General features: G+C 70.7%; 49 protein-coding genes and 1 riboswitch (1 of these 50 cut by a window edge). Of the genes, 20 read left to right on the forward strand and 29 right to left on the reverse strand.

What is annotated here, in order from left to right:
- Positions 1–77: 77 nt before the first annotated feature.
- Both ACQGNW_RS02820 and ACQGNW_RS02825 read left to right on the forward strand, forming a co-directional pair.
- Complete coding sequence (locus tag ACQGNW_RS02820; RefSeq protein ID WP_426661542.1) at positions 78–1,298, forward strand: murein hydrolase activator EnvC family protein; 1,221 nt, start codon at positions 78–80, stop codon at positions 1,296–1,298.
- Between the two features lie 118 nt (positions 1,299–1,416).
- Positions 1,417–2,781, forward strand: a complete 1,365-nt coding sequence (locus ACQGNW_RS02825) for a S41 family peptidase (protein WP_426661543.1) — start codon at positions 1,417–1,419, stop codon at positions 2,779–2,781.
- An 18-nt stretch (positions 2,782–2,799) separates the two neighbouring features.
- Here ACQGNW_RS02825 and ACQGNW_RS02830 read toward each other — a convergent pair whose 3' ends face one another.
- A complete protein-coding gene (locus tag ACQGNW_RS02830) occupies positions 2,800–4,062 on the reverse strand; it encodes a class I SAM-dependent methyltransferase (protein WP_426661613.1) in 1,263 nt (420 codons plus the stop codon).
- Entirely contained in the window at positions 4,055–6,241 is a 2,187-nt protein-coding gene (locus ACQGNW_RS02835; protein ID WP_426661544.1) for a TonB-dependent receptor, read from the reverse strand. Before ACQGNW_RS02835 ends, ACQGNW_RS02830 begins: the two co-directional genes overlap by 8 nt.
- A 198-nt stretch (positions 6,242–6,439) precedes the next feature.
- Between ACQGNW_RS02835 and ACQGNW_RS02840 the strand changes: the two genes are divergently transcribed.
- Entirely contained in the window at positions 6,440–7,180 is a 741-nt protein-coding gene (locus tag ACQGNW_RS02840) for a hypothetical protein (protein ID WP_426661545.1), read from the forward strand.
- A 74-nt stretch (positions 7,181–7,254) separates the two neighbouring features.
- Positions 7,255–8,001: a pteridine reductase gene (locus tag ACQGNW_RS02845; RefSeq protein WP_426661546.1), complete on the forward strand. Its 747-nt coding sequence runs from the start codon at positions 7,255–7,257 to the stop codon at positions 7,999–8,001.
- A 1-nt stretch (position 8,002) separates the two neighbouring features.
- On the opposite strand, the gene ACQGNW_RS02850 is transcribed toward ACQGNW_RS02845, so the two are convergent.
- The 3 genes from ACQGNW_RS02850 to folB form a co-directional block, all read right to left on the reverse strand.
- Positions 8,003–8,857 (reverse strand): DUF6159 family protein, encoded by an 855-nt coding sequence (locus ACQGNW_RS02850; protein ID WP_426661548.1) that lies wholly within the window; start codon positions 8,855–8,857, stop codon positions 8,003–8,005.
- Between the two features lie 93 nt (positions 8,858–8,950).
- Positions 8,951–9,433, reverse strand: a complete 483-nt coding sequence (gene folK, locus ACQGNW_RS02855; protein ID WP_426661549.1) for a 2-amino-4-hydroxy-6-hydroxymethyldihydropteridine diphosphokinase — start codon at positions 9,431–9,433, stop codon at positions 8,951–8,953.
- Positions 9,433–9,792: a dihydroneopterin aldolase gene (folB, locus tag ACQGNW_RS02860; protein ID WP_426661550.1), complete on the reverse strand. Its 360-nt coding sequence runs from the start codon at positions 9,790–9,792 to the stop codon at positions 9,433–9,435. Before folB ends, folK begins: the two co-directional genes overlap by 1 nt.
- Before the next feature lie 119 nt (positions 9,793–9,911).
- Here folB and ACQGNW_RS02865 point away from each other — a divergent pair, with 119 nt between their 5' ends.
- Positions 9,912–10,322 carry an OsmC family protein gene (locus tag ACQGNW_RS02865; protein ID WP_426661551.1) on the forward strand — a complete coding sequence of 137 codons (411 nt, stop codon included), beginning with the start codon at positions 9,912–9,914 and terminating at the stop codon, positions 10,320–10,322.
- Positions 10,323–10,357: 35 nt separating this feature from the next.
- Entirely contained in the window at positions 10,358–11,749 is a 1,392-nt protein-coding gene (gene dbpA, locus ACQGNW_RS02870) for an ATP-dependent RNA helicase DbpA (RefSeq protein ID WP_426661552.1), read from the forward strand.
- Between the two features lie 455 nt (positions 11,750–12,204).
- Here the strand turns inward: dbpA and ACQGNW_RS02875 are convergent, their stop codons facing one another.
- From ACQGNW_RS02875 to ACQGNW_RS02885, 3 genes are all read right to left on the reverse strand, one after another.
- Positions 12,205–13,452: a TIGR03862 family flavoprotein gene (locus tag ACQGNW_RS02875; protein ID WP_426661554.1), complete on the reverse strand. Its 1,248-nt coding sequence runs from the start codon at positions 13,450–13,452 to the stop codon at positions 12,205–12,207.
- Positions 13,453–13,572: 120 nt separating this feature from the next.
- Positions 13,573–15,267: a proprotein convertase P-domain-containing protein gene (locus tag ACQGNW_RS02880; RefSeq protein ID WP_426661555.1), complete on the reverse strand. Its 1,695-nt coding sequence runs from the start codon at positions 15,265–15,267 to the stop codon at positions 13,573–13,575.
- A 565-nt stretch (positions 15,268–15,832) separates the two neighbouring features.
- A complete protein-coding gene (locus tag ACQGNW_RS02885) occupies positions 15,833–16,909 on the reverse strand; it encodes a hypothetical protein (RefSeq protein ID WP_426661556.1) in 1,077 nt (358 codons plus the stop codon).
- 1,017 nt (positions 16,910–17,926) lie between these two features.
- Between ACQGNW_RS02885 and ACQGNW_RS02890 the strand changes: the two genes are divergently transcribed.
- Both ACQGNW_RS02890 and ACQGNW_RS02895 read left to right on the forward strand, forming a co-directional pair.
- On the forward strand, positions 17,927–19,234 hold the full coding sequence (locus ACQGNW_RS02890; protein ID WP_426661557.1) for a M20/M25/M40 family metallo-hydrolase: 1,308 nt from the start codon (positions 17,927–17,929) through the stop codon (positions 19,232–19,234).
- Between the two features lie 119 nt (positions 19,235–19,353).
- Positions 19,354–20,274, forward strand: coding sequence for a DUF2167 domain-containing protein (locus tag ACQGNW_RS02895; RefSeq protein ID WP_426661558.1), 921 nt, complete (start codon positions 19,354–19,356; stop codon positions 20,272–20,274).
- 47 nt (positions 20,275–20,321) lie between these two features.
- Here ACQGNW_RS02895 and ACQGNW_RS02900 read toward each other — a convergent pair whose 3' ends face one another.
- Positions 20,322–21,107 (reverse strand): helix-turn-helix domain-containing protein, encoded by a 786-nt coding sequence (locus ACQGNW_RS02900; RefSeq protein WP_426661559.1) that lies wholly within the window; start codon positions 21,105–21,107, stop codon positions 20,322–20,324.
- Here ACQGNW_RS02900 and ACQGNW_RS02905 point away from each other — a divergent pair.
- Positions 21,100–21,732 (forward strand): flavin reductase family protein, encoded by a 633-nt coding sequence (locus ACQGNW_RS02905; RefSeq protein WP_426661560.1) that lies wholly within the window; start codon positions 21,100–21,102, stop codon positions 21,730–21,732. The two genes, ACQGNW_RS02900 and ACQGNW_RS02905, sit on opposite strands and share 8 nt — an antisense overlap.
- 40 nt (positions 21,733–21,772) lie before the next feature.
- Here the strand turns inward: ACQGNW_RS02905 and hrpB are convergent, their stop codons facing one another.
- The 12 genes from hrpB to gspE all read right to left on the reverse strand — a co-directional run bounded on the left by hrpB (position 21,773) and on the right by gspE (position 35,758).
- A complete protein-coding gene (gene hrpB / locus ACQGNW_RS02910; RefSeq protein WP_426661561.1) occupies positions 21,773–24,280 on the reverse strand; it encodes an ATP-dependent helicase HrpB in 2,508 nt (835 codons plus the stop codon).
- A gap of 42 nt (positions 24,281–24,322) precedes the next feature.
- On the reverse strand, positions 24,323–26,971 hold the full coding sequence (gene gspD, locus ACQGNW_RS02915) for a type II secretion system secretin GspD (protein WP_426661562.1): 2,649 nt from the start codon (positions 26,969–26,971) through the stop codon (positions 24,323–24,325).
- 3 nt (positions 26,972–26,974) lie between these two features.
- Positions 26,975–27,697, reverse strand: coding sequence for a hypothetical protein (locus tag ACQGNW_RS02920; protein ID WP_426661563.1), 723 nt, complete (start codon positions 27,695–27,697; stop codon positions 26,975–26,977).
- Positions 27,694–28,359, reverse strand: a complete 666-nt coding sequence (gene gspM, locus ACQGNW_RS02925) for a type II secretion system protein GspM (RefSeq protein ID WP_426661564.1) — start codon at positions 28,357–28,359, stop codon at positions 27,694–27,696. Before gspM ends, ACQGNW_RS02920 begins: the two co-directional genes overlap by 4 nt.
- Complete coding sequence (locus tag ACQGNW_RS02930) at positions 28,356–29,522, reverse strand: PilN domain-containing protein (protein ID WP_426661565.1); 1,167 nt, start codon at positions 29,520–29,522, stop codon at positions 28,356–28,358. Before ACQGNW_RS02930 ends, gspM begins: the two co-directional genes overlap by 4 nt.
- The gene (locus ACQGNW_RS02935; protein ID WP_426661566.1) at positions 29,519–30,379 is read right to left on the reverse strand and encodes a type II secretion system minor pseudopilin; all 861 of its coding nucleotides are present in this window, start codon (positions 30,377–30,379) and stop codon (positions 29,519–29,521) included. Before ACQGNW_RS02935 ends, ACQGNW_RS02930 begins: the two co-directional genes overlap by 4 nt.
- The gene (locus tag ACQGNW_RS02940) at positions 30,376–31,044 is read right to left on the reverse strand and encodes a prepilin-type N-terminal cleavage/methylation domain-containing protein (RefSeq protein ID WP_426661567.1); all 669 of its coding nucleotides are present in this window, start codon (positions 31,042–31,044) and stop codon (positions 30,376–30,378) included. The genes ACQGNW_RS02935 and ACQGNW_RS02940 overlap by 4 nt, the downstream gene beginning before the upstream one ends.
- Positions 31,041–31,475, reverse strand: coding sequence for a prepilin-type N-terminal cleavage/methylation domain-containing protein (locus ACQGNW_RS02945; protein WP_426661568.1), 435 nt, complete (start codon positions 31,473–31,475; stop codon positions 31,041–31,043). The genes ACQGNW_RS02940 and ACQGNW_RS02945 overlap by 4 nt, the downstream gene beginning before the upstream one ends.
- A gap of 83 nt (positions 31,476–31,558) precedes the next feature.
- Positions 31,559–32,059 (reverse strand): GspH/FimT family pseudopilin, encoded by a 501-nt coding sequence (locus ACQGNW_RS02950; protein ID WP_426661569.1) that lies wholly within the window; start codon positions 32,057–32,059, stop codon positions 31,559–31,561.
- A gap of 10 nt (positions 32,060–32,069) precedes the next feature.
- Positions 32,070–32,495, reverse strand: a complete 426-nt coding sequence (gspG, locus tag ACQGNW_RS02955) for a type II secretion system major pseudopilin GspG (RefSeq protein ID WP_426661570.1) — start codon at positions 32,493–32,495, stop codon at positions 32,070–32,072.
- A 47-nt stretch (positions 32,496–32,542) separates the two neighbouring features.
- On the reverse strand, positions 32,543–33,760 hold the full coding sequence (gene gspF, locus ACQGNW_RS02960; RefSeq protein WP_426661571.1) for a type II secretion system inner membrane protein GspF: 1,218 nt from the start codon (positions 33,758–33,760) through the stop codon (positions 32,543–32,545).
- Between the two features lie 261 nt (positions 33,761–34,021).
- Complete coding sequence (gene gspE / locus ACQGNW_RS02965) at positions 34,022–35,758, reverse strand: type II secretion system ATPase GspE (RefSeq protein WP_426661572.1); 1,737 nt, start codon at positions 35,756–35,758, stop codon at positions 34,022–34,024.
- Between the two features lie 201 nt (positions 35,759–35,959).
- On the opposite strand from gspE, the gene ACQGNW_RS02970 reads away from it, so the two are divergent.
- From ACQGNW_RS02970 to ACQGNW_RS02985, 4 genes are all read left to right on the forward strand, one after another.
- The gene (locus ACQGNW_RS02970; RefSeq protein WP_426661573.1) at positions 35,960–36,754 is read left to right on the forward strand and encodes a TatD family hydrolase; all 795 of its coding nucleotides are present in this window, start codon (positions 35,960–35,962) and stop codon (positions 36,752–36,754) included.
- A 208-nt stretch (positions 36,755–36,962) separates the two neighbouring features.
- A complete protein-coding gene (locus tag ACQGNW_RS02975; RefSeq protein WP_426661574.1) occupies positions 36,963–37,505 on the forward strand; it encodes an RNA polymerase sigma factor in 543 nt (180 codons plus the stop codon).
- Positions 37,506–37,510: 5 nt separating this feature from the next.
- Complete coding sequence (locus ACQGNW_RS02980) at positions 37,511–38,578, forward strand: FecR family protein (RefSeq protein WP_426661575.1); 1,068 nt, start codon at positions 37,511–37,513, stop codon at positions 38,576–38,578.
- 341 nt (positions 38,579–38,919) lie between these two features.
- Positions 38,920–41,928 (forward strand): TonB-dependent receptor, encoded by a 3,009-nt coding sequence (locus ACQGNW_RS02985; RefSeq protein ID WP_426661576.1) that lies wholly within the window; start codon positions 38,920–38,922, stop codon positions 41,926–41,928.
- 48 nt (positions 41,929–41,976) lie between these two features.
- On the opposite strand, the gene ACQGNW_RS02990 is transcribed toward ACQGNW_RS02985, so the two are convergent.
- The 4 genes from ACQGNW_RS02990 to ACQGNW_RS03005 all read right to left on the reverse strand — a co-directional run bounded on the left by ACQGNW_RS02990 (position 41,977) and on the right by ACQGNW_RS03005 (position 45,086).
- Entirely contained in the window at positions 41,977–42,723 is a 747-nt protein-coding gene (locus tag ACQGNW_RS02990) for a class I SAM-dependent methyltransferase (protein WP_426661577.1), read from the reverse strand.
- A gap of 29 nt (positions 42,724–42,752) precedes the next feature.
- Positions 42,753–43,289, reverse strand: a complete 537-nt coding sequence (locus tag ACQGNW_RS02995) for an rRNA large subunit pseudouridine synthase E (RefSeq protein ID WP_426661614.1) — start codon at positions 43,287–43,289, stop codon at positions 42,753–42,755.
- Positions 43,290–43,401: 112 nt separating this feature from the next.
- Complete coding sequence (locus tag ACQGNW_RS03000; RefSeq protein WP_426661578.1) at positions 43,402–44,064, reverse strand: NYN domain-containing protein; 663 nt, start codon at positions 44,062–44,064, stop codon at positions 43,402–43,404.
- Positions 44,065–44,162: 98 nt separating this feature from the next.
- Positions 44,163–45,086 carry a LysR substrate-binding domain-containing protein gene (locus ACQGNW_RS03005; protein WP_426661579.1) on the reverse strand — a complete coding sequence of 308 codons (924 nt, stop codon included), beginning with the start codon at positions 45,084–45,086 and terminating at the stop codon, positions 44,163–44,165.
- Between the two features lie 102 nt (positions 45,087–45,188).
- On the opposite strand from ACQGNW_RS03005, the gene ACQGNW_RS03010 reads away from it, so the two are divergent.
- From ACQGNW_RS03010 to ACQGNW_RS03025, 4 genes are all read left to right on the forward strand, one after another.
- Complete coding sequence (locus ACQGNW_RS03010) at positions 45,189–45,395, forward strand: hypothetical protein (RefSeq protein WP_426661580.1); 207 nt, start codon at positions 45,189–45,191, stop codon at positions 45,393–45,395.
- Positions 45,396–45,442: 47 nt separating this feature from the next.
- Positions 45,443–45,907 (forward strand): cupin domain-containing protein, encoded by a 465-nt coding sequence (locus ACQGNW_RS03015; RefSeq protein WP_426661581.1) that lies wholly within the window; start codon positions 45,443–45,445, stop codon positions 45,905–45,907.
- Positions 45,840–46,154 carry a hypothetical protein gene (locus tag ACQGNW_RS03020; protein ID WP_426661582.1) on the forward strand — a complete coding sequence of 105 codons (315 nt, stop codon included), beginning with the start codon at positions 45,840–45,842 and terminating at the stop codon, positions 46,152–46,154. Before ACQGNW_RS03015 ends, ACQGNW_RS03020 begins: the two co-directional genes overlap by 68 nt.
- A 104-nt stretch (positions 46,155–46,258) precedes the next feature.
- Positions 46,259–47,206: an aldo/keto reductase gene (locus ACQGNW_RS03025; RefSeq protein ID WP_426661583.1), complete on the forward strand. Its 948-nt coding sequence runs from the start codon at positions 46,259–46,261 to the stop codon at positions 47,204–47,206.
- On the opposite strand, the gene ACQGNW_RS03030 is transcribed toward ACQGNW_RS03025, so the two are convergent.
- On the reverse strand, positions 47,207–48,304 hold the full coding sequence (locus ACQGNW_RS03030; RefSeq protein ID WP_426661584.1) for a TraB/GumN family protein: 1,098 nt from the start codon (positions 48,302–48,304) through the stop codon (positions 47,207–47,209).
- 102 nt (positions 48,305–48,406) lie between these two features.
- Positions 48,407–48,492: riboswitch (ZMP/ZTP riboswitch) on the forward strand.
- 21 nt (positions 48,493–48,513) lie between these two features.
- Here ACQGNW_RS03030 and ACQGNW_RS03035 point away from each other — a divergent pair.
- Positions 48,514–49,146 (forward strand): LysE family translocator, encoded by a 633-nt coding sequence (locus ACQGNW_RS03035; RefSeq protein WP_426661585.1) that lies wholly within the window; start codon positions 48,514–48,516, stop codon positions 49,144–49,146.
- Between the two features lie 57 nt (positions 49,147–49,203).
- On the opposite strand, the gene ACQGNW_RS03040 is transcribed toward ACQGNW_RS03035, so the two are convergent.
- Positions 49,204–51,432: an NADP-dependent isocitrate dehydrogenase gene (locus ACQGNW_RS03040; RefSeq protein ID WP_426661586.1), complete on the reverse strand. Its 2,229-nt coding sequence runs from the start codon at positions 51,430–51,432 to the stop codon at positions 49,204–49,206.
- A gap of 204 nt (positions 51,433–51,636) precedes the next feature.
- Here ACQGNW_RS03040 and ACQGNW_RS03045 point away from each other — a divergent pair, with 204 nt between their 5' ends.
- A complete protein-coding gene (locus tag ACQGNW_RS03045; protein ID WP_426661587.1) occupies positions 51,637–53,631 on the forward strand; it encodes a bifunctional 2',3'-cyclic-nucleotide 2'-phosphodiesterase/3'-nucleotidase in 1,995 nt (664 codons plus the stop codon).
- Between the two features lie 10 nt (positions 53,632–53,641).
- Positions 53,642–54,868 carry an MFS transporter gene (locus ACQGNW_RS03050; RefSeq protein WP_426661589.1) on the forward strand — a complete coding sequence of 409 codons (1,227 nt, stop codon included), beginning with the start codon at positions 53,642–53,644 and terminating at the stop codon, positions 54,866–54,868.
- 152 nt (positions 54,869–55,020) lie between these two features.
- On the opposite strand, the gene ACQGNW_RS03055 is transcribed toward ACQGNW_RS03050, so the two are convergent.
- Positions 55,021–56,313 carry a cytochrome c gene (locus ACQGNW_RS03055; RefSeq protein ID WP_426661590.1) on the reverse strand — a complete coding sequence of 431 codons (1,293 nt, stop codon included), beginning with the start codon at positions 56,311–56,313 and terminating at the stop codon, positions 55,021–55,023.
- Positions 56,310–56,417: the final stretch of a c-type cytochrome gene (locus tag ACQGNW_RS03060; RefSeq protein ID WP_426661591.1), read on the reverse strand. It continues 627 nt past the right edge of the window; 108 of the gene's 735 nt are visible here — the last part of the coding sequence; the start codon falls outside the window, past its right edge; the stop codon is at positions 56,310–56,312. The genes ACQGNW_RS03055 and ACQGNW_RS03060 overlap by 4 nt, the downstream gene beginning before the upstream one ends.

Consider the following 56,417-nt stretch of genomic DNA (forward strand, 5'->3'; position numbering starts at 1 on the left):
TCGATCGCCGCGCGAAAACCTTGCGAAATCGCAAGATGGCTGTCGCCGCCGTCAGCAGGCTCGGCGATAATCGGCCGATGCCCAGTCCCGTCCGCGCCGCCCGCCTCTCCCTCCTCTCCGTCGCGGCGCTGAGCGCCGCACTCGCCGTCACGCCGGCGCAGGCGCGGCAGGACAAGAGCCAGGCCGAGCAGGCCGCGGCGAAGCAGAAGCTGAGCAACGTGCACCAGGAACTGCAGGCGCTGGACAAGCGTCAGACCGCCACCGCTGCCCGCCGCGATCGGCTCAACGCCGAACTGGCGAAACAGACCACCGCGCTCGCCGCCGCCGCACGCGCCCTGCGCGACACCGATGCCCAGCTCGCCGCCAAGCAGCAGCAGCTCGAACAGCTGCAGCAGCAGCGCGCCGACCTCCAGCAGAAGCTGGCCGGCCAGCGCGCCGCGATTGCCGACCTGCTGCGCGCCAGCTACGCGCTGGGCCACGGCTCGGACCTGCGCCTGCTGCTGGACAACGAGGACGTGGGCCGGATCGCACGGGCGCTGGTCTACTCGAGATACTTTCAGCAGGACCGCGTGCAGAAGGTGCAGCAGCTGATGGCCAGCCTGGCCCAGCTGCAGACGCTGGAGGGCCAGATCACCGCCGAGCAGCAGGCGCTGCAGGCGCAACGCGCACAGCGCGAGCAGCAGAGCCGGCAGCTGGCGCGGCAGCGCGCCGCGCAGCAGAAGCTGGCCGCCGCGGCCGACGCCACCTACCAGGACCAGGCCCAGCGGCTGGCCGCGCTGAAACAGGACGAGCAGTCGCTGAACAACCTGGTCGACCGCCTGCAGAAGCAGATCGACCAGGCCATGCGCGAGGCCGCCGCCCGCGAAGCCGCGCGGCAGGCCGCCGCACGCAGGCACGGCGGCAAGGCGCCGCCGCCCATCGCCGTGGGCGGCGCCGGCGCCAACATCCGCGGCAACCTGCCCTGGCCGGCGTCGGGCGAGGTGCACAGCTACGGCAACGGTGTGCTGATCCGCGCCGCCGGCGGCAGCGAGGTACATGCGGTGGCGAACGGCCGGGTGGTCTACGCCGGCTTCCTGCGCGGCTACGGCATGCTGCTGATCCTCAACCACGGCAACGGCTGGATGAGCATGTACGGCAACAACGAGGCGCTGCTGCACAACGTGGGGGACGCGGTGAAGGCCGGCCAGGCGGTGGGTACCGCCGCTCCGCCCACCGGCGTCAACACCGGCGCCTACTTCGAACTGCGCCACGACGGCAAGCCGGTGGACCCGCGCAGCTGGCTGGCCCAGCACCGCTGAACCGGCCGGGCGCACGCCGTTCAGCCTGCACCGTTGACGGCCGCCCGCCGTCGTCGCAGGCTGGCAGTGTCCAAACCCGCCGCGGAGCGGCGGGCGCCCCCTTCCCCGGAGTCGTACCATGCGGTTTTCCACCTACAGCCTGTGCGCCCTGCTGCTGGCGGCGCCGTACCTCCACGCGCAGACCGCGCCGGCCGCGAGCGCGCCCGAGCCGCCCGTCGAACTGGCGCCCACCCACGTGCACGCGAATGCCCCCGCCAAGGCCGGCGACACCCAGGTCGACCTGCAGGACATCCGCCGCTTCAGCCGCGTCTACGACATCGTGCGCCAGGCCTACGTGGAACCGGTGGGCAACCACGAGCTGATGAAGGACGCGATCACCGGCATGCTCGCCGGACTCGATCCGCACAGCGAATACCTGGACAAGGAAGGCCTCGCCCAGCTCGACGAGGACACCACCGGCCAGTACAGCGGCCTCGGCATCGAGGTGCTGCAGCAGGACGGCGGCCTGGTGATCGTCACCCCGATCGACGACACGCCCGCTTCGCGCGCCGGCATCAAGCCCGGCGACAGCATCGTGAAGATCGACGGCGTGCTGGTCGACCCGCAGAACGTGGACGACATGTTCAAGAAGCTGCGCGGCAAGCCCGGCAGCAAGATCACGCTGACCATCCTGCACAAGGGCAGCGACACGCCGCTGGACATGCACCTCACGCGCGAGAACATCGCGATCACCAGCGTCAAGGTGCGCCAGCTCGACCCCGGCTACGACTACATCCGCATTACCCAGTTCCAGAGCGACACCGCCGCCGACCTGGAACACAAGCTGGCCGTGCTGATCGCCAAGGACGGCGCGCCCAGGGGTGCCGTGCTCGACCTGCGCAACAACCCGGGCGGCCTGCTCACCGCCGCGGTGTCGGTGAGCGACGACTTCCTCGACTCGGGCACCATCGTCACCACCCGCGGCCGCCTGCCCGATTCCAACATGAGCTTCGGCGCGCATCCCGGCGACCTGCTCAAAGGCGCGCCGCTGGTGCTGCTGGTGAACCACGGCACTGCCTCCGCCGCCGAGATCGTTTCCGGTGCGCTGAAGGACAACCATCGCGCCCTGCTGCTCGGCCAGCGCACCTTCGGCAAGGGCGTGGTGCAGACCGTGCTGCCGCTGGACGCCGACCATGCGGTGAAGATCACCACCGCGCGCTACTACACGCCGAACGGCACCTCGATCCAGGCCGAGGGCATCAAGCCCGACATTCCGCTGGGCGACCTCAGCGTGCGCAAGGCCGACGCCGCGCCTTCGCTGATCAGCTCGGAAGCCGACCTGCCCAACCACCTCGCCAACGAGAACGCCAAGGCCGGCGGCGACATCGACAACGACGGCAGCGCCGCCGAGAGCGCGCTGGCCACCCGCGACTACGCGCTGGCGCAGGCGCTGAACGTGCTGAAGGGCATGGCGCTGGGACGCGGGGCCGCGGTCGCGAAGTAGCAACGCCCCTGCGCGCTGCTACAGCCGCCCGCCCTGGTCGGCGGCCAGCAGTTCCGCCGGCAGCGGCAGCACGTCGAGGCCGCGCGCGAACAACATCGCCTGAAAGCGCTCGCCCATCTGGTCGGGCAAGGTGAGCCGCTTCACCTCCTGCGCGAGGCGATAGCGCGCCGCCTCGTCGGCGGCCTGTGAATGCGCCGCCTCGAACGCCTCCTGCAGGCCGCTGGCGATCAGGAACTGCGCCTGCGGCAGGTAGGCGGCCACGCCGAAACCGGCGCTGTTGCCGGCCTCGGCCAGCGCGGTGAAATCCACCGAGGCGGTGAGGTCGTTGAGGCCGGGCAGCCACAGCGGATCGGCGTGCGCGTGGTGGCGGTAGTGCGCCATCAGCGTGCCGTCGCGGCGCTCCGGCTGGTAGAACTCGCGGCGCACGTAGCCGTAGTCGACGAACAGCATCACGCCCGCTTCCAGCGCGCCCGCCACGGCCTGCAGCCAGTACGGCAGCTGCGGCAGGATCTCGCTGCGGTAGCCGTCGGCGAAATCCGCGCCGAGGTCGCGCTCGACGTGGCGCACCGCGCCGGCCACCAGCGCGTCGGCCGGCCGGTCCACGCGCACCAGCCGGCCTTCGCCGTCCAGCGCCACGTATTCCTCGTAGACCTCGCCACCCTTCATCGCGATGCGCGTGGTGGGCAACGCGTCGATCACCTCGTTCGCGAACAGCACGCCGCGCCAGCCGTGGTCGGGCGGACCGTCCAGCCAGCGCACGCGCGCGTTGACCTCGGCCGGCAGCGCAGCGGCCAGCCGCTCGCGCTGGCGCTCGCGCAGGTCGGCGCTGGGTTCGAGGATCAGGTAGCGGTGCGGCAGGCTGCCGGCCTCGGCCAGCGCCTTGAGCGCCGCCTCCGCGAACGCGCCGCTGCCGCCACCGAGTTCGAGGAACGCCGCCTGCTCGCCCAGCGTGTCCAGCACCGGCGCCACCACGTTCGCCACGCAGCGCGCGAACAGCCCGCCCAGCTCCGGCGCGGTGACGAAATCGCCCGCCTCGCCGAACTTGGTCTTGCCCGCGCTGTAGTAGCCCAGCCCCGGCGCGTACAGGCAGCGCTCCATGAACTGCGAGAACGGCATCGGCCCGTGCGCGGCGATCTGCTCGCGCAGGTGCTGCAGCAGGCGGTCGGAATGCGCGCGCTCGTCGGCGCCGGGTTCGGGGAGTCGGGATGCCATCGTTGCGTCGTTGCCGGAAAACGCGACAAGCATAGCGGATGACCGACGGCGCCCCGCTCCGTCAGAAATCCTTCTGCAGGCTCAGGTACAGGCCGCGCCGCGGGCCGTACTGCGGCGCGCCCACGCCGATGCCGGTGCCGTCGCGCAGTTCGTAGGTGCGGTCCAGCGCATTGATCAGCGCCAGCTGCGCATGCAGCTTGCCGGTGTCCCGGAAACTGAAGTCGCGCGACACGTTGAGGTTGAGCTGGAAATACGCCGGCATCGAGGCACCGTTCGGCACCACGCCGTCGCGGCGCAGGCCGCTGCCGAACAGGTAGTCCGCGCCGACGCGCGTGCCGTCGCCGAAGGCGTAGCCGAGGCCACCCGAGGAGGTCCAGGCCTGGTCGTGGTCGAGGAAGATGTAATGGTCGGCCACGTAGGCGAGGTCGTCCGGGGCGAAGTTGTACTGGCTGGTGATCACGCGTTCGCCCATCGCGCGGCTGGCGGCGAGGTTGAAGTAGGCGTTGAACGGGCCGCTGTCGTAGTTGGCGGTGAACTCCGCGCCCTTGATGCGTCCCTTGGCGTAGTTGAAGGTGGAATACACCAGCGCGGCGCCGAACTGGCCCTCGTCCTGCAGTCGCCGCACCTTGCGGTAATAGGTATCCAGGCCAAGGGTGAGCGAGCTGCCGAACTGCTGCTGGATGCCGACGTCGAAGTAGTCGCTGCGCTCGGCCAGCGGCGTGTTGTCGCCGTTGTCGGGCAGCGCGTTGGTCGTGCCCGCGAACTTCCGGATGTTCGCCGTGGTGATCGCCTCGGTAGCCGGCGGCGTGAAGTAGCGCGAGTAGCCGGCGTGCAGCGTGGTGTCGGCGCCGGCCTGGTAGACCACGCCCAGGCGCGGGCTGAGCTGGCTTTCGGTGCGGAACGCCTTGTACACGTCGCCGCGCAGGCCGTAGTTCACGGTCAGGTTCTGGCCGATGCTCCACTCGTCCTGCACGTAGCCCGACCAGGTCCTGGCGACGACGCGGTTGCCGTCGACGATGTTGATCGGCGTGGTGCCGGTCTGGTTGCCGCCGGCGTCGGCGGGGAATACCCAGGCGTCGTTGGTGCTTGGCGCGCTTTCGTAGCTGCCGTAGATGCCGTAGCGCAGGGTGTGCGCGTCGCCCAGCGGCGTGGCGAAGTCGGCCTGCAGCGTGCTGGCGCGGTTGCTGCGCGAGATCGCCGAGGCCACGCCGTTGAACATCAGGTCGCCGACCATGTCGGGCGTGAAGGCCAGGCTGGAATAGCGCTGGCCCAGCGACACCTGGTAGTCGGTTTTGCCCAGCTTGCCCTGCAGCGACAGCACGCCGAAGCGCGTCTGCTCCCGTTGCCGCTCGTCGAGATCGGCCGAATCGAAGCCGGTCCGGTCGAGGTACCGGAAGGACGGCTGCTGGTTCGGGTTGTCGGGGATCTCGAAGCGGTTGTTGGCCATGCCGAACATGAAGCTCAGCCGCGTGCCGTCGTCGACCAGGTAGGACACGTCGCCGAACGCCTTCACCTGGTTGGTGTGGTCGTGGATCGGCTTGCGGCTGGCCGTGGGGTTCTCGATACCCGCGTCGTTCTCGAGGTAGTTGCCGGTGAGGAACCAGCTCCAGCGGTCGCTGCTGCCCCACACGGAGGCATTCGGATTGAGCGTGCCGGACGAGCCGGCGGTGACGCCCACGCTGCCGCCGTTGCCGAGGTCGTGGCCGCTCCGCGTGGTGATGTCCACCACCGCGGCGGTGCGCAGGCCGTACTGCGCGGGCAGCGCGCCGTCGAGCAGCTTCACGTTCTGGATGGTGCGCGCGTCCAGGGTCTGGCCGAAGCCGGAAATCGACTCGGGAATGATCACGCCGTCGATGCGGTACTGCAGGTTCGCGTGGTCGCCGCGCACGTGCAGGCCACCGTAGGAATCCTGCACCACGCCCGGCGCCTGCAGGATCACCTGGTTCACCGGGGTGGACGCGCCCAGCGGCAGCTGCGCGATCGCCTTGCGGTCGATCACGTACTGGCTGGAACCGGTGTCCGGCGACAGCGCGTTGCGCGCCTGGTCCAGCGCGGCGGAGACGCTGATCGCGCCGAGTTCGCGCACCGTCGGCGCCGGGCGGTTCCGCTCATCGGCCGGACCGTCGTCCGTCGTCGTGCCGCCGACCGCGGCGGAGCCGGTGGCGGGCGGGGTGGCGCCGGCGCGCGCGTGGACGGGAGCCGCGCCCAGTGCGATGGCGAGGCTGATGGCAAGCAGGGAGGGCTTCATGGGCGGGGGGTTCCAGGTGGTCGGCGAACCGGCATCGCGGCCGATCCATATGTGTAATGTTATAACATTACTAACACAGACCTGAGCGGACCTGGGCCACAAGTCATGGCCACGCGACACCGGTGTTGATCCTCGCTTCATGCCGACGCCCTAGACTGGTTCCCTTGCGCCACGCCAGTTGCGCCCACGGAGTGCGCCATGACCCAGCGACGCCCGCCCGCCCCCGATCGCGCCGGCGGCAGCCGGCAAGTACCCGCGGTGATCGGCGGGCACGAGGAAGCAAGCCGGATCACCCAGGCCATCCTCGACTTCGTCAGCCGCATCCCCGACAGCACGGTGGACGGCACGGCCGATCCGCGGGCGCAGGCGCGCCAGATTGCCGCGCGCGCCGCGCAGCGCGCCGCACTCACCGCCGGTACGCTGGCGCTGCCGCCCGGTCCGCTGGGCTGGCTCACCCTGCTGCCCGAGCTGGTGACGATCTGGAAGCTGCAGGCGCAGATGGTCAGCGACATCGCTGCCGCCTACGGCCGCCACGCCGAACTGGGCCGCGAGCAGATGCTGTACTGCCTGTTCCGCCACACCGCGGCGCAGGCCTTCCGCGACCTGGTGGTGCGCATGGGCGACCGCCTGCTGTTCCGCCGCATGTCGCAGACGGTGGTGGAGCGCATCGCGAAACAGCTCGGCGTGAAGCTCAGCCGCCGCGCGCTGGGCGAAGGCGCATCGCGCTGGCTGCCGGTGATCGGCGCACTGGGGGTGGGCGCCTACGCGTACTACGACACCGGGCAGGTGGCCGCCACCGCGATCGAACTGTTCGACGGTGGCATCGAACGCGAAACCGGCGACACGCCGACGGAGCCGGCATCGCCGGCACGCCGTCTCGTCGGGGCGGTGCGCAAGGCCGCCTCGCGCCGGCGCGGCACGCCCCCGGACAAGGCCTGAGGCGCTGTCGCGGGTGACGCGGATGCGCCGATCCGGCAAGCTGTAGACAACCGCCGCCGCGCAGGAGCCGCCGCATGCCGCCACGCCGTGAACGCCCCGTCGCTATGGTCACCGGCGCCGGCAAGCGCGTAGGCGCGGTGATCGCGCGGACGCTGCATGCCGCCGGTTACGACGTCGTGCTGCACTGCCGCCGCTCGGTGGCGGAAGCGGAGGCGCTGGCCGCCGAACTGGAACGCGCGCGCGCCGACAGCACCCTGGTGCTGCAGGCCGAACTCGCCGATCCGCATGCGCTGCCCGCGCTGGTGGACACCACGCTCGCCCGCTACGAGCGGCTCGACGCGCTGGTCAACAACGCCTCGGCCTTCCATCCCACGCCGGTGGGCGCGGCCACCGTGGCACAGTGGAACGAACTGTTCGCCTCGAACGCGCAGGCGCCGTTCTTCCTCGCCCAGGCGGCCACGCCCGCGCTGCGCGCCGCACGCGGCGCGATCGTGAACCTGGTGGACATCTACGCCGAGCGCCCGCTCGCGGACCATCCGATCTACTGCATGGCGAAGGCAGCGCTGGCGGCGATGACGCGCTCGCTCGCGCTCGACCTCGCCCCGGACATCCGCGTCAACGGCGTGGCGCCCGGCGCCGTGCTGTGGCCGAGCGACGGCAAGCCGTACGCGGACCAGCAGGCGATGCTGGCGCGCACGCCGCTGGCACGCGCCGGCGCGCCCGAGGACGTGGCCGGCGCCGTGCTGTGGCTGTTGCGCGACGCGCCCTACGTGACCGGCCAGATCGTCCGCGTCGACGGCGGGCGCAGCCTGTCGGTGTGAATCAGCCCTTGCGGCGGAACGCCGACTCCAGCAGCGCCTGGTCGAAGCCACCGCCCGCCTCGCCCGCTTCCGCGTAGCGGTACAGCGCCGCGGCGTAGATGCCCTGCAGGGTGGACTGCACCAGGCCCAGCAGCGTGAAGCCGACCACCACCAGCACGATCGCCGGCACGATGACGGCGATCGATTGCGTGGCGACCGCGCCGAACACCAGCACCGCCGCCAGCAGGGCCGCAAGGAAGAACACCAGGGCGAACACCACGCCCAGGCCCGCGTTGCCGATCACGTTCTCGCCCCAGGTCTGCTTGAGCAGCTCCGCGCTGCGCTTCACCGCGTCGACCGGCCCGGTGTCCTCGCTGGCCAGCACCGGCACCACCAGGAAGGTGGCCACCGTCCAGGCCAGGCCGAGCAGGCCCACCACGAAGCGGCCGACCAGGCCCAGCCGTTCCTGCAGCGCTCGCAGGAACAGGCCCACGGTGGCTGCGATCAGCGCATAGCCGAAGATGCTGCCCAGCCGCGAGCGTGCCAGCGCGAAACCGTCGGCCAGCCCGGCCGGCTCGCCGCGCAGGCGCTGCAGCGCCACGCCGGCCAGCGCGGTGTTGAAGAACACGATCACGAAGTACTGCACCAGATAGAACGCGAACAGCACCACGTAGTAGCCCGGTGCGAAGCGGCGGCCGTCGAGGTCGACACCATGGTGGCCGACCGCCGCCAGGACCACCGGCAGCAGGAAACTGGCCGCCACCACGAGGGTGCACAGGCCGGACAGCAGCGGAAACAGCAACAGCGACTTGTCCGAGCGCAGCACGCCTGCGCTCGCCTTCATCAACGCCCAGCTGCGGGCGAACTTTCCGGCCATGCCCCCTCCCTCCATGCACGCGATTGGAGCCACCGTTCTAGCACCGCGCGCGCCGCAGCGACAGTGCAAGGGCGCATCGACCGGCTCCGTCCGTCAGAGCGGCTCGGCCAGGAGCGGCTCGCGCTCCTGCGGGAATGCCGCCCACAGCTCGGCCATCGTCCGACCGCTGACGGGATGGCGCACCTGCGGCGCGATGTCGGCAAGCGGCTTCAGCACGAAGGCGTGCTGCAGCTCCTTGCGCGGGATCTGCAGGTGGCCGGGACCGTCGATCACCTGCTCGCCGTACAGCACGACGTCCACGTCCAGCGTGCGGTCGGAGTAGCGCGGCACGTCACGGCGGCGGCCGTGGCGATCCTCCAGCGCGTGCAGCCAGTCGTTCAGCGCCTCGGGTTCGAGCTCCGTGTCCAAGCCTACGGCGAGGTTGACGAAGTCGGCGCCGTCGAAGCCCACGGAGCGGCTGCGGTAGGCCGGCGACACCGCGATGGCACCGAAATGCGTGCGCAGTTCGTCCAGCGCTGCGCGCAGGTAGCGATGCGGCTCGAGATTGGAGCCGAGGCTGAGGTAGACGCGGGCCATCAGCCGGCCCGCACGCCACGTTCGATGCGCACGCCCACCGCCTTCGCGCCGCGCACCGCACCGGGCTTGGACAGCGTCAGTCGTACCCAGCTCACGCCGAATTCCTCGCGGATGATCGCGGCGCAGCGTTCGGCGAGCGTCTCCACCAGGCCGAAGCTGGAGGCGCCCACGTAGTCGATCAGCCGCTTCGACACGTCCTTGTAGTTCAGCGTGTGCGCGATGTCGTCGCTGGCGGCGGGCACCGTGTTGTCGAACGCCATCTCGATGTCGAACGACAGCGTCTGGCGCACGCGGCGTTCCCAGTCGTAGATGCCGATCACGGCGTCGATACGCAGGTCTTCGATGAAAACGATGTCCATGGGAGTGCGTCGGCAAAGCCTGGGCGCTACACGATCCGCGACTGCGCGCGTGGATGCAAGTCGCGCGGGCCGCCGGCAAGCGTGCTACACAGGAGCGACCGAAATCCGGAGCACCGCCCATGAATGCGAAACCCGCCGTCACCGCCAGCATCGCCGCCACGCCTTATGCCGTGCGCCTCGCCGACGACCGTGGCCACACCTGGCAGGGCGACGAACCGCCCGAGCTGCACGGCGGCGACACCGGCCCCAACCCGCACCGCCTGCTGCTTTCCAGCCTGGGCGCCTGCACCGCGATCACGTTGAAGATGTACGCCGAGCGCAAGGGCTGGCCGCTGGAAGGCGTGGACGTGGCGCTGGACTTCAACCCGGACGGCACGCCGCCGCCCGGCAGCAACCGGATCAGCCGCCGCATCGCCCTGCGCGGCGAACTGAGCGACGAACAACGCGCGCGCCTGCTGCAGATCGCCAACGCCTGTCCCATCCACAAGGTGCTGAGCGGCGAGATCCACATCGATTCCGCGCTGGAATAGAACCGCGCTGCGGCGACGGCGTGCGATCATGGCGCATGACTGCCTTCGCCACCCTGCCGCTCAAGCCCGCCCTGCTCGCCAGCCTCGACACCCTCGGCTATACCGAGATGACGCCGGTGCAGGCACGAAGCCTGCCGCCGATGCTGGAAGGCCGCGACGTGATCGCGCAGGCGCAGACCGGCAGCGGCAAGACCGCCGCCTTCGGGCTCGCCCTGCTGCAGGCCCTGCAGGCGGAAACGATCCGCCTGCAGGCGCTGGTGCTGTGCCCCACGCGCGAGCTGGCCGACCAGGTCAGCAAGTCCATCCGCAAGCTGGCGGCGAACATCTCCAACGTGAAGCTGCTGACGCTGTGCGGCGGCATGCCGCTGGGGCCGCAGCTGGCCTCGCTGGCGCACGATCCGCACATCGTGGTGGGCACGCCCGGCCGCGTGCAGGAGCACCTCAAGCGCGGCAGCCTGCACGGCGGCGGCATCCAGGTGCTGGTGCTGGACGAGGCCGACCGCATGCTGGACATGGGTTTCAGCGAGGCGATCAACGACATCGTCGGGCGCATCGCCAAACACCATCAGACGCTGCTGTTCTCGGCCACCTACCCGGAGGCGATCCGCGAGGTGAGCAGGCGCCTGCAGCGCGAGCCGGTGGAAGTGACGGTGACAACGCCGCACGAGGAAACCACCATCGAGCAGCGCTTCCACGAAGTGGAGCCGGCACAGAAGATGGACGCACTGGCGCAACTGCTGGCCAAGGGTACGCTGAGCGCGGAGCAGGCGCAGCACGCGCTGGTGTTCTGCAACATGCGCAAGGATGTGGACGCCGTCGCACAGGAGCTCGACCGCCGCGGCTTCTCCGCGCTCGCCCTGCACGGCGACATGGAACAGCGTGACCGTGACGAAGTGCTGGTGCAGTTCGCCAACCGCAGCTGCTGCGTGCTGGTGGCCACCGACGTGGCCGCACGCGGCCTCGACATCACGGCGCTGCCGCTGGTGGTGAGCTACGACATTGCGCACGACCCGGACACGCACACGCACCGCGTGGGCCGCACCGGGCGCGCGGGCGAGAACGGCCTCGCCATCACCCTGGTCACGCCGCGCGAGCGGCCCAAGGCGCAGAACATCGAGCAGCAGCTCGGCCAGCCGCTGCCGTGGCATCCGTTGCGCGTGTCGCCTCCGCGCGGCAAGCAGCTCAACCTGGCGCCAATGAAGACCCTGGTGATCGACGCCGGCCGCCAGGACAAGCTGCGCCCCGGCGACGTCCTCGGCGCACTCACCGGCGACGCCGGGCTGGCGGCACAGGACATCGGCAAGATCGACGTGTTCGCCACCCGCGCCTACGTGGCGATCAGTCGCGCCCTGGCGAACAAGGCGCTGGAACGGCTGCGTGCGGGGCGCATCAAGGGGCGGAATTTTCGCGTGCGGGCGCTCGGCTGAGCCTTTTCCCTTTTCTATTGTTGGGACAGGTGGCGTTTCCCCTTTTGCTTTCGCAAGCGACAAAGCGGTTTCGGGCGCCGGCAGGCGACCGAAATCGCTTTGTCGCCGGCGAAGACGCACGAGCAACTGCCCCTCTCCCCCGACCACTCTCTCCTGCAGGCGGGAGAGAGGAAATCGAGGCGACCGCGAGCACCCGCCCCTCACCCCGACCCTCTCCCCAAAGGGGAGAGGGAGAAAGGCACACGCGTCAACGCTTGGCCAGCGTGCCGCGCAGCGGCACGGATGGACGGCAAGCGCCAACCGGGGTGGCCTTCTCTTGTGGTTACTTTTCTCTTGGCCACGCAAGAGAAAAGTCACCCGGCCACCGGCAGGTGGACGAAATCGCTTTGTTGCAATCAACGGATTCGAGGCGGTCACCTGCAGGCTGGCGAGCCTGCTCTGCCGCATGCGCAAGCTCAATAACTCGACTGGCGCCGCAGCCAACGCGCCGCGCCGCGCCCCGCCAGCAACCCGCTGGCAAAGCACGCGGTCAGCAGATAGCCGCCGGTGGGTGCCTCCCAGTCCAGCATCTCGCCGGCGCAGAACGTGCCGGGCCGCGCGCGCAGCATCAGGTGTTCGTCCAGCGCTTCCAGCCGCACGCCACCGGCGGTGCTGATCGCCTCGGCCAGCGGGCGGGGCGCACCGAGCGCCAGCGGCAAGGCCTTGATCCGCGCGGCGAGCGCGGACGGATCGGCAAGCACCGCCTTGTCGACTCCCTCGAACACCAGCGCGCATTTCGCGGCATCCAGATGCACGCGGCGGCGCAGCCAGTCGCCGAGGCTGTGCCTGCCGCGCGGCGCGGCAAGGCGTTCGGCCAGCACCGCCTGTGTGACGCCCGGCGCCAGGTCGAGTCGCAGCAGTGCCTGGCCGTCCCGGGCGATCCGCTCGCGCAGGTCCGCGCCGATCGCATAGACCAGGCTGCCTTCGATGCCGTATTCGCTGAGCACGCACTCGCCCTGCCGCACTTGCGCCACGCCGTGCCGATCGACCCAGTGCGCCGTCACCGCCTTCAGCGGCGCGCCGGCGAAACGGCTGCGCAGATGTTCGCTCCAGGCGATCTCGAAGCCGCAATTGGCGCTCTGCAAGGACGCCACGTCGACGCCAGCCGCGCGCAGCGGCGCCACCCACGCGCCGTCGGAACCCAGCTTCGGCCAGCTCGCGCCGCCCAATGCCAGCACGGTCGCATCGGCGGCGACGGCGCGCTCGCCGTCCGGCGTGGCGAAACGCAGGGCACCGTCGCCCCGCCAGCCCTGCCAGCGATGATGCATGTGGAAGGCCACGCCCGCACCGCGCAACCGGTGCAGCCAGCGGCGCAGCAACGGCGCGGCCTTCATGTCGGCGGGAAACACGCGGCCCGAGCTGCCGACGAAGGTCTCCACGCCCAGCCCGCGCGCCCAGGCGCGCAGCGCCTCGGCGTCGAACGCGCGCAGCCAGTTCGCGACTTCCTCGCGCCGTGTGCCGTAACGCCCCGCGAAGCGTGCGAACGGCTCGCCGTGGGTGAGGTTGAGCCCGCCCTTGCCGGCGAGCAGGAATTTCCGCCCCACCGAGCCCATTGCGTCGTACAGGTCGACCGCGATGCCCGCGGCGCAGGCTGCCTCGGCGGCCATCAGGCCGGCCGGGCCGCCGCCGATGATCGCGAGGCGTGGTGGGGTGTCAGTCGTCATCCGCCCATGGTCGCACGGCGGCTGCCGCCGACAAACGAGAAAGGCCCGGCCGTTGCCGGCCGGGCCTGATGCTCCCTGCAGCGCGCCTCCGTGCGCGCACGATCCTTCACGGCCGTCCGATCAGAACGTCAGGCTCCAGCTGTTGAGCGTGCCGTAGTCGCCGCTGTACCACGGGTCGCTGTCGATCACCTTCAGCTTCCAGGTGCCGTTGCCCTGCACCGACGAAGCGTTCACCGTCCAGGTCTTGTTGATGTTGCCGTCGTCGTTGTAGTCCGGGTACTGCAGGATCGCGTAGGCACCGTTCGGGGCATACAGCACGATCTCCAGATCGCCCGACCAGTTGTGCGTGATGTTCACGTGCACCTGGAGGTTGGAGGGCGCCGCACCCGGCTCGCCGGTCACGCTGATGCTGCTGGTGACGGTGGCGTTGTCGTTGATCGCCTGCTGGGTGTTGTTGCTGAAGGTGCCGCCACCGCCACCGCTGCTGGCGACCGTCACGGAGGCGGTCTTGCTGCTGGTGGCACCGGTGTTGTCGGTCACCGTCTCGGTGACGTTGTAGGTACCCGCCGCGGCGTAGGTGTGGCTCGGGTTGGCTGCGGTCGAGCTGCTGCCGTCGCCGAAGGTCCACGAGTACGAGCTGATCGTGCCGCCGGTGTCGGTGGACGCATCGGTGAAATTCACCGTCAGGCCGTTCACCGTGTCGGTGAAGTTGGCCACCGGCGAGCCGCCACCACCGCCGCCACCGCCGCCGTTCACGATCGCATGCGAGATCGCGCAGGAGTTGGTGTCGTTCGACCAGCTGGCCTGCTCGGTGAAGGTGCCCGTGCCCATCGCCACGTTTGCCGCACCGCCCGGCTGCCCCGCCGCGATCCACGCGCACTCGTCGGAGTTCTCCTCGCCGCTGCTGGCGTTGGTCCAGCCGCCTGCCGGATAGGTGTCCGACATCATCTCGTGCCACTCGTGGCCCAGCGTCATCGTCCAGCCGTCCAGCGTGCCGGCGCTGCCCGAGTTCACGAAGTTGACGCCGCAACCCGCACCGCTGTCCATGTTGTAGGGCTGGTTGCTGTAGGCGATGTCGCCGTACGACGAGGTGGTGTAGTCGTGCCACGCGCAGTACTGGCCCTGGTAGTTGTCCGGGTTGGTACCGTGCGGCGACATGATGACGTAGTAGGTGTAGCGGTTCGAGCCCTGCGCGGTGTTGCCGAAGTGCGCCGCCGCCTTGATCGCCTCGTTCGCCAGGTCGGCCTGGGTCGGGGCGCTGGGCGCCGCTGCCGAGTTGTCGTAATAGACGCCGGCCAGCACGCCACCGCTCTGGTACGGCACGAAGTTCGCGTTCGACGGGCAGCTGGTGGCACCCTTGGCCACGTTCGGGCCGTCGCACCACTGGGTCAGGTCGGCCGACCACAGTTCGTTGCCGGTGCCGATGCCCTTGAACATCTCCTCGGCCACCGCGGCGGCACCGTCGGCGTCGCCCGAGAACACGCTGTCGCCCTTGCTGTTCGTGGTGCGCGTGCCCCACTGGCTGCCGTAGTAGACGATGTACACCTTCACGTGGCCGTCCATCACGCCCACGCCGTCGACGCCGCCGTTGTAGGTCAGCGTGTTCGAGCTGGTCGCCGTGGTCGCGGTGGTCGCGTGCGTGTTGCGGTACTGCTTCATCTTCTGGTGCACGGCAAGCGTGGGTATCACGCCATGGCGATAGCTGTGCCCGTAGGCGGGCGAATAGGGATTGACCGCCGGCTGCGTCGTGTGGCCGGCCAGCGCCGGACCCGCCGCGAGTCCGAGGACCACGGACGCCGCGACGGCCTTCAACATTAGGTGTTTCATGGAAAACCCTCTTGAAAGTTGTTTGGACATGCCGAGACCGCGCCTTCGCGCGCCTCCACGTCCCACCCTGCTGCGCCATGGCGCAACACCTCCCCCCACCGACTGTCCGTGGCGCCTGGGGTCTTTCGAAACGCCGCTCCCCTTGCTCCCTCGCTCCGGCATCTCGCAACGCCACCACATGCTCAAGAACGGATGCCGGCGCAAAAGCCCTACCTTCGAATTTCGATCGCCATCGCGCCGGCGCCGGCAAAACGTGCGCGCCGTCGCAGCTTTCGCCTCGGGCCTTGTCCCGACCGCCTGTCGCCGGGCGGGTTCGCCTGCTCCAGGGACGGCAATGCACGCATGTGGCGCTCGCATCGCCTCGGGAAGGACAGCGGCGATGCGGGCGGAGGCCCTGCACGATCCGGTGTGGCCTGGCCGCGACCCGGCCGCGAAACCGCCGGAGCGCCACTGCTTTCGCCAGTGCGGACGCGAAAAGGCCCGGCCGTCGCCGGCCGGGCCCGATGGATCCATCCGTGCGCGAGGCCTGCGCCTCATGCACGGCCTGGCGGCATCACAGGATCGGATGCGAGATCGCGCAGGAGTTGGTGTCGTTCGACCAGCTCGCCTGCTCGGTGAAGGTGCCCGTGCCCATCGCCACGTTCGCCGCGCCGCCCGGCTGCCCCGCCGGAATCCACGCGCACTCGTCGGAGTTCTCCTGGCCGGTGCGGGGATTGGTCCAGCCGCCTGCCGGATAGGTGTCCGACATCATCTCGTGCCATTCGTGGCCCAGCGTCATCGTCCAGCCGTCCAGGTAACCGGCCGAACCCGAATTCACGAAATTGACGCCGCAGCTCGTGCCGAGGTCCATGTTGTAGGGCTGGTTGCTGTAGGCGATGTCGCCGTACGACGAGGTGGTGTAGTCGTGCCACGCGCAGTAGCCCTGGGTCGGGCTCTGGTAGTTGTCCGGATCGGAGCCGTGCGGCGACATGACGATGTAGTAGGTGTAGCGGTTCGAACCCTGCGCGGTGTTGCCGAAGTGCGCCGCCGCCTTGATCGCCTCGTTCGCCAGGTCGGTCGCGGTCGGCGCGCTGGGCGCGGGGGAGTTGTCGTACCACGAGCCCGCGTACACGCCGCCGCTCTGGTAGGGCACGAAGCTCGCGTTCGACGGGCAACTGGTGGCGCCCCTGGCCACGTTCGGGCCGTCGCACCACTGGGTCAGGTCGGCCGACCACAGCTCGCCGCCGGTGCCGATGCCCTTGAACATCTCCTCCGCCACCGCCGCGGCGCCGTAGGCGTCGTTGGAGAACACGTCGTCGCCGTTGCCGTTGAGGGTCTGCGTGCCCCACTGGCTGCCGTAGTAGACGATGTACACCTTCACGTGGCTGTCCATCACGCCCACTCCGCTGGTGCCGCCGCCGTAGCTCAGCGTGTTGGAGCTGCCCTTGCGATGTTGCGAGGCGGCGTAGCGGTGCATCAGCTCCTGCACCGGGAGCGTGGGTATCGCGCCATGACGATAGCTGTGCCCGTTGGCGGGTGCGTAGGGGTTGAACTCCGGCGATGCGCCATTGCCGGACTGGGCCATGGCCGCCCCTCCAGCCAGCGCGAGCAGAACGGATGCCGCAACAGCCTTCGATGCGATGTGCTTCATGTGCACTCCTCCGAGTGATGGTGTGATGGTGCCCGCATGCACCCGCATGCCTGGGCATGGACCGCACGTCCCATGTTGGACACCCCAGGCCTGACCGGCCGCCGTGCAAGCCCGGGATGAAAACGGCGTGCACTCCGGCCCGCCGCGTCTCTCATCAGGCGGCAGGCATGCGCGGCAACGCGCGCTCGATACGGATGGGACTGGACATCTGCAGACACTCCCCAGAGAAATTCGAGGCGAGCGGATCCGGCGCGGCAGCACGGGCCCGCGGCAACAGGATCAGCGCACTCGCGTGCGGCACCACTTTCTGCTTGCCGGACGATTCCGGGGCGCCCGTCGCGGCCGTCGTCCCCGCTTGCTCCCTCGCACGGACGGCCTTGGGCACCACGCGACGACGCCCGCCCCCGCAAGCGTCATCCGGAACCATTCGCCGATGCTCCCCATCGCGAACCCGCGCAACCTACGCATTCGAATTTGCACCCGTCAATATCAGGAACGGCGAAATCGAACCGACGGCACATTGAATGTTTACATTCGATTCATGCGGATTTGCCATCCGCGAAATCGGGCGTTTTCGCCGCTTCTGTCGCATCGGTGCGAACCGCCATGGATCCTGGGAAAGGCCTGTAAAAAAAGTCGCTGCCACGCCCACGACGACACCCCGTGCCACGCAAACGCAGGGCCGCCGCCTATATCCAGTCATGTCGAAACAAATTGCGCATCCGGAATATCCGCAAGATCCAGCCGCGCGAAATAAAGCTGCGCCGATCGGCCCCGATGGCCGCACTGCATCGCCAGGCCAATCCGATCCTTCCGGCACACGCGCCTGCGGCAGCCGGCACGCAATTGCGATACCGTGCCCGCCGTCACGCCGAACCGCCGGCGAGCGCCCCGCCGAACGCGAGGCGCGACCCACCTTCTGCACGGGGAACCATCACGATGCCTCGAATCCCGTCCGCATGGTGCTGGCTTGCCCTGGGCACTGCCTTGCCCGCCATGGCTGCCGGGCTACCGGCGATGCCCCGCGAACAACCCGCGCTGCATGCGCTGGCCACCGCCCCGAGCGAGACGGAGCTGCGCGCCACCATCACCGCGCTGGTGGGCTTCGGCACCCGCCACACGCTGTCCGACACCAGGTCCGACACACGAGGCATCGGCGCCGCGCGGCGCTGGGTGAAGACGCGCTTCGAGGCGATCTCGCGCGATTGCGGCGGCTGTCTCGAGATCGTCACACCCTCGCAGGTGTTCAGCGGCAAGCGCATCCCGCAGCCGACGGAGGTGATGGATGTGGTGGCGATCAAGCGCGGCAGCACCGATCCGCAGCGCGTGATCGTGATCACCGGCCATCTGGACTCGCGCGTCAGCGACGTGATGAACGCCAGCAGCGACGCACCGGGCGCCAATGACGACGCCTCCGGCGTGGCCGCGCTGATCGAGGCGGCGCGGCTGCTGTCGAAACAGGACAACCGCGCCACCCTGGTGTTCGCCGCCTTGTCGGGCGAGGAGCAGGGCCTGTACGGCGGCAAGGTGCTCGCCGACTACGCAGTGGCGCACGGCTGGCAGGTGGAGGCCGAGCTCAACAACGACATCGTGGGCAACAGCCGCGGCCAGAACGGCGTCATCGACAACACCGTGGTGCGGGTGTTCTCCGAAGGCACCAAGAGCAACGAGACACCCGCGCAGGCGGCCTACCGCCGCTACCACGGCGGCGAGGTGGACTCCCCCTCGCGCAACCTCGCCCGCACCATGGCGGCGCTTGCCGACCAGTACATGCCCGACTTCCGCGTGCGCATGGTCTACCGCACCGACCGCTACGCCCGCGGCGGCGACCAGGTGCCGTTCCTCGAAGCCGGCTACCCGGCAGTGCGCGTCACCGAGGCGCACGAGGACTACACGCGCCAGCACCAGGACCTGCGCACGCAGGACGGCGTGCGCTACGGCGACACCATCGACGGCATCGACTTCCGCTACCTCGCCCGGGTGACCGCGCTCGACGCGATCACCATGGCCGCGCTGAGCCGCGCGCCAGCGCCGCCCACCGGCGTGGACGTCCACGGCGCGCTGGCCACCGACACCACGCTGGACTGGCGCACGGTGCCGGGCGCGGCGGGCTACCGCGTGCACTGGCGCGACACCACGGCGCCGCAATGGCAGCACGCGCGCGCGGTGGGCGACGTGGGCCACGCCGTGCTGCAGGACGTGGTGATCGACGACTGGTTCTTCGGCGTGTCGTCGGTTTCCGCCGACGGCTACGAAAGCCCGGTGGTGTTCCCCGGCTACGCCGGCAGCTTCGAGCGGTCGCCGGCCGCGAAACCCGGGCACTGAACCCACGCTGGCGTCGCCGCACTCCGCCCTGTAAAAAGCCTTTGCGACGCACCGAGGGGGAGCGCCGCGGCGCCGCCGGCTGGCCGCGCATCCATGGACGACACTGGGGAGAACACCGCATGAAATGCAAATTGCTGCTGCCGGCGCTGGCGCTGCTGGCGGCTTTCGCCTGCCCCGCGCCGGCCGGCGCCGCCGACGCCCCGGCCGCATCCGCCGCCGACCGTGCCAGGGCCTTGGTCGACAACCTGCACCCGCTGTCCGGCGACGTCGCCGTTCCCGGCGCCCAGGCCACGCTGCAGCTGAAACCCGGCTACGGCTTCCTGCAGGCCGCCGACGCCCAGCGCGTGCTCACCAAGCTGTGGGGCAACCCGCCGGACGACAAGGTGCTGGGCATGATCCTGCCTTCCACCGATCCCGCCACCGTAATGGACGGCCATGCCTGGGCCGTGGTGGTCACCTATGTCGACGACGGCTACGTGTCCGACGAGGACGCGAGCAGGATCGACTATGACGAGCTGCTCAGGAACATGCAGAAGGCTACGCAGGCGCGCAACGCCGAGCGCGTCAAGCAGGGGTATCCCGCGGTCGAACTGCTGGGCTGGGCCGAGCCGCCGCACTACGACGCCGCCAGCCACAAGCTCTACTGGGCGCGCGACATCGAGTTCAAGCGACCCGACGGCAGCATGGGCGGGCGCACGCTGAACTACGCGATCCGCGTGCTCGGCCGGCAGGGTTACCTCTCGCTCGACGCGGTGGCCCCGATCGGCGAACTTGCCAAGGTGCGCGCCGACATGCCGGCCGTGCTGGCGATGACCGATTTCGACGCCGGCCAGCGCTACGCCGACTACAACCCCAGGACCGACAAGCTCGCCGCCTACGGCATCGCCGCGCTGGTCGCCGGCGGCATCGCGGCCAAGGCCGGCCTGTTCGCCAAGCTCGGCGTGATCCTGCTGGCGCTGAAGAAATTCATCATCCTGGGCGTGGCCGCAGTGGCCGCCGCGTTCCGCAAGCTGTTCAAGCGCAAGCCGGCGCAGCGCTGAAACCGGCGCAGCGGCGCGCGGGCGCGAAGCGCCCCGCCCGCGCGCCGCTACGCGTCCAGCCGCACGCCCAGCTGTGCCAGGCGGCGCAGGCCGTCGGGGCTGGGCAGCAGCGCGCGGCTGCGGCTGACGCGGCGCAACCAGCCGGCATCCAGCATCGCGTCGGTGAGCGCCACGCCCAGCGGGCCACCCACGTGCAGGCGGCGCTCGGTCCAGTCGAGGCAGCCGCGGCCGCGCAGACGCAGCAGGCGTTCGGCGGGCTGTGCCTGCCAGCCCGCGTCCACCAGCGCCTCGATCGCGGGTGGCTGCAGCCGCAAGCCGTCGCCGGCCGTCCGCAGCCAGCCGCGATCCAGCCACGCCGCACACATCGCCACGCCGAGCTCGCCGGCCAGGTGCCGGTAGCAGGTGCGGGCGCGGCACAACGCCGGATCGCTGCCTTGCGGCCGCGGCACTTTCGGTGCGCGCGGCAATGCCATCGCCTCCAGCCACGCCGCCACGTCGTCGTCGGCCAGCCGGTAGTAGCGGTGGCGGCCCTGCTCCCGCACGGCCAGCAGGCCACCGTCCAGCAGGCGCTTCAGATGCGCACTGGCGGTAGCCGCACCGACGCCGGCGACGCGCGCCAGCTCGCCGGCGGGGCGGGCGCTGCCGTCCAGCAATGCCAAAAGCATCGCCGCGCGCGCGGGTTCCGCCAGCAGGGCGCCGAACTCGGCCAGCTGGTAGCGGTTGGGCATGTCGGCGCGGTTCATGCGCGCAGTGTAGTGCCCGCCCTGCGCGCTGGTTTCGCCACGCGGCGAAACATCCGCCGCAGCGTCCGCCGACACTGCCGGCATGGACATTTATCACGCTCCCGACACGCTGCAGATCCACCCCTCGATCCTGTACTTCGGCACGCCCGTGCTGCTGGTCACCACGCGCAATCCGGATGGCTCGGCCAACATCACGCCGATGTCGTCGGCCTGGGCGCTCGCCGACCGCGTGACGATCGGCCTCGCCGGCGGCGGTCAGGGCCTTGCCAACCTGCTGCGCGAGCGCGAGTGCGTGCTCAACCTGGCCAGCGAGGCAATGCACGAAGCGGTGGAGCGACTCGCACCCACCAGCGGCGCCGATCCCGTACCGGCGTGGAAGCGCGGCTATCGCCACGCGGCGGACAAGTTCGCCCTCGCCGGCTGGCACGCACTGCCTTCCGCGCTGGTGGGCGCACCGCGCATTGCCGAGGCACCGCTGCAACTGGAAGCGCGCGTGCTCGATGCGATCGAGCGCCCGCTGGAGGCCTGGCGCGGCAATGCCGACGGCTACGTCACGCTGGAGCTGGAGGTGTGCCGGGTGCACGCGCATGCCGACATCGTGGTGCCTGGCACCTCGCACATCGACCCGCGCCGCTACCGGCCGCTGCTCTACGTGTTCCGCCATTATTACGGCGCGGGACCGGCGCTGGGCCGCACGTTCAAGGCCGAGGTGTAGGCGACCCTGCAGCAAGTCGCCGCACCGGGCGCATGCCGGATCAGGTGCCGCGCGGCTTGGCCCGGTGGGTAGCCGTGGCGGTCCACGGGTCGTCGGGCCATGGGTGCCTCGGATAGCGTCCCTTCAGCTCCTTCTTCACCTCGGGGTACGTGCGCTCCCAGAAGCCGCGCAGATCCTGGGTGACCTGGATCGGCCGCCCCGCGGGCGACAGCAGATGCAAGGTCACCGGCACGCGACCGCCGCCCACGCGCGGCGTATCGGCGAGGCCGAACAGTTCCTGCAGCTTCACCGCCAGCACCGGCGGCACGTCCGGCGCGTAGTCCAGCCGGCGCGTCTGGCCGCTGGGCACCGTGAGCGCATCGGGCGCCTGCACATCCAGCGCCTGGCGCTGCGCGTGGTCGAGCGTGGCCGACAGCGCCTGCGAGAGTTCCTCCGCGCCCAGCGCGTCGAGCCGGCGCTTGCCGCTGAGGTAGGGCGCCAGCCAGTCCTCCAGCGTGGCGAGCAGGTGTGCGTCGGAGACGTCGGGCAGGCCCAGCTCCGGCATCCAGCCGCGCAACGCCTGCAGGCGCAGGCGCAGGCGGCGCGCGTGCTCGCTCCACGGCAGCGCATCCAGCCCCTTGCTGCGGACCGCCGCCAGCAGCGCGGGCAGCGCATCCTCCGGCTGCACCGGCACGCTGCGGCGCTCCAGCACGATCGCGGCGTAACGGTATTCCTCGAACGCTTCCACGGCGTCGCGCGCATCGTTCCAGCGCAGCGCGCGTTCGCGCACGAAGCGTTGCGGGTAGGCGCGCTCCAGCACGCGCGGGTCGAACGGCGCCGCGGCGAGGATCAGGCTGTCGCGCGCCTCGAGGCGCAGGTCGAGCGCCACCAGCCACGGCTCGCCGAGCAGCGCGGTGTTGTCGTGCAGGCGCGCACCGCGGCCGTTGGCCAGCGTGTAGCGCAGGGGATTGGCCTCGTCGCGGCGTGCGATGCGGTCGGGGAAGGCGTGCAGCAGCAGGTCACCCACGGCATGGCTGTCCGGCGTGCCGCTGGCAGCGCTGCGCACGTCCAGCCGGCGGCGCCAGCCTTTCGCGGCCTGCTCGATCGCCGCCAGCGCGCCGGCATCGGCGCCGTGGCCGCGGCGATCGCGCCAGGCGTGCAGCGCGGCCACGCGCATGCGGAAGTCGTCGCTGCGCGCCTGCTCGCCACGCAGCGGCGGACGTGCCTCCATCAATGCCAGCAGGTCGGCCACCAGCGGCAGCAGGTTTTCCGGCGCGCGCAACGCGGCGGCGCCCAAGCGCGGCGTGGCTCCCAGCGCCAGCATGCGCCGGCCCAGCGCGCCGATGCGGCCGTCGGCGTCGAGCGCGCCGAGGTCCGTCAGCAACGTGCGCGCCTGCGCCAGCGCGCCGGGCGGGGGTGCGTCCAGCCACGGCAAGGTGTCGCTGCCCCATGCCGCGAGCTCCAGCGCGAGGCCGGAGAGTTCCGCCTGCGCGATCTCCGCCGTGCGCGCCGGCTCGAGCCGTTTGCTCTGCGGCCACAGGCGATACGCCGTGCCCGCCGCCACGCGCCCCGCACGACCCGCGCGCTGGTCGGCCGAGGCCTGCGAAATGGCCACGGTTTCCAGGCGCGTGAAGCCGGAATTCGGATCGAAGCGCGGCTCGCGTGCAAGGCCCGCGTCGATCACCGCGCGGATGCCCGGCAGGGTGACGCTGGATTCGGCCACATTGGTCGCCAGCACAATGCGCCGCGTGCCGGGTTCGGCGGGCGCCAGCGCCCACTGCTGTTCGGCCAGCGACAGTTCGCCGTGCAGCGGCACGACTTCGAGACGCCCTCGCCTCTCCCGCGGAGAGAGGGTCTCTTCGAGAATCGCCTGCGCCCGCGCGATCTCGCGCCGCCCCGGCAGGAACGCCAGCACGTCGCCGTCGTTCTCGGCCAGCGCCTGCCTCGCCACGCGGGTCAGATGGTGCTCCACGCTCTCCTGCGTGCGGGCCGGCGGATGCTCGATACGCACCGGGAAGCTGCGGCCCGGACTGGTGATCCGCGGCGCATCCAGCCAGCGCGCGATGCGCTCGCCGTCCAGCGTGGCGGACATCACCACCAGGCGCAGGTCGGACCGCAGCGTGGCCTGCACGTCCAGCGCCAGCGCGGCACCGAGATCACCGGCGAGATGACGCTCGTGGAATTCGTCGAACAGGATCGCACCGATGCCGGCCAGCTCGGGATCGTCCTGGATCAGCCGGGTGAGGATGCCCTCGGTGACCACCTCGATGCGCGTGCCCGCCCCCACCTTTGATTCGAAGCGGATGCGGTAGCCCACCGTCTGCCCCACGTCCTCGCCCAGCTGCCGTGCCATGAACTGCGCGGCGGCGCGTGCGGCGATCCGGCGCGGCTCCAGCAGCACGATCTTGCCGCCGCCCAGCCACGGCGCCTCAAGCAGGGCCAGCGGCACCTGGGTGGTCTTGCCCGCGCCGGGCGGCGCCTCCAGCACCAGCCGCGGCGTCGCGGCGAGCGACGCACGGATGTCGGGCAGCAGCGGGGTGATCGGAAAGGTCGGAGCGGCGGAACTCATCGCGGCGATGATAGCGCCCCGCCCCGCACGGCAAGGCTTGCATCACGGGCTGGCGCCACACTGCTTCACCCACTCGCGCGCGGTGCGCGCGCCGGCCGGATCGCCGGTCCTGTCGCGCACCTGGGCCACCACCTGCCAGTTGCGCGCGCACAGCCCACCCTTGTGCGTGCCGGCGCGCCAGGACTTCATCGCCAGATCCTGCGCGTCGTGATAATCGCCCTTGCCCAGCGCGGCCTCGGCCTGCTGCTGCAGCTGCTCGGCCGGGCTGGCCAGCGGCATGGTGGTGGCCGCGGCGGGTACTGCCGCGGGGGCGGCGGTGCTAGCGGGCGGCGCAACCTCCGGCGCCACGCCCGCCTGCCGCTCGGCCCGCAGCGGCTTCAGCGATTCGAAACCCTTCTGGTAGTCGTCGGTGATCTGGCGCGCTTCTTCGCTGTTGCGGATCACGCGCGGGGTGATCAGCACGATCAGTTCCGTGCGGTCGCGGTTGCGGCTGGTGGTGCCGAACAGGCGGCCGAGGATCGGGATGCGGTTGAGGCCAGGCACGCCGTTGTCGTCGATGCCCTCGTTCTGCTGGATCAGGCCGCCCAGCAGCACGGTCTGGCCGCTCTGCACCGCCACCTGGGTCTGCATGCTGCGGTCGGAGATGGTGTAGTTGCCGTTGGCATCCTTGGTGGTGGGATTGCTCACTTCCTGGCTGACGTCGAGGTAGACGAGGCCGCCCGGGTTCACGCGCGGCACCACCTTGAGGATCACGCCGGTGTTGAGGTACTGCACCTGGCCCAGCGTGCCGATGGTGGTGGTGCCGGTGCCGAGGCCCGGCGTGATGTAGCTCTGGTTCACCGGCACCTGGTTGCCCACCTGGATGCTGGCCGGCTGGTTGTTCATCACCACCAGCGAAGGTGCGGACAGGGTCTTGGTGTTGCCGCTGTCCTCCATCGCGCGCACCGCCACCTGCATCTTGCTGTTGATGAAGGAATAGAACAGCGGCTCGCCGCCGAACGCATTGCCGCCGCCGCCCAGCGCTACCTGGCGATGGCGGTAGGGTTGCCCCGGGGTGATCACGGTGTTGCCGTTGCTGTCCGTGCTGGTGGTGCTGCCGGTGAGGCCCTGCAGGTACCATTGCACGCCGAACTGGAACTGTCCGGTGAGGCGCACCTCGAGGATGCGCGTTTCGATCTGCACCTGCAGCGGGATCGTGTCCAGCCGCTTGATCGCCGCCTCGATCTCGGCCCACTGCGAAGGCCGCGCACGCACTAGCAGCTGGTTGTTGGCGTCCACCGAACCGATGCGGATGCTGCCATCCTGCGAAACGTACTGCTGGTCCTGGCTGGCCGCATTGGGGTTGCCGTAACCGGTGGACGACAGCGCGCCGCCGGACAGGCCACCCGGCCGGTTGCCGCTGTTGCCGAGGCCACCGATGCCGTTGCCGATGCCGCCCAGGCCGCCGCCTGCAGTGTTGCTGCTGCCGAAGCTGCCCGCCGTGCTGCCCATGCCGCTGGCCGCGCCGCGCGCGTTGTCGGCGCCGCCCAGCGTGCCGGAGGTGAGTCCGGGCCCGACTTCGCCGCCGGAGCCGCCGCCGCTGCCGCCGCTGGCGTAGATCTGCGCCAGGTACTTCGCGAGGTCGGAAGCCTTGATGTTGCGCACGTCGTACACGTAGAGCTGCGGCTGGTTGCCGCCGCCCTGGTCGATGCGCGCGATCCAGTTGCCCACTTCGTCCACGTAGTTCGGCTGCGTGCTGATCACCACCAGCGCATTGGTGCGCTTGATCGGGATGAAGCGCAGCATGCCGGCGAGCGGCGTGTCGCCCTTGGAGCCGAACATCTCGTCCAGCTTGGGCATCAGCTGCTCCACGTCGGCGTGCTGCAGGTTGAACACGCCCACCGACATGCCGCGCAGCCAGTCCACGTCGAAGGTCTGCACGGTGCGCTGGTAGTTGGCCAGCTCCTCCGGCGTGCCGGACATCACGATCACGTTGCGGGCGGGGTCGACCAGCAGCACCGCGTCCGGTCGTGCGAACGGCTTGATCAGCTTCTGCATCTCGCTGGCGGCGATGTAGTGCAGCGGGAACAGCCGCGCCTGCAGGCCGCCGGCCGGTGCCGCCGCGCCGAGGCTGGGCACCAGGTTGCCGCCCACCGCTTCCTTCGCCGGCAGCACCACGTAGCTGCCGTTGCGCTCGACCAGCGCGTTGTTCGTCCACGACAGCAGCGTCTCCAGGATCGGCAGCGCCTGGCTCGCGTCCACCGGCTCGGCGGTGGAGAAGGAGATGTTGCCCTGCACACCGGGCACGATGGTGTAGTTCTTCTTCAGCAGGTCGCCCAGGATCGCCTTCACCACCGCCTGCACGGGCTGGTTCTCGAAGTTGAAGGTGACGCCGTTGGCGCCGGCCGCCGACGGGCGCGGCGTGGCCAGCCCGGTGGCGTGCACGAACTGGCCGCTGCCGCGGCTGACCTGCGGCAGCGCACCGGCGTTGGCGGTGGTGGTGGTCTGGCCGTTGTTGAGCGGCAGCGGTGCCGGCACCGGTGCGTGGGTGCCGGCCATCGCCTCGCGTTGCAGGGAGGCGTCGTCCGATTGCGGCGGCAGGCTGGCGCAACCGGCCAGCAGGGTGAGCGCCGCCAGCGCCGCGGCGCGCGGCAGGCCGGACCAAAGGCGGGCGGATGTTCGCGAACGTGCGAAGGCGGGCTGGCGGGACATGGATCAGTGGGCTCCTTCGTGGTTCGCGGCCTGGCCGGCGGCGCGGCGTTGCAGGATCGCGGCCTTGAGTTTACGCAGGCGATCGAGTTGCTGCGGGCTGTACTGGGGCGGCGGCGCCATCCGCGGCGCGCCGTTCCGGTTCAGCGGCTCCACCCGCTGCACGCTGTCGGCGCCGGCCGGGCCGGCGGCCTCCCTGGGCGCACCCGCGGGTACCGCGGCGGGCGCGGGCGCCGCCTTCGGGGCGTCGATCGGCGCGCCGGCAGGCAGCTTCAGTTCGGTGCGGCCCTGCGCGGAATCGAGGACCACCGAGCGCGGCTTCACCTCGACCAGGCTGAGGCTGCCGTCGGGCAGCGACTGCCCCTCGCGCAGGCGCAGCTCCTTGTCGCCGTTCTTGTCGTGCAGCAGCGCCATGTGCAGCTGCGGGGTGAGGATGATGCCGGTCAGCGCCAGGTCGCCGAGGCTGCTGCCGCCGCTGGCCGCGTGCGCCTCGGGCTTGCGGTCGGGGCTGAACAGCGATTGCTGCCACACCGGCGCGAATTCCGCCAGCGGCACCGACGTGGGCAGGCTGGCGGGCCGGTTGGACGCGGGTGGCAGGCGTGCGGCGCGCGGTGCGTTCCAGCGCACACCACGGCCGAGCCCGGCCAGCAACGCCAGCCACAACGCGCCCAGCAGCAGCGCGAGGATCACCAGGGCCGGGGTCAGCCGGCGTTGGCTGGCGGCGTTCATGGCATCGCTCCCGTCGCGTCGGCGGCGCCGTCCGGCGCGGGCGACGATGCGGCGCCCGCAGGCGCGGTGTTGGCGGGACGCACGTAGCCGGACAAGGTGAACTGCACTTCCAGCGATGGCCCGCTGCCCTGCCGCGCGGTCACCGGGTTGCGGTAGATGTTGAGGCTGTCCACGAACAGGTAGGGCGTGCCCTGCTCCAGCGACTGCAGTACCCCCACCAGCGGCTCGATGTCGCAGCTGAGGTTGATGCTCGCCGCCGCCTTGCGGTAGGGCTCGCCCGCGGCCACCTGCGGGTTGGGCACCGGCATCTTCTGCGTCACCGTGCAACTGCCGCCTTGGGTGTGTGCGCCCACCGCGTCCACCACGCGCTGCATCAGGTCGGCGGTGGCGGTGTTCGGGTCGTCCTCGGGCAGGAACGCGCTGCTGGCGGCCCGGCCGGCGCCCAGCGCAGCGATGCGCCGCTGCAGCAGCGGCTTCTCGGCGATCGCCGCGGCATAGCGGCTCTGGGTGTCGCGCAGGTCGTCCATCTGCGCGGCGATGTCGCGCAGCGGCGCCACGAACCACCAGTGCAGCAGCAGGAAGTAGGCCAGCAGCAGCGCCAGCAGCAGCAGGCCGACCGCCGCGATGCGGCTGTCGCGCGGCGAGAGTTTCAGCGTCTTCACGGCGCGCTCCCGCCGGCGGCCGGCTGGGTGGCGCCGGCATGTTCCGGCGCCGGCTTGTGCAGCTGCGCCACCATGTAGAAACGCTCCTTGCCGGTGGCCGGATCGGACTGGATGCTGCCCTGGAAGTTCGCATTGTCGAGCAGCGGCGACCCCTTCAGCAGATCGAGCAGCTTCGCCGCCTGCGGGCTCTGGCCCTGGAAGCCGACCTGGCCGTTGTCGTCGAGGCTGAAGCGCTCCAGCCACGCGCTGGACGGCAGCCGCCGGGTGAGGTCGAGCAGCACGCCGAGCGTCGTGGCGCGCTGCGCCTTGCGCTGCGCCAGGAAACCGGCCGCGCCGGCGTCGTCCTGCAGCTGCTTGCGCAGGTTCGCCACCTGTTGCGCCTCGCCGTGCATGGCCTCGACCTGCGCCTGCATCTGCGCCAGCGCGCTCTCGCGGTTGCGCAGCCAGCTGCCCATCGAGAGCAGCAGCAGCAGCACGCAGGCAGCCGCGAGCAGCAGGTTCAGCCGCAGCCGCGGGCGCGTGCGATGCGGCGCCTGTCCGGGCGGCAGCAGGTCGACGCCGAGGCGGCCGGCGTCCTGCGCCAGGTCCACCGCGTCGACCGGGATGCCCAGCACGTGCAGCCGCTCCAGCAGCGGGTCCAGCGTGTCGCGGCGCACCGCCAGCAGTTCCACGGCGCAACGCCCGGCCGCCGCCGGCTGCGCCAACTCGCGCACGGCGTAATAGACCTGTGCCGCGCTGAACGGGGTCTGCCGGTCCATCTCGAACGCCGCCACCTGGCGCAGGTTCGCGCGCGCCGCCAGCGGCAGCTGCAGCGTACGCCGCAGCACCGCCGCGGCCGGCAGCAGCAGCGCCAGCCGGCGATCCTCGCGCTCCACGCCCTGCCAGGCCGTCGCCAGTTCCGCCTGCTGCGCGACCGCGTCGAGGCTGTCGCTCCAGCGCGCCAGCGGTTCGGCCTGCCCGCTGCGGCGCAGCCGCCAGTCGCCGCCTGCGTGTTCCAGCAGGTGCCAGCTGGCGCCCTCGCCCAGCAGGCTGCGCCAGCGCGGCGGCAGCAGCGCGCGCAGCTCGCCGCCCCACCACGCGAAGAACGCCGGCAGCGGCGAAGCCCGCCAGCCGCGGCGCGTTTGTTCCAGCAGTGGCCGCAGCGACTGCATCCCCGCACTCATTCTTCGTCGCCCTCCTGCCAGCGCAGCACCCTGTACGGCTGCGCGGTCATGCCCCCCGCCTGAAAGCGTACCGTGGCGCGGATCACCGCGCGCGTGCCGTCGGCCAGCACCGCCTCGGCGCGGATGCTGTGCGTGATGCCGCCGCCGATCGCCGGTGCGGCCTCGCGGCTGTTGCGCTCCCGCGCCGCCTTGAGCGCCTGCAGCTGCTGCGGATCGAGCCCGGGGATCGCGGCCAGCGCGAGTGGCGGCGCGGTATTCGGATCGGGAAAAGCCTGCCCGGACCAGATCGTGATGACCGGCTCGATCTTGCGGTACAGCTGCGGCGTCATGCCCAGCACCAGCTGCAGCTCCTGCAGGCTGGCGAACGGGCCGTGGCGCGGGCCGTAGTCGCGGCCGGCCGCCGCGTAGGCGGCGCGGTCGTCCGCGAGCTCGATGCCGGGACGGGGAAAGCTGCGCCACGCCACCACGCGCGCGGCCAGTTCGTTCGCCGCGGCGATGTCCAGCCCGGCGGCGTGGAACAAGCGCTGCAGCACCTCGGGCGTGGCCGTGTTGAGGTCCACCTTGCCGCCCTCGTCGGTCACCGCCACGCTGACCGCGGCGCCGTCGAAGCGGAACGGATAGACGCGGCCGTCGCCCACCCAGCGCCGCAAGGGGAGCGGATCCTCCACCGCGTAGATCGCCCGCATCACGCCCGCCTCCGCGGCGTAGTGGGCACGCGTCTGCGCGAACTGGTAGCGCGTCTGCAGCGCCTGCGTGCGTGCCAGCACGGCGTAACCGCCGAGCAGGATCGCCAGCAGCGTGCATGCCCACAGCACCAGCAGCAGGGCCACGCCGCGTTGCCGCACGGGCCGCCTCATGGCGCCCCTCCGGCCGGCAGGCTGCCCGGCAACAGGCCGACCCGGCCTACCACCGCCGAGGCGTCGACCCGCAGCGGCACGTCCAGCTCCGGCCAGCCGTAGCCACCGTGCGGCTGCAGGCGGATACGCACCAGTTGCGGCAGGCGGCTGCCGTCGGTCCAGTCGCCGCTCCACGGCAGCTGGCGGTTCTGCGCATCGCGGCCACGGTAGCCGAAGCTGCCGCCCTTGAGGTGGTCAAGCAGCACCTGCGGCTTGCCCAGCGGCTTCGGCGGCTGGTTGTCCGGCGGCAGCAGGGCCAGGCTCAGCTCCAGCCGCTGGCCGTCCTTGCCGCCGTCCACCAGCCGCAGCACCTGCAATTGCGGGCCCAGCTTGCCGAGGTAGCCCGGCAACGGCGCCACGTAGCGCATCTCGTGTTCGCTGCCGGCGAACAGGATCGGCCGCCCGCGGTCGTCGCGGCCGATCGGCTGGGCCAGCGCCTGGGCCAGCTCGCGGCGCAGGAAGCGTTGCGCCGAACCGATGTCGTCCATCCGCGCGATCGCGGCGCTGCCCGAGCGCACGCCGTGGATCGCGCTGCGCACGCCGCCGTACACGCCCACCAGCAGCAGCGCCAGCAGCGCCAGCGCGCCCAGCACCTCCAGCAGGGTGAAGCCGCGCTGGCGCGTCATGGCGCGGCCCCGTCCGGTGCCGTCGGCGCGCCCAGCCGCAGGGTGCTGAAATGCGCGACCTGCGGATGCGCCGCGCTGCCCCAGCTGACGGCGAGGTCAAGCCGGTAGAGCTGCAGCAGCGCGCCGCGCGGGCGTGGGCCGGGCGGATTCCACGGCGTCACGTCCAGCTGCCAGCGGTAGGCGTGGTCGAGGACGCCGCTGCGCTGCCCGGGCCGCAGGGGCTCGCCTACGTACGCGCTGTCGAGCAGGCTGCGGGCCCGCAACGCCACCTCGTCGTGCACGGCCGCGTTGCGCGACAGCGCGATCGCGCCGCCGGCCACCTTCATCAGCGCGGCGAAGGCGATCGCCAGCAGCAGCATGGCGGCGATCACCTCCAGCAGGGAGAAACCCCGCTGCCGGGAACGGGAAACCGCGGATCCGGCGTGGCGCAAACCGCCAGCGCGGGCAACACGACGCCTGCGGGATCCGAGTTCCGAATCCCGTATCCCCGACCCCGCATGGCGTATCCCGGACTTCACCGCTTCGCCACCTCGTCCACCACCGCCACCTGCCCGGTGAGCCACGACACGTTGATGCGCCATTGACGGCGGCCGCTCTGCAACGTGATGTGACCGCCGGTGGAGCTGCCGTCGGGGAAGAAGCGGATGCGCCCGGTGTGCTGGTTCGGGCGGTCCTCCAGCGCGCTGGTGACCGACAGCTTCAGCCCCTTGGGCAGGCGCACGTCCTTGCGCTTCGCGTCGCTGTAGGTGCCGGCGCGCAGGTCGACGTCGAAGTGCTGTTCCTTGCCCTGTACGATCGCCTGCGCCCGGGTGGCGCGCAGCGCAGCGGCGATCTCGCCGCTGGCCGCGTTGATGCGCGCGCTGGCCAGCCCCTGCGTCACCGACACCGACACCGCCGCCGCCGCGATGCCGATCAGCAGGATCACGACGAGCATCTCCAGCAGGGTGAAGCCGCACGCACGCCGCCCCGCATGCGGGAGTGCGGACGATCCCACCTGGCGAGCTACCCGACCCATGCCTGCGTGCCTACTGCCAGTTGCCCACGTCCTTGTCGTAGCCGTCGCCGCCGGGCTTGCCGTCGCGGCCGTAGAAGATCAGGTCGAAGTTGCCGTGCTCGCCGGGGTACTTGTAGCCGAACGCGTGCTGCCAGGGATCCTTGAGTTCGGACTCCTTCGCATACGGCCCTTGCCAGTTCGGCGCGTTCGCGGGCTTGGTCACCAGATCCCCCAGTTGCTGCGGCGGCGTGCCGTTGTCCAGCGCATAGTTCTCGATCTTCTGGCCCAGGGTCACCAGCTGGGCCTTGCCGGCGCCGTACTTGCCCTTGTCCATGTTCTTGCCGACCTGGGTCACCACCACGGCGCCCACGATGCCGATCAGCACGATCACCGCGAGCATTTCCAGCAGGGTGAAGCCACTCGCGCGGCGTCGGATTCGGATGTGTCTGTGCTGCATGGTGTGGCCTCGTGGCATCGTCGGAATCGGGAATCGGGAATCGGGCGCTACTGGATATTGCTGGTGAGGCTGAGCAGCGGCAGCAGGATCGCCGCCATGATGAAGCCCACCAGCACGGTCATCACCACGGTGAGCGCGGGCACCAGCGCGGCGAGCAGGCGGTCGATCGAGCGGCGGCTCTCCAGCTCGAAGGTGTCGGCCACCTTGAGCAGCATGCCGTCCAGCTCGCCGGCCTCCTCGCCCACCTGCACCATCTGCAGCGCGAGGCGCGGGAACACCTTGGTCTGCGCCAGGGCGAGGCTGAGCCCGGAGCCTTCCTTCACCTGCTCGTGCGCCTGTGCCAGCGCCTCGTCCAGCGCGCGGTTGGCGGTGACCTGGCGCGCGATGGACAGCGCGCCGAGCAGCGGCACGCCGTTCTTCAGCAGCGTGCCCAGCGTGCGGGCGATGCGTGCGGTCTGCACCTTGAGCAGCAGCGGGCCGGCCACGCGCAGGCGCAGCACGCGCGCATCCCAGGCCAGCCGCGTCGCGGGATCGCGCAGGCGCGCGCGCAGCACGAACACACCGCCGGCGATCAGCAGCAGGATCAGCCACCACCACGCCTGCAAGGCATTGCCCAGCGCCAGCACCAGCTCGGTGACCCACGGCAGCTGCACCTGCATGTCCTGGAAGATCGGCACGAACTGCGGCACCACGTACGCCAAGAGCAGCACCAGCGAGCCCAGCACACCCACCAGCAGGAAGGCCGGGTAGATCAGCGAGTTGATGATGCTGCCGCGCAGCTGCTGCGAGCGTTCAAGGTAGTCGGCGAGCCGGCGCAGCGTCTCCTCCAGCGAGCCGCCCGCCTCGCCCGCGCGCACCAGCGCGACGTACAGCTTCGGGAACACCCCGTGTTCCTCGTCGAGCGCCTGCGACAGCGGCATGCCACCGCGCACGCGGTCGCGCACGCGCTCGATCAGCTTCTTCGCGCGCTCGCCCTCCGGCAGGTCCATCAGGATGCCGAGCGCGCGGTCCAGCGGCTGGCCCGCGCCGAGCAGGGTCGCCAACTGGTGGGTGAACTGCGCGAGCTGGTCGCCGGTGAACGCGCCGCGCTTGAACAGCGCCGCGAAGCCGGAGCCGCCGCCCATCGCGTCGGCGGGCTGCGCCTCCAGTGGTGTGTGGCCCTGGTCCTGCAGCCGCGCCACCACCTCGTCGACGCTGGCCGCCTCCATCTGGCCTTGCAGCAACTCGCCGGTTTCGCTGACGGCTCTATATCTGAATTGACTCATGGGACTCGATGCCCCCAGGCCTCGACGACCCCGAACGCAAGCGAACCCGCCCGGCACGTTTGCCCCCCCTCCCCTCCGGGGCACGCGGGGAGTGGCCACGGATGGCTGCAGCTTCGAGGAGCGAGGAGAGGGTTGGGGTGAGGGGTCACTCTCGCGGCAAGCCCGCTCTGGACATGCCTCGAGGCAAGCACCCGCCCCTCACCCCGGCCCCCTCCCCGCAGGGGAGAGGGAGTTATTCCTCGCAATGAGGGAAAGAGCAGGTCAACCCTCCTGCGTGACACGCAGCACCTCCTCCAGCGTGGTGACGCCGGCGAGCGACTTGGCGATGCCGTCCTCGTACATGGTGCGCATGCCCTCGGCGCGGGCCTGCTTCTCGATCTCGCCGGCGTCGGCGCGCTGCATGACCAGGCGGCGCAGCGGGTCGCTCATCACCAGGAACTCCATGATCGCCTGGCGGCCGCGGTAGCCGCTGGGGTTGGCGGCGCTGGAGCCGGGCTTCCACAGCCGGATGGGCCTGCCACCCGCGTATTTCTCCAGCTCGAACTGGGCGGTCACCTCGGGAGAGGGCTCGTAGGGCACCGCCGTCTCCGGATCGAGCCGGCGCACCAGCCGCTGCGCCAGGATGCCGTTCACGGTGGAGCCGAGCAGGTAGTCCTCCACGCCCATGTCGAGCAGGCGGGTGATGCCGCCGGCCGCGCTGTTGGTGTGCAGCGTGGACAGCACCAGGTGGCCGGTGAGCGCGGACTGGATCGCGATGCGGCAGGTCTCCAGGTCGCGCATCTCGCCGATCATGATCACGTCAGGGTCCTGGCGCACGATCGAGCGCAGCGCCGCGGCGAAGTCCAGCCCGATCTGCGGCTTGGCCTGGATCTGGTTGATCCCCTCGATCTGGTATTCGACCGGGTCCTCGACGGTGATGATCTTCACGTCGGGCGTGTTGATCTTCGACAGCGCGGTATACAGCGTGGTGGTCTTGCCCGAGCCGGTGGGGCCGGTGACCAGCAGGATGCCGTGCGGCCGCTGCAGCACCTCGACGAAGCGCGACTGGAAACTGTCGGTGAAACCCAGCGAGGCGAAATCGAACACCACCGATTCGCGATCCAGGATGCGCATCACCACCGACTCGCCGAAACTGGTCGGCACGGTGGACACGCGCAGGTCCAGCTCCTTGCCCTGCACGCGCAGCTGGATGCGGCCGTCCTGCGGCAGGCGCCGCTCGGCGATGTTGAGCTTGGCCATGATCTTCACGCGCGAGATCACCGCGGCGGTGCTCGATGCCGGCGGCGCCTCCACCTCGTGCAGCACGCCGTCGATGCGGTAGCGCACCTTCAGGCGGTTCTCGAACGGCTCGATGTGCACGTCCGAGGCGCGCTGTTCCACCGCGCGCTGCAGGATGAGGTTGACCAGGCGGATCACCGGCGCCTCGCTGGCAAGGTCGCGCAGGTGCTCCACGTCGTCCACCTCGCTGGCGCCGCCGTCGATGTTCTCCACGATGGTGCCCATCGCGGAACGGCCGCTGCCGTAATAGCGTTCGATCAGGTCGTCGATCTCCGAGCGCAGGCCGATGCGCAGCGCCACCGGACGGCCCGCCGCCAGCGTCACCGCCTGCAGCGGGTACGGGTCGGCGGGATCGGCCATCACCAGCGCGAGACCGCCGTCGCCGTCGCTCACCGGTACCACGTGCTGCTGCTTGAGGAAACGCAGCGAGAGCTCGAGATCGGGCGGCGCGAGTTCCGGCGCCTCGCGCGCCGCCAGCATCGGCACGCCGAGCAGTTCGGACCACGCCTCGGCCAGCTCGCGCTCGTTGACCAGACCCAGCCGCGCCAGCAGCGCGGTAAGGCTGCCCTCGGTGGCTTCCTCGTGCAGGCGGCGCGCCCGGACCAGGTCGCCGTCCTTGAGGCGGCCTCGTGCCACCAGCAGCGCACACACCGCCGCCTCGCGGTCGTCGGCGACCGCCCGGGACCCTCCATCCTGCGCCGGCTGGATGACTGCCGACATACGCCCACCCCGCTCGTGAATTGCCGCTTGTCCGTAGTAGAACGCCTTTCCGGCCGTACCCCCCACGTGCGACCGGCGAGCCTGCATAGGTAGCACAACGGCGAAGCGGCTGGCGAGCGCGGCGCGGCGGCCCCGTGTCCGGCAACCGGCTTGCCGCCTTGTTCCACTCTGGGACAATGGCGTTTTCCACCGGGTTCCCCCATGCAACTGGTCGACATCGGCGCCAACCTCGGCCACGAATCCTTCCGCCACGACTTCGACGCGGTGCTGCAGCGAGCGCGGGAACACGGTGTGGGCCGGATGATCGTCACCGGCGCCTCGCGCGAGGGCAGCGAGCACGCGCTGGCGCTGGCGCATGCGCATCCGGGCGTGCTGTGGGCCACCGCCGGCGTGCATCCGCACCACGCGGTGGACTACGACGACGCCACCGACGCGCAGCTGCGCGAGCTCGCGCAGGATCCTGCGGTGCGTGCAGTGGGCGAGACCGGGCTGGATTACCACCGCAACTACTCGCCGCGCGAGACGCAGCTGCGCGCGTTCGAGCGCCAGCTCGCGATCGCGGCGGAACTGGGCAAGCCGCTGTTCCTGCACCAGCGCGATGCGCACGGGGACTTCGTCGCCCTGCTGCGGCGCTGGCGCGACAGGGTCCCCGCCGCGGTGGTGCACTGTTTCACCGACAGCCGCGAAGCGCTCGCCGACTACCTCGCGCTGGACTGCCACATCGGCATCACCGGCTGGATCTGCGACGAGCGCCGCGGCACCCATCTGCGCGAGCTGGTGCGCGGGATCCCCGCCAACCGGCTGATGATCGAGACCGACGCGCCCTACCTGCTGCCGCGCACCGTGCGGCCGCAACCCTCGCACCGGCGCAACGAGCCGATGTACCTCCGGCACATCTGCATGGAGATCGCGCGCGACCGCGGCGAAGCGGCGGAAACCACCGCGGCGCACAGCACGGCGACCGCAGAGGCATTCTTTGGCCTGCCGCCCGCCTGAACGAATCATGCCCGGCCGATCCGCGGCCTGCCCGGAGGAACCGGCCGTGCCCGTGGCCGGCATCCGGCGCAGCTCCAGGCCCGGCACCCGAAACTGAACGCCTGCTGCGGCGCGGGTTGCGCTGCGCCTGCGCCATGCCGCACATTCCCCCGCCGGGGAGAGGAAAACCGTCCGAAGCATGCGCAGTCCTCAGGACAATACGTCGGCCGTGTCGCTGACAGTGCCGGAAGCGGCCGCGGATGCGAGCGTTTTCGACGCGTTCGTGCGCGAGCACCGCCGCCCGCTGCTGCAGTTCCTGCGCTCGCGCACGGCCACCGAACAGGACGCCGAGGACGTGCTGCAGGAAAGCCTCGCGCGACTGTTGCGCTACCGCGACCGGGAATCGCCCGACGCGTGGAGGGCCCTGCTCTACCGCATCGCCGCCAACGTCGCGCACGACCAGTACCGCGCCGCCACCAGCCGGCGCAGCAGCGAGCACGTGCCGCTGGACGACCTGCCGCTGGTGGCGGACGAGCACACTCCCGAGCAGCGCGCCGCCTACGACCAGCAGGTGGCCCGCCTCAGCGAGGCGATCCTGTCCCTGCCCCCCAAGTGCCAGCGCGTGTACCTGCTCAAGCGGGCGCACGGGCTCAGCCGCGACCAGATCGCCGCGCGCTGCGGGATTTCAGTGAAAATGGTGGAAAAACACATCGCCACGGCCATGGCCTTGCTGCGTCGCAAGGTAGGCGATTCCTTCGCGGATACGTTTTGACAGACATGGGTACAGGGACCACATCGAAAGCGACGACCGGCAGCCGCCCCGGCGAGGCCGAGCTCTGGTTCGCGCGCATGCTCGAACCGGACATCTCCGCCGCCGAGCGCGCCGCTTTCCAGCGCTGGCACGATGCCGACCCTGCCCATGCCGCGGCCTGGCGCGAACTGGACCAGCTGTGGCGGCAGAGCGCCGACGCCGTGCGCCATCCGGCGCTGGCGGCGGCCGCCTGGCGCGCCTTGCACGAGGAACCGCCCGCACCCTGGTACCGGCGTATCCGTTTCCTGCTGCCGGCGGTGGCCGCCGTGGCCAGCACGGCCGTGGCGGTACTGGTGCTGCTGCCGCGCTGGCGCGCCGGCGAGGTCCCCGCGGCCGGCGTCGCCTACCAGACATCCACCGGCCAGCAGCGCAGCATCCGTTTGGCCGACGGCACCACCGTGACGCTGGACGCCCAGTCCAGCCTGCTGGTGCGCTACGACGGGCAGCAGCGCCGGGTGGACCTGCTGCACGGACGCGCCCAGTTCGCGGTGCGCCACGATCCGCGGCATCCCTTCGCGGTGCATGCCGGCAACGGCGTCGTCACCGACATCGGCACGGTGTTCCAGGTGCGCACGGATGCGGATTGCACCAGCGTCACCCTGCTCAAGGGTGCCGTGGATGTTGCCGCCGCCGCGCCTGACCATGCCACCGAGCGGGTGTCGCTGAGCCAGGGCGGCAATCAGGTGTGGTTCGGCCGCGATGGCCGCATCTCGCCACCGCAGCCGGCCGACCTGCAGGCCGCCGAGGGCTGGACCGAGGGCAAGCTGTTCGTCCACGACTGGCGGCTGCCGGAGCTCCTTGGGGAGATGAACCGCTACAACCACCTGCAGATGGCGATCGGCGATCCGTCCCTGGCCGGTCTGCGCGTCAGCGGCGTGTTCAATGCCCACGATCCGCAGACGCTGCTGCAACTGCTGCAGAAGGGCTGGCCGGTGCAGGCCCGCTACGTGAGTGCCAGCCGCGTACTGCTGCTGCCCCCGCAGCAGACCGGCGCGGCCGCGAAACAGGCGGGCACCCAGCCGAGCCGCGAATGAGCGGACCACCCAGCCGTCCCGAGGCTGAAGGTGATCCATGACACGGTCGGTACGCCAGCGACTGCAATATCCTGCACACCCGGAATCCCTGCAGCCCGAGCGGCAGCCGTGCGCACCGGACATGCCTCCGGCAGGCCCGGCCCCCGGTGACCGGCGTGCTCCTCGCCCGCCGGGGCGCCCCGATCGTCTTCGGCCGGGGGCGTCCGCGGCATGATCGTATGATGCAGGTGCATGACCGCCCGGGCGGACATGCCGTACCGCTGAAGCAAGGCAGACTCGGGGGCTGCATGCGTGCGAGGCGCGCAAGTACGACGAAAGGGACACTGCCGTTGCTCCGGGTCGTGGCATACCTGCTGGCCCCCCTCGCGCTGCCCGTGCTCGCCGACGCGCCTGCGGCCGTCGTCCGACCGGTGCCGCAACATGCCTATGCCATCCCGCCCGAGCCCCTCGACCAGGCCCTGGATGCACTGGCGGTGCAGGGCGGCGTGCAGGTGGCCTACGCGCCGGGGCTGGTAGCCGGCCGGCGCACGCGCGGCCTGACCGGCCGCTTCAGCCCCGACGAGGCGCTCGCGCGGCTGCTGGCCGGCACCGGACTGGGTTGGCGCGACCTGGGCGGCTCCAGCTTCGTGCTGCTGCCGGGGCCGCCGCCTGCCAGCCCGCGCGTCGTTCCGCTGCGCGCGCCCGTGAAGAAGGCCGTGGTGCCCACCTTGGCCACGGTCTCGGTCACCGGCACGCTGATCGGCAATGCCAGCGTGCAGACCGCCACCCCGGTGCTCACCCTCACCGCCGCGCAGATCCAGGCGCGCGGCTTCAGCAGCGTGTCCGAGGCGCTGCGCAACATGGTGTTCGCCACCGGGTCGGTGCAGGGGCCGCAAACCGCCGGCTCGTTCACCCAGGGCGCGCAGCCCATCAGCCTGTTCGGGCTCAGCCCGCAGTTCACCCTGGTCCTGGTGGACGGCAAGCCGCTGGCGCGGTTCGGCCGCCCCTACAACGGCACCACCATCGCCGCCAGCGTGACCAACCTGCCGCTGTCGATGGTCGACCACATCGACGTGATGGCCGGCGGCGGCTCGGCGATCTACGGCTCCCAGGCGATCGGCGGCGTGATCAACATCGTCACTCGCTCGCGACTGCACGGCGGCGCGGTGGAACTGCACGCCGGCCACTACCCGGCCGGTGGCGGCGCCAGCCAGCGCATGACCTTCAGCTGGGGCCGCACGCTGGGGCGCTGGGAGATCGTGGGCGCACTGGAGTTCTCCAACGCCGATCCGATCTGGGGTTACCAGCGCCCGCTCACCGACGGCACCGGCCCGCAGCACCGCACGCCCCCGGTCCAGGCCGGCATCCTGGACTACGGCACGCCGGCGGGCTTCGACGGCTACCCGCACGGCCACCTCGATCCCCCCGCCGGCTGCGACGACAACCTCTTCGCCGGCAGCACCATGCTGGTCGGCAGCGGCACGGGCGATCGCTATTGCGGTTCGCCGCGCCGTGACGCCTGGCGCACCTACAGCAACCGGGAGCGCAGCTACGACGGCCTGCTGAAGCTGCGCTACCACCCGAGCGAGCGGTTGCGGCTGTATGCCGACGCGATGTGGAACTGGCAGCAGCAGCGCTGGTATCCGGGCCCGACATACTGGACCTCGGACAGCCTGCCGGGCGGCGCCATCGAAGATGCCGCCAGCGGCCGGATCCTCTACCCGGAACGGGTTTTCGCGCCCGAGGAAGTGCCTGGCGGCGCCTGGGGCCAGATGGCGCGCCAGCGCGACCAGCTTTACCAGGTCGACCTGGGGGCGAACGGCAACTTCGGCAACTCCGGCTGGACCTGGGACCTCTACCACCTGCGCAGCGGCGACAACACGCACGTGGACGAGCCGCTGCTGGTCACGCCGCGCGTGAACCGCTTTTTCGACGCCCTGCTGGGTGCCACCGGCACGACCGACCCGGCCAGCGGCCTGCCGCTCTACCGCAGCGACTACGCAGCCTTCTTCGGCGCCATCACGCCCGCCCAGTACGCCAGCTTCGCGCAGTACGCGAGCGAGGCCAGCGACACCCGTCTCGACGCCACCCGTCTCACCGTGGGCAACACCGCCTGGTTCAGCCTGCCCGGCGGCGACGCCGGCTTCGCCGCGCTGGTCGAGGCCGGCGGCGAAGCCTGGCACGAGCCGCTCGATCCGCTGTTCCTGGCACAGCTGGCGTACCAGCACACCGCGTCGGGCGGGGGCGGCCATCGCCCGCATGCCGCCGCTGCGTTCGAGCTGAACCTGCCGCTGCTGAAGCCACTGACCCTGGACCTGTCCGGCCGCTACGACCGCTACGGCGATCCGGTCCGCGCCAGCCACCGCTACACCTACCGCGTAGGCGTGGAATACCGCCCGTTCGACACCTTGCTGCTGCGCACGAACTACACCACCGCCTTCAAGGCACCGGACCTTTCCGCGCTGTTCATCAGCCCCTCGGGCTACTACGCCACGGTGACCGACTTCTACCGGTGCGCGCTGGCCGGGGCTGCCGACTGCAGCGCGTATGCCTATCCCGTGCGCGGCACCACGCTGGCCAACCCCGCGCTCAAGCCCACCGACGCGCGCAGCTGGTCGCTCGGCGCCGCCTGGTCACCCACCGCCCGGCTGGACCTCAGCATCGACTATCTCCACATCGCCATCCGCAACGAGGAGGCGATGCAGAACGTGGACCTGCTGTCCTTCGACGAAGCCCGCTGCCGGCTCGGCCTGCTCGATCCGGCGTCGGCGTACTGCCGCGCGCTGACCAACCCGGTCGACGGCCAGGTCCGGCGCTCGACGCCGGGCGGACCGATCGACAGCATGACCACCACCTACGTCAACCTGTCCAGCGAGACGGTGCGCTCGATGTTCGCCGCGCTGCGCTACCGCTTCGCGCCCACCCGCCGCGGCAGCTTCCGCCTGGAGTTGGACTACAGCGGCCAGATCCACCACGACATCCGCTACGCGACCGGCCTGCCGCTGCAGGTGCAGGTCACCGGCCCGCACGACATGTTCACCGGGGCGCTGGGCTGGACCAGCCCGGGCGGCGCCTGGACCAGCACCTTGTACGGTCGCCGCTACGGCACCTCGCCCAACCAGGCGACCGTGCTCCACGGCGCGGGCTATCCGGGCGCGGCGCGGCTGCACCCATGGGTCACCTTCAACTGGACCCTCGGCTACGAACCCGCGCGCCGGCTTGCGTTCCTGCTCGCGCTGGACAACCTTGCCAACAAGATGCCGCCGCACGACTCCACCTTCGGCAGCTATCCCTACTTCGACGACCAGAACTACGACATCTACGGCCGCCAGATCATGCTGCAGGCGCGGCTGCTCTTCGACGCCCGCTGACTGACGCCGCGCACACGCGTCCCGCCCGCGGCGCAGGGAAGCGCGGGGCTACCCGACCCGCCCCACGCGGACGATGAAGGGCCAGCGCACCGCGCGCACCTGCGCGGGATCGCCCCAGGCGGCGGCGAGCTCCGGCGCCGCCGCGCCCACCGCATCGCTGCCGGTGCGCCGCGCATGCCGCTGCGCGGCCGACCACGAGCGCAGGTAGGCGAGGAACTGCGCGAGGTTCCAGTCCGCGCGCATGACGAACGTGGGCGCGTCCACGCGCTCGAACGGAAACGGCAGGTCGCGGTAGCCGGCGTCCACCAGCGCGCGCTCGGGCGGCCAGTCCGGGCCCAGCGTGCCGGCGTAGAGCCGGCGCTCCACCGCGTCCACCGCGCGGCTCACGCTGCAGTTGCCGTAGGCGGAGACCGCCAGCAGCGCGCCGGGTTTCGCCACGCGGCGCACCTCGGCGTGGAAGGCGTCAAGGTCGAACCAGTGCAGCGCCTGCGACACGCCGACCAGGCTCGCGCTGCCCGCGGCGAGCGTGCTGCGCTCGGCCGGTTCCACGCGGTAGTCGATGCGCGGATGCGCGTCGGCCGCGGCGATCTGCGTGGCGCTGGGGTCGCTGGCCACCACGCGTTCGAAATGCGCGGCGAGGCCGCGGCTGGCCTGGCCGTTGCCGCAGCCGGCGTCCCAGGCCAGCGACAGGTCGGGCGCCTGCGCGGCGAGCCAGTCGAACCAGTCGGCGGGCGGCAACGGGCGGGCGTCGCGGTACAGCGCGGCGTGGCCGGAGAAGTGGTCCTTGAACTCCATGCGGTGACTCCGTGGGGAACGGCGCCGCATTATCGCGCCAGCACGCGCACGTGACCGGGCGCCAGCCCGTCCAGCGCATGCTCGCCGATGCGCACGCGGATCAGCCGTAGCGTGGGGAAGCCCACCGCGGCGGTCATCCGCCGCACCTGGCGGTTGCGGCCCTCGCGCAGGGTGAGCGTGAGCCAGCTGGTGGGGATGTTCCGGCGGAAGCGCACCGGCGGGTCGCGCGGCCACAGCCATTCCGGCTCCGTCGCGTGCACGGCCTGCGCCGGCAGGGTGGGCCCGTCGTTGAGCGGCACGCCACGGCGCAGCGCCGCCAGCGCCTCGTCGGTGATCGCGCCGTCCACCTGCACCAGGTAGGTCTTGGGCTGCTTGTGGCGCGGGTCGGCCAGACGATGCTGCAGGCGGCCGTCGTCGGTGAGCAGCAGCAGGCCTTCGCTGTCGTGGTCCAGGCGCCCGGCCGCGTAGACGCCCGGCTGCTTCACGTAGTCGGCCAGCGTGGGCCGGCCCTGCTCGTCGGTGAACTGGCACAGCACGCCGTAGGGCTTGTTGAGCGCGATCAGCACAAAACCATGCCTCGTCATGTCCGCAGGAAATGCACGCCATGTCTGGCCTGCCGCCCATCAGGCACTTCGCCCGACGGATGGAGCCGGGTCCGGGCATGCGCCGGCCCTCGCCTCAGAACGGCCGCGGGCACACCGACTGCAGGCCGTCGATGTGCTCGTGCAGGTCGGAGGCGATGCCCTGCCACATCGGGTCGAGGATGAAGTCGATGCCCTCGCGCCGCGCGAGCTTGGCCGCGGGGATGAAATCCGCGTCGCCGGCCACCAGCACGATCTGGTCCACCTGCTGCTTGTAGGCCAGCGCGGCGATGTCGATACCGATCTTCATGTCCACCTGGGTCTGGCGCATGTCGGGCTCGAAGTGGTCGTCGCGCAGGTCTTCCCACTTCAGGCCGCCCTCGCGCAACTGCTGCAGGGTGGCGTATTTCAGCTTCCATTCGCCGCGTTCGGCGAGCCGCCCCAGCCGCAGCGCCATCTTGCGCTGGCGGCGCAGCTGCTCGTGCAACTCGCGGCGGAACGCGGCGGCGCCGCTCCTGCCGAAATCCACCGTGTCGCCGCTGATCGGCCGCACGAAGGTCTTGTCCAGCGGCGGGCAGTCGTAGAAGAAGATGCGGTACAGCGATTCGCGCGGGCGATCCAGCGCCTTTAGGTGTTCCAGCGCCATGCCGAACACGGTCTTGGCCACGGTGCGCGCGTCGTTCGCGTCGCGCTCGCCCCACACCTTGCGGTAGCGGGCAAGGAAGAAGGCGCCGTCGACGAGGATGGCGGTGCGTTGCATACGAGATCCTTATGGGTGGAGCGCGATAGGAAGAAATGATGTGCTGCGCGTACTGGCCGCCCGTCGACATTTTACGCAAGGGCGGCGCCGAGGGCGCGTCAGGCGACGGTCAGCGGCACGCCAGGCTCCCAGGCGGACATCTGCGCGCGGTAGGTCTCCGCCTCGGCCAGCAACCACTCGCGGAAGCTCTGCAGGCCGCGGTGCTCCTGCGAGCGCGGCGGGTACACCAGCCAGTACGCCTCCTGCACCGGCAGGTAGTTGCGGCCCAGCACCAGCAGCAGGCCGGCGTCGATCAGCGATTTCGAGGTGACCATGCGGCCCAACCCCACGCCGAGGCCTTCCAGCGCCGCATGGCGCGCCGCGTCGATGCTGTCGAAATTTGCCACGCGGCGCGCGGGCAGGCGGCCGCCGAAATTCGCGAACCAGTCGCGCCAGCGGTCGGCCGGGTGCGGATCGCCGAGCAGCGGCCAGTCGCTGAGGTCGTCGCGGCTGGCGTCGCCCATGCGCGCGACCAGCGCGGGCGCGGCCACCGGCGCGATCCACTCGCCGAACAGCCGCTCGCTGTGCAGCCCCGGCCATTCGCCACGGCCATAGCGCAGTGCACAGTCCACCGGCTCGCGCTCGAAGTCCACCAGTGTCGAACCGGACTGCAGGCTCAGTTCCAGCTCGGGGTGCGCCGCCACCAGGCGCGGCAGGCGCGGCACCAGCCAGCTGGACATGATCCCGGGGCTGGCGCTGAGCGTGAGCGCGTCGTGGCGGCGCTCGCTGTAGCGCATCAGCGCGTGCTCGATGCCATCGAAATGCTGGCCCACCGCTTCCAGCAGCCGGCAGCCTTCGGTGGTGAGGGCGACGCCGCGGGGACCGCGCTCGAACAGGCGTCGCTCCAGCCGGTCCTCCAGCTGGCGCATCTGGTGGCTGAGTGCGCTCACGGTGAGGTGCGCCTGCTCGGCGGCGCGTGACAGCTTGCCGTGGCGGGCAACCAGTACGAACTGTTGCAGCAGGTCCAGCGAGAGCCGGGTCATGTTGAATGTCCCTCAAGGCAGGCTTGCGAAGATATCGCTTTTTCGGACTCCTGCCGCGCTTTACCTTGTACTCGTCCCCACCCCACTTGCAAGGAATTCACCATGCGCTCGCCCTTCGTCGGCCTGCTGCTGCAGCACGGCCATGTGCATTCCCCCGAACTCGCCCGCCAGTTGGACCGCGCGGATCAGCGTCCGCTGGGCCTGCTCGGCGCGTTCCGCCGGCTGACCGCGACCGACGCCGAACGCCGCAACTCGTGGCGTGGCACCGCCGGCGGCGCGCGCCGGCTGTTTCCCGTCAACTCGCCGTGAGCGGCGAGGCCGGCGCATCATGGCCGGCCTCGCCGACGGAGCCGCCGATGAACCGCCAGGCCATCAACTTCCAGCAGAAGTTCGCCCTCTTCGCCGAGCCATGGCAGCCCAGGGTCGTCGCCGAGATGAACGACTACCAGTTCAAGCTCGTCCGGCTGCAGGGCGACTTCGTCTGGCACGCCCATGCGGACACCGACGAATGCTTCATCGTCCTCGCCGGCAGGCTGCGCATCGATTTCCGCGACGGCGCCGTCGAGCTCGCCGCCGGCGAGATGTTCGTGGTGCCGCGGGGCGTCGAGCACAAGCCGTTCGCCGACGGCGAGGCCAGGGTATTGCTGGTCGAGCCGCGCGGCGTCGTCAACACGGGGCAGGTGGCCAGCGAGCGCACCGCCCGCAACGACGTCTGGGTCTATGGCCGCCCCGCCCCCCGCACGGGAGAACCCCATGATCTGCCGCATCTGGCACGGCGTCGTGCCGCGCTCCAGCGCCGACGCCTACGCGCGCTTCCTTGAGCGGCGCGCCATTCCGGACTACCGTTCCGTTTCCGGCAATCGCTCGGCCGCCGTGCTTCGACGCGACGAGACCGCTGTCACGCATTTCATGACCGTGACGCACTGGGATTCGGAGGACAGCATCCGCGCCTTCGCCGGCGACGACGTGCTCAAGGCCAGGTACTACCCGGAGGATCGGGACTACCTGCTGGAGTTCGAGCCACTGGTCCAACATTTCGTCGTGACCGCTTCCGACGGTCCCGCCTGAGCGACCCGCCCGGGCAAACGCAGGCAACTGCGGATCGCCGGATTCCGGAAACGATCCGCAGCCGGGCAATGGTGCGCCGGCCGCACCCGCATCAGGAGCCTGCCATGCCACACCGCCCACTCGGCCGTTCGCCGCTCTCCATCGCCCCGCTCGTGCTGGGCGGCAACGTGTTCGGCTGGAGCGTGGACGAAAAGAGGGCGTTCGAGCTGCTGGATGCCTTCGTCGACGGCGGCGGCAACCTGGTCGACACCGCCGACGTCTACCCGGCCTGGGTACCGGGCAACCGCGGCGGCGAGTCGGAAACCATCATCGGCAAGTGGCTGAAGCAAAGCGGCAAGCGCGAGCACGTGCTGATCGCCAGCAAGGTGGCGAAATGGGTCGAGCACCCCGGCCTGTCGCCGATCAACCTCCGCGCGGCGGTGGAGGGCTCGCTCAAGCGCCTGCAGACCGACCGCATCGACCTCTACTTCGCCCACCAGGACGACGCCAGCGTGCCGATGCACGAGACGCTGGGCGAGTTCGCGCGGCTGATCGGGGAAGGCAAGGTGCGCGCGATCGGTGCCTCCAACTTCACTGCCGACCGCGTCGCCGAGTCGCTGGCGGTAGCGAAAGAATACGGCCTGCCGCGCTACGAATGCCTGCAGCCGGAATACAACCTCGTCCGGCGCGCCGGCTACGAGGCGGAGCTCGAACCGCTGGCGCGTGCGGAAGGCCTGGGCGTGGTCTGCTACTACGCGCTGGCCAGCGGCTTCCTCAGCGGCAAGTACCGCAGCACGGCCGATCTCGCCAGGAGCAGCGCGCGCGGCGGCGCGGCACGACGCTTTCTCAACCCGCACGGCCTGGGCGTGCTCGCCGCACTGGATGCGGTGGCCGCCGCGCATCGCGCCACACCCGTGCAAGTGGCGCTGGCGTGGCTGATCGCCCGCCCCGGCCTCACCGCGCCGATCGCCAGCGCCACCAGCGTGGCGCAGCTCGAGGAACTGCTGGGCGCGCTGTCGCTCACGCTGGGCGCCGACGAGATCACCGCGCTGGACCGTGCCAGCGCGGCCTGATCAGCGCGCGGCGGAACCCGCGGACACGGGCGCCGCACCACCGCTCGCGGCGGGAGCGTCGTCCAACCCGATCGGCGGCTCCACCGCGTAGCCCTGTGCCTTGAGCTTCGCGATGTAGCCGGTGGGCGACAGCAGCTCGTCCATCGGCAGCAGCGCGAAGCTGCTCGCATCGTCCACCAGCGCCTTGCGCGCCGCGGCCAGCCACGCCGCCTGCAGTTGCGCAGGCACGTCGTCGAAGCCGAGCTGGTGCGCGAAACCGGCACTGGTGATCGCGGCGATGCAGGCGTCGCGGCGGTGGCTGTCGGGCAACTGGCGCAGCGCCTGGAGGTCGCCGGTTGCCCAGGCATTCGCGCGCGCGGTCATCGCCGGCAGGTCGTGCTCGATGCTGTCCAGCGTGCGGCTGAAACATTCCAGGTCGCTGGGCGCCGCGACCTTGAACGCCTTGAGCGCCGCGCGCGGCTGCTTGATCTCCACGCGGTATTCCACCGGCGTTTCCGCCACACCGTCGCGCTTCGCCAATGCGGCGACGGCGCCCGGTACGCCACCGTCGCCGCTCAGGCCATTCGCCTTCAGCGCCTTCCTGTAGAGCTCCTGCGCCGCGAACAGCGGTCGCCAGCGTTCGATGCCGCGGTCGTCGCCGATGTATTGCTTCTTCAGCGCCAGCCAGCGCGCGTACGTCGGCGCGTCCATCACCTGGTCCAGTGTCTTGCCGTCGGGGTTCTTGCGCGCGCCGTAGGCCGAGGGCAGCAGGAACAGCTTGCCGAAGAAACCGATGTCCGCCTTCAGCCTGATCTTCGGCTCCAGCAGCACCTGCTGCGACTGCGCCAGCACCTGCTGCACTTCATGCGACTCCCACTGCATGTGCCCCGGCAACGGCGACAGCGTGCCCAGCACCCACAGCACGTGGCCGTCCCTGCTCACCTTCCACAGCCCCGGCCCCGTGACCACGCCGCTGACCACCACCGGCGCCAGCAAGGGCACGTCGGCAGGTACGGGCGGTGGCGCCGCCGTGGTCGCCGAGGACGGCACCTGGGCCGGCGCGGCAAGCAAAACCGGTGCAGCCAGCGCGAAACACAGCAGCGGAATCCAGGGGCGCATCCGGTTCATCCTCGTCATCAATCGCGACTGTGTCGGTTCCGCGATGTTCGCCGCGGCGACGGCAACGGCACTTGAACGGCCGCCATCGCCACGGAATAATTTCCACGTTCGCGTCACTGGCGCCGCGAGAGGGAGCACCCTCGGGGAGCGCGAACAACATACCGCAGCCGCGCGCCTGGGCACTCCTCCTTCTGCCTCGGAGTCGTGCCATGCCCACCACGCCCCATCTGCTTGCCTTCGCGCTGATTGCCCTCGGCCTCGTGCTCACACCGGGTCCGAACATGATCTACCTGATCTCACGTTCGATCTGCCAAGGCCGCGTTGCCGGCCTGATTACGCTTGGCGGCGTGGCGCTGGCGTTCATGGTCTATCTGTTGTGCGCGGCGTTGGGCATCACGGCCCTGCTGTTCGCCGTACCGTACGCCTACGACGCCTTGCGTCTCGGCGGCGCGCTCTATCTGCTCTGGCTTGCATGGCAGGCGGTACGTCCTGGCGGGCGCTCGCCATTCCACGTGCGCGAGCTGGAACGCGTGCAACCTCGCAAGCTCTTTGCGATGGGCTTTCTCACCAACCTGCTCAATCCGAAAGCTGCGGTGCTTTATCTTTCGCTGCTGCCGCAATTCATCAGCCCCGGGCACGGCAGCGTATTCAGCCAAGCGCTGGTGCTCGGCACCACCCAGATGGGCATCAGTCTCACGGTGAACGCAGCCATCGTCGTACTTGCCGGCAGCATTGCCACATTCCTCGGCAGTCGACCACTCTGGCTGGGCGCGCAACGCTGGATGATGGGCACCGTGCTTGCCGGGCTTGCCGTACACATGGCCGTACAGTCCAGGCGTTGAAGCGACAAAACAAACGGGGCGCCGCAGCGCCCCGTTTCGCCAGTCAGCGGAGCTGGCCTACTTCAGCCCTGCCAGCGCCGCATTGAACGTGGCGCTGGGCCGCATCGCCTTGCTCACCCGTGCCATGTCGGGGTGGTAGTAGCCCTTGATGTCGACGGGCTTGCCCTGCGCGCCGTTCAACTCGCCGACGATGGCGGCCTCGTTGTCCGCCAGCGCCTTGGCCAGCGAGGCGAACTTCGCCTTGAGCCCGGCATCCTCGCCCTGCGCGGCGAGCGCCTGTGCCCAGTACAGGGCGAGATAGAAATGGCTGCCGCGGTTGTCGAGCTCGCCCACCTTGCGTGCCGGCGACTTGTTGTTGTCGAGGATCTTGCCGTTGGCTTCGTCCAGCGTCTTCGCCAGCACCTTCACGCGCGCGTCGCCGGTCTTGTCGCCGACGAATTCCAGCGAAGCCTGCAGCGCAAGGAACTCGCCCAGCGAATCCCAGCGCAGGTAGTCCTCTTCGAGGAACTGCTGCACGTGCTTGGGCGCTGAGCCGCCGGCGCCGGTCTCGAACAGGCCACCGCCGGCCATCAGCGGCACGATGGACAGCATCTTGGCGCTGGTGCCCAGCTCCATGATCGGGAACAGGTCGGTGAGGTAGTCGCGCAGCACGTTGCCGGTGACCGAGATGGTGTCCTGGCCCCGGCGGATGCGCTCCAGCGAGAACTTCGTCGCCGCCACCGGATCGAGGATGCGGATGTCGAGGCCTGCGGTGTCGTGGTCCTTGAGGTAACGCTCGACCTTCTTGATGATCTCGCGGTCGTGCGCGCGCTGCGGATCCAGCCAGAACACCGCCGGGGTGCTCGACAGCCGCGCGCGGCTCACCGCGAGCTTCACCCAGTCCTGCACCGGGGCGTCCTTGGTCTGGCAGGCGCGCCAGATGTCGCCGGCTTCCACCTCGTGCTGCAGCAGCACCTTGCCGGACTCGTCGATCACCTTCACCACGCCGTCGGCGGCGATCTGGAACGTCTTGTCGTGCGAACCGTATTCCTCGGCCGCCTGCGCCATCAGGCCCACGTTGGGCACGCTGCCCATCGTGGTGGGGTCGTAGGCGCCGTGCGCCTTGCAGTCCTCGATCACCGCCTGGTACACGCCGGCGTAGCAGCGGTCGGGGATCACCGCCTTGGTGTCCTGCTGCTTGCCTTCGGCGTCCCACATCTTGCCGGAGTCGCGGATCATCGCCGGCATCGAGGCGTCGATGATCACGTCCGAAGGCACGTGCAGGTTGGTGATGCCCTTGTCGGAATTCACCATCGCCAGCTGCGGGCGCCTGGCGTACTCGGCCGCGATGTCGGCCTTGATCGCCGCCTGCGTCTCCACCGGCAGGCTGCCGAGGCGCGCGTACAGGTCGCCGATGCCGTTGTTGGCGTCGAAGCCGGCCTGCTTCAGCGCGTCGGCGTGCTTCGCCAGCACGTCCTTGTAGAACTCGCCCACCACCACGCCGAACATGATCGGGTCGGAGACCTTCATCATGGTGGCCTTGAGGTGCACCGAGAACAGCACGCCCCTGGCCTTGGCGTCGGCGACCTGCGCGTCGATGAAGGCGGCCAGCGCGCGGCGCGACATCACCGCCGCGTCGAGGACCTCGCCGGCCTTCAGCGCGACTTTTTCCTTCAGCACCTTGCCGGAGCCGTCCTTGCCGAACCATTCGATCCTCACCGCGGTCGGCGCGTCCGCCACCACGGACTTTTCGCTGCCGTAGAAATCGCCGTCGTCCATGTGCGCCACGTGGGTCCGCGAATCCGCGCTCCACGCGCCCATCTTGTGCGGATGCTTGCGCGCGTAGTTCTTCACCGAGAGCGGCGCGCGACGGTCGGAGTTGCCTTCGCGCAGCACCGGGTTCACGGCGCTGCCCTTCACCTTGTCGTAGCGCGCCTTGGCGTCCTTCTCGGCGTCGTTCTGCGGCGTGTCCGGGTAGTCCGGCAGCGCGTAGCCCTGCGCCTGCAGCTCCTTGATCGCCGCCTTCAGCTGCGGCACCGAGGCGCTGATGTTCGGCAGCTTGATGATATTCGCGTCCGGCGTGGTGGCCAGTTTGCCGAGCTCGGCGAGGTGGTCGCCGATCTTCTGGCCGTCCTTGAGGCGGTCCGGGAACTGCGCCAGGATGCGTCCGGCCAGCGAGATGTCGCGCGTCTCCACCGCGATGCCCGCGGTGGCGGCGAACGCCTCCACGATCGGCAGCAGCGACGCCGTGGCGAGGAACGGCGCTTCGTCGGTGAGGGTGTAGATGATCTTCGGCGTGTCGGACATGGTCGGCGGGACTCTCTGACGGCGATGGGGGAATGGCGCGAAGCCAGCGCGCCATTGTCGCGGTTTCCCGCGTGGGCGGCAAAGCGCCGCGTCATGCCGCAGCGCATCGCACCGGCATCGCTCCAGTCGCGATGCGGTGCGGCCTGCCCGTTCGTCACATCGTTCTGCTAGCGTGCCGGCTTCATGCACATATGCGATCCCGTCATGTTCCCTCGTCGCACCAGCCTCGCCCTGCTCGCCACCGCCCTGCTCGCCGGCTGCGCCCGGCAACCCGTGCGCACACCCGCCCTGCCCGACGGCACGCACGCCACGGTGGCGATCCTGGAAACCACCGACATCCACTCCAACATCCTCGGCTACGACTACTACAAGCAGAAGGCCGACCCCACGCTGGGCTTCGACCGCACCGCCACCCTGATCGGCGCGGCGCGCAAGGAGTTCCCGAACCACTTCCTGTTCGACAGCGGCGACACCATCCAGGGCTCGGTGCTGGCCGACTGGCAGGCGCAGGTGCAGAAGATGCCCTGCGACCGCGAGCTGGCGATCTACCGCGCGATGGATGCGGTCGGCTACGACGGCGGCACCATCGGCAACCACGAGTTCAACTACGGGCTGGGCTGGCTCTCGCAGGTCACCGGCACGCCGATGGACGTGGACGGCGGCGCGCGAGGGCGCTGCGACGGCCCGCATTTCCCGCTGGTGCTGGCGAACGTGGACAGCGCGCGCGACGGCGCGCCGATCTTCAGGCCGTGGACCATCGTCAGCAAACCCATCGCCGTGCAGTTGCCGGACGGTCGGACGGAGAACGTGCCGCTGCGCGTGGCTATCGTCGGCTTCACCCCGCCGCCGATCCTTGAGTGGGACAGGCAGAACCTCGCCGGCAAGGTCACGGTGGACGGCGTGGTGGAGGCGGCGAAGAAGTACTTGCCGCAGATCCAGGCGCAGCATCCCGACCTGGTGGTGGCGATCGTGCACGGCGGCCTCGACACCGCGCCGTACACACCCGCAATGGAGAACGCCGGCTGGCACCTCGCCGGCGTGCCAGGCATCGACGTGATGCTGCTCGGCCACTCGCACACCGAATTCCCCGGCCCGCGCTTCGCGCACATGAAGGACGTGGACGACGTGCGCGGCTTCGTGCGCGGCGTACCCGCGGTGATGGGCGGCTTCTTCGGCAAGGACCTGGGCGTCGTCGAGCTGGCGCTGGATCGCCGGGACGGACGCTGGATAGTCGACAAGGGCCGCACGCACAGCGAGGTGCGGCCGATCTGCAGCAAGCCTGGCGACGCCGCCAGCTGCGTGGCGTCCGACCCCGCCATCGCGCCGCTGGTGGCCAAGGTGCAGCAAGCCGCGGTGGCCTACGTGAACACGCCGATCGGCCGCAGCGAACTGCGGCTGTCCAGTTATTTCGCCGACGAGGGCGACATGACGGCGCTGGCCGTGGTCAACGCCGCGCAACGCGACTACGTGCGCACCGAGCTGCCGCGCCTGCATCCGGAGCTCGCGAACGTGCCCGTGCTCTCCGCCGCCGCCGCGTTCCGCACCGGCTTCGGCGGCCCGGACGACTACACCGACGTGGCACCCGGTCCGCTCACCCTGCGCAGCGCGGCAGATCTCTACTTCTACCCGAACACGCTCGCCGCGGTGCGGACCGACGGCGCCGGCGTGAAGGCCTGGCTGGAGGAATCCGCCAGGCGCTTCCAGCACATCGATCCGGCGAAGAACGCGCCGCAGGCATTGATCAACACGCACTTCCCCGGCTTCAACTTCGACCAGATGCAGGGCGGCATCCATTACGTCATCGACGTCTCGAAACCGGCGGGCCAGCGCATCGTGTCGCTCACCTACGAGGGCAAGCCGGTGCGGCCCGACCAGCCCTTCATCATGGTCACCAACAACTACCGCGCCAGCGGCGGCGGCCGCTTTCCCGGCCTCGACGGCAGCAACATCGTGCTGGCCGCGCCCGACGGCACGCGCGAGATCGTGGCGCGCTGGATCGAAAGGCATCGCGCGATCGGCGCACGCGACCTGCCCGCCCGCTCCTGGCGATTCGCCAAGCTCCAGACCGCCGGCCCGGTGGTGTTCACCAGCGCCAGCGGCAAGGCCGGCATCGCGAAGTCCGACGGGCTGGATCATGTCCGCGAGCTGAAGGATCACGGCGACGGCACCGCCACCTACGCGATCGACCTGTCGCGCTGAGCACGCGGCCATGGGCGCCCGCCAGCACGACATGAACGGCTACCCGCGCCCCGGTCCGTGGCGCATCCCGCGCAGCATCTGGGCGCTGGGCTTCGTCTCCATGCTGATGGACATCTCCTCGGAGATGATCCACGCGCTGCTGCCGGTGTACCTGGTGGGTACGCTCGGCATCTCGACGCTGGCGGTGGGCTTCATCGAGGGCATCGCCGAATCGACCGCGTCGATCATCAAGGTGTTCTCCGGCGCGCTGTCGGACTGGCTGGGCCGGCGCAAGCTGCTGGCCGCGATCGGCTACGGCCTGGCGGCGCTGACCAAGCCGGTGTTCCCGCTGGCGCAATCGGTGGGCTGGATCCTGGCGGCGCGCTTCGTCGACCGCGTCGGCAAGGGCATCCGCGGCGCGCCGCGCGACGCGCTGATCGCCGACCTGGTGCCGCTGGGCATGAGCGGCGCGGCGTTCGGACTGCGCCAGTCGCTCGACACCACCGGCGCCTACCTCGGCCCCTTGCTGGCGATCGCGCTGATGTGGCTGGGCAGGGACGACATCCCGCTGGTGTTCTGGGTGGCGGTGCTGCCGGCGGTCGGCGCGTTCGCGCTGATCGCGCTCGGCGTGCGCGAGGCGCCGCGCAGGACCACCGCACGCCCGGCGCGCATGCCGCTGGCGCGCGCCGAGTTGGCGCGCCTGCCGGCGCGCTACTGGTGGGTGGTGGCGGTGGCCGGGGTGTTCACCCTGGCGCGCTTCAGCGAGGCGTTTCTCGTGCTGCGCGCGCAGGAACTGGGGCTTGCGCTGATGTGGATGCCGCTGGTGCTGGTGCTGATGAACGTGGTCTATGCGCTGGCCGCCTACCCGTTCGGGCGGCTCGCCGATCGCGTCGACCGCGGGGCGCTGCTGGCCGCCGGCTTCGGCGTGCTGGTGCTCGCCGACCTGGTGCTGGCGTTGCCCGGCGGCCTGCCCGGCCTGGCCGTCGGCGTGATGCTGTGGGGGCTGCACATGGGCATGACCCAGGGCCTGCTGGCCGCGCTGATCGCCGACGCCGCGCCGGGTTCGCTGCGCGGCACCGCGTTCGGCATGTTCAACCTGGTGTGCGGCGTGACCCTGCTGCTGGCCAGCGTGCTGGCCGGCGAACTGTGGCAGCGCATCGGCCCGCCGGCCACGTTCCTGGCAGGCGCCACATTCACCGCGCTGGCGCTGCTCGGACTGCTCGTGCTGCTCCATCGCCGGCACCTGGCAGGCCGCTGAGCGGCGGTGGATGTCCAGCCCCGCGGCCCGGCCGCGGACGGCTGGCCGCGAATCGCCCGCGGCAGGCGGCCGATTCGCGCAGCCCTGCACCGGCACATGCCGGAGCCGGAATTTTCCGCAAGGGCCGGGTGGAGCCTCCGAGGAGCAAAGACTCAGTCCACCGGCGTGTGGCGCAGGCGGCCCACCTCAGCGGGCCACACCGCGCCGGCACGGTTCGACCAGGACTGGCGGATGTAGTTGACCACCGCCGCCACTTCCTCGTCGCTCAGCTGCTGCGCGAACGGCGGCATCGAATACGGCCGGGGGTTGCCGGCGGTGGCCGGCGCGAAGCCGCCGAGCAGCACGCTGCGCACCGCGTTGGTGGCGGTGGGCCCGGTCACCGAGCTGTTGCCGTCCAGCGGCGGGTAGACGCCGGGCACGCCCTCGCCCTGCTTGCCGTGGCAGGCGGCGCACTGCCGCGCGTAGAGTTCGCCGCCCTGTGCATGGCTGGCCGCCGGCGCGGACGCGGCAGGCGCGGGCGCCGGCCCGCGCGATGGCAAGGCCTGCAGATAGGCCGCCACGGCCCGAAGGTCGGCATCGCTCATGTACTGCGTACTGTGCCGCACCACGTCGGCCATCGGGCCGAACGCCGCGCCCTTCGAGGACTGCCCGGTCTTGAGCAAGTCGACGATGTCCTGGCCACTCCAGCCCGCCAGGCCGCCGCCCGTCTGCGTGCCGAGATCCGGCGCATACCAGTCCTGCGCCGGGATCGTGCCGCCGGCGAGCCGGTGGTCCTTGTCCATGCCGCCCCAGGCGTTGCGCGCGGTGTGGCATTCGTTGCAGTGGCCCAGGCCTTGCACGAGATAGGCGCCACGGTTCCACTGCGGCGACCTGGCCGGGTCGGGCCGGTACACGCCCGGCGTGAAGTACAGCGCGCGCCATGCCAGCAGGCTGCTGCGCACGCTGTAGGGAAACGCAAGGCCCGGTTCGCGGTCGGGCTGGTGCACCGGCGGCAGCGACTTCAGGTAGGCGAAGATCGCCAGCGCATCGTCGCGGGTCACCCGGGTGAACGAGGTGTAGGAGAACACCGGGTACAAGGGTTCGCCGCGGCGGCCCTTGCCTTCGTGCAGCGCGCGCCAGAAGTCCTCGAAGCTCCAGCGGCCGATGCCGGTGTCCGCGTCGGGCGTGATGTTGGGCGCGGGCACATCGCCGAATGGCGTGGCCAGCAAGCGGCCGCCGGCATAGCGCTGGCCGCCGCGCGCCGTGTGGCAGGCGGCGCAGTCGCCCACCGTCGCGAGGTAATCGCCGCGCGCGACCAGTGCGGGATCGCGCAGCTTCGCGGCCTCGGCCTCGAGTTGCGCGGCCGGCGCCTGGCGCACGCGACCGGGCGCGAGCAACCACCAACCGAGCAGTGCCGCCCCGGACAGCACCAGGACCAGGATGCCGCGTCGCCACCAGCGTTTCATGGACTCACCCCGTTCTTGCCCAGCACGCACCAGCCCGGCAGCGGCTCGCGCTGCGCGTCGGCTGGCAAGGGACGCATGTCGGCGGGCGGCGGCTGGCCGGCCAG

Origin of the sequence: Rhodanobacter aciditrophus, from assembly GCF_050026795.1 — a bacterium.
In the GTDB taxonomy this organism is placed as follows: domain Bacteria; phylum Pseudomonadota; class Gammaproteobacteria; order Xanthomonadales; family Rhodanobacteraceae; genus Rhodanobacter_A.

Coding starts and splice junctions, on each gene's coding strand:
- ACQGNW_RS02820 (WP_426661542.1), top strand. CDS start 78: ATGCCCAGTCCCGTCCGCGCCGCCCGCCTCTCCCTCCTCTCCGTCGCG.
- ACQGNW_RS02825 (WP_426661543.1), top strand. CDS start 1,417: ATGCGGTTTTCCACCTACAGCCTGTGCGCCCTGCTGCTGGCGGCGCCG.
- ACQGNW_RS02835 (WP_426661544.1), bottom strand. CDS start 6,241: ATGAAGCCCTCCCTGCTTGCCATCAGCCTCGCCATCGCACTGGGCGCG.
- ACQGNW_RS02840 (WP_426661545.1), top strand. CDS start 6,440: ATGACCCAGCGACGCCCGCCCGCCCCCGATCGCGCCGGCGGCAGCCGG.
- ACQGNW_RS02845 (WP_426661546.1), top strand. CDS start 7,255: ATGCCGCCACGCCGTGAACGCCCCGTCGCTATGGTCACCGGCGCCGGC.
- ACQGNW_RS02850 (WP_426661548.1), bottom strand. CDS start 8,857: ATGGCCGGAAAGTTCGCCCGCAGCTGGGCGTTGATGAAGGCGAGCGCA.
- folK (WP_426661549.1), bottom strand. CDS start 9,433: ATGGCCCGCGTCTACCTCAGCCTCGGCTCCAATCTCGAGCCGCATCGC.
- folB (WP_426661550.1), bottom strand. CDS start 9,792: ATGGACATCGTTTTCATCGAAGACCTGCGTATCGACGCCGTGATCGGC.
- ACQGNW_RS02865 (WP_426661551.1), top strand. CDS start 9,912: ATGAATGCGAAACCCGCCGTCACCGCCAGCATCGCCGCCACGCCTTAT.
- dbpA (WP_426661552.1), top strand. CDS start 10,358: ATGACTGCCTTCGCCACCCTGCCGCTCAAGCCCGCCCTGCTCGCCAGC.
- ACQGNW_RS02875 (WP_426661554.1), bottom strand. CDS start 13,452: ATGACGACTGACACCCCACCACGCCTCGCGATCATCGGCGGCGGCCCG.
- ACQGNW_RS02880 (WP_426661555.1), bottom strand. CDS start 15,267: ATGTTGAAGGCCGTCGCGGCGTCCGTGGTCCTCGGACTCGCGGCGGGT.
- ACQGNW_RS02885 (WP_426661556.1), bottom strand. CDS start 16,909: ATGAAGCACATCGCATCGAAGGCTGTTGCGGCATCCGTTCTGCTCGCG.
- ACQGNW_RS02890 (WP_426661557.1), top strand. CDS start 17,927: ATGCCCCGCGAACAACCCGCGCTGCATGCGCTGGCCACCGCCCCGAGC.
- ACQGNW_RS02895 (WP_426661558.1), top strand. CDS start 19,354: ATGAAATGCAAATTGCTGCTGCCGGCGCTGGCGCTGCTGGCGGCTTTC.
- ACQGNW_RS02905 (WP_426661560.1), top strand. CDS start 21,100: ATGGACATTTATCACGCTCCCGACACGCTGCAGATCCACCCCTCGATC.
- ACQGNW_RS02900 (WP_426661559.1), bottom strand. CDS start 21,107: ATGTCCATGCCGGCAGTGTCGGCGGACGCTGCGGCGGATGTTTCGCCG.
- hrpB (WP_426661561.1), bottom strand. CDS start 24,280: ATGAGTTCCGCCGCTCCGACCTTTCCGATCACCCCGCTGCTGCCCGAC.
- gspD (WP_426661562.1), bottom strand. CDS start 26,971: ATGTCCCGCCAGCCCGCCTTCGCACGTTCGCGAACATCCGCCCGCCTT.
- ACQGNW_RS02920 (WP_426661563.1), bottom strand. CDS start 27,697: ATGAACGCCGCCAGCCAACGCCGGCTGACCCCGGCCCTGGTGATCCTC.
- ACQGNW_RS02930 (WP_426661565.1), bottom strand. CDS start 29,522: ATGAGTGCGGGGATGCAGTCGCTGCGGCCACTGCTGGAACAAACGCGC.
- ACQGNW_RS02935 (WP_426661566.1), bottom strand. CDS start 30,379: ATGAGGCGGCCCGTGCGGCAACGCGGCGTGGCCCTGCTGCTGGTGCTG.
- ACQGNW_RS02940 (WP_426661567.1), bottom strand. CDS start 31,044: ATGACGCGCCAGCGCGGCTTCACCCTGCTGGAGGTGCTGGGCGCGCTG.
- ACQGNW_RS02950 (WP_426661569.1), bottom strand. CDS start 32,059: ATGGGTCGGGTAGCTCGCCAGGTGGGATCGTCCGCACTCCCGCATGCG.
- gspG (WP_426661570.1), bottom strand. CDS start 32,495: ATGCAGCACAGACACATCCGAATCCGACGCCGCGCGAGTGGCTTCACC.
- gspF (WP_426661571.1), bottom strand. CDS start 33,760: ATGAGTCAATTCAGATATAGAGCCGTCAGCGAAACCGGCGAGTTGCTG.
- gspE (WP_426661572.1), bottom strand. CDS start 35,758: ATGTCGGCAGTCATCCAGCCGGCGCAGGATGGAGGGTCCCGGGCGGTC.
- ACQGNW_RS02970 (WP_426661573.1), top strand. CDS start 35,960: ATGCAACTGGTCGACATCGGCGCCAACCTCGGCCACGAATCCTTCCGC.
- ACQGNW_RS02980 (WP_426661575.1), top strand. CDS start 37,511: ATGGGTACAGGGACCACATCGAAAGCGACGACCGGCAGCCGCCCCGGC.
- ACQGNW_RS02990 (WP_426661577.1), bottom strand. CDS start 42,723: ATGGAGTTCAAGGACCACTTCTCCGGCCACGCCGCGCTGTACCGCGAC.
- ACQGNW_RS03000 (WP_426661578.1), bottom strand. CDS start 44,064: ATGCAACGCACCGCCATCCTCGTCGACGGCGCCTTCTTCCTTGCCCGC.
- ACQGNW_RS03005 (WP_426661579.1), bottom strand. CDS start 45,086: ATGACCCGGCTCTCGCTGGACCTGCTGCAACAGTTCGTACTGGTTGCC.
- ACQGNW_RS03010 (WP_426661580.1), top strand. CDS start 45,189: ATGCGCTCGCCCTTCGTCGGCCTGCTGCTGCAGCACGGCCATGTGCAT.
- ACQGNW_RS03015 (WP_426661581.1), top strand. CDS start 45,443: ATGAACCGCCAGGCCATCAACTTCCAGCAGAAGTTCGCCCTCTTCGCC.
- ACQGNW_RS03020 (WP_426661582.1), top strand. CDS start 45,840: ATGATCTGCCGCATCTGGCACGGCGTCGTGCCGCGCTCCAGCGCCGAC.
- ACQGNW_RS03025 (WP_426661583.1), top strand. CDS start 46,259: ATGCCACACCGCCCACTCGGCCGTTCGCCGCTCTCCATCGCCCCGCTC.
- ACQGNW_RS03030 (WP_426661584.1), bottom strand. CDS start 48,304: ATGCGCCCCTGGATTCCGCTGCTGTGTTTCGCGCTGGCTGCACCGGTT.
- ACQGNW_RS03035 (WP_426661585.1), top strand. CDS start 48,514: ATGCCCACCACGCCCCATCTGCTTGCCTTCGCGCTGATTGCCCTCGGC.
- ACQGNW_RS03040 (WP_426661586.1), bottom strand. CDS start 51,432: ATGTCCGACACGCCGAAGATCATCTACACCCTCACCGACGAAGCGCCG.
- ACQGNW_RS03045 (WP_426661587.1), top strand. CDS start 51,637: ATGTTCCCTCGTCGCACCAGCCTCGCCCTGCTCGCCACCGCCCTGCTC.
- ACQGNW_RS03050 (WP_426661589.1), top strand. CDS start 53,642: ATGGGCGCCCGCCAGCACGACATGAACGGCTACCCGCGCCCCGGTCCG.
- ACQGNW_RS03055 (WP_426661590.1), bottom strand. CDS start 56,313: ATGAAACGCTGGTGGCGACGCGGCATCCTGGTCCTGGTGCTGTCCGGG.